The sequence below is a fragment of the Rhizobium giardinii bv. giardinii H152 genome (assembly GCF_000379605.1).
In the GTDB taxonomy this organism is placed as follows: Bacteria; Pseudomonadota; Alphaproteobacteria; order Rhizobiales; family Rhizobiaceae; genus Pararhizobium; species Pararhizobium giardinii.
The window spans coordinates 49,918-107,588 of record NZ_KB902591.1; the positions used below are offsets into that span (position 1 = coordinate 49,918).

The window sequence follows — 57,671 nt, forward strand, 5'->3', positions numbered from 1 at the left end:
ACGTACCGGAGCTGCGATGCTGAATGCCGGCACCGGAGACTGCGCCACGAAGTCGTCGCGAGGCAGAGGGTCCGAAGTCGGGGTCTGTAGGGGGGAAAGCTCCCGAGAGAACGCCAAACGGGGCGCTGGAAGGCGTCACATATACTTATTCACTAGCGACGGCTTCCAGTGCCCCGTCCGATTGAATGCATGTTTGAAAAACCCCCGGCGGCAACCCGCGCGGGAAGTTTCGGGCTGTCTTCCGCTTCGGATCGTCTTCTTTACATCCCGTTCCTCGGCACTAGGTGGCTAGATGCAAGCTTTCGGGAAACGCGTCAGGCGGCTTTTCACTTGGGATTGCTGCCATGCGCCGGATGAAGGAGTGAAACCAGGATGGCGAACGATATCTTGCAGGCGGACGAGACGCTGCGCACGTTGCGGGCCGAGGTGCCGGTCAGCGCGACGCTGCATGTGTGGTTGAAGGCGACGGGCAGCGATGAGCCCGGCACCATGGCGTTCATTCTCGACGGCGAGAAGATCGGCGACGTCTCGGTCAGCAATTGCGAGGAATATGTTTTCCGGCCCTTCGTCGCGGTGAGCGGTGGTAATCTCTCCTGCGTCTACGATACCGCTACCACGGCCGTTTCCGTCGCCTACTTCTTCAACGCGGCGGAGGTTGTCGACAAGGGCATTACCGTCATGCACACCAGCGTCGCAAATGCCCCAGCGCCCGTGCCGCACGGTTATCACTTCCGCCCACCCTTCGGCTGGATGAATGATCCGAACGGTTTTGGCAGGTTCGACGGGCGTCCGCATCTGTTCTACCAGCACTATTCGCACGGGCTTCGCTGGAACACGATGCATTGGGGACATGCGATCTCCACCGATTACATCCACTGGCACCATATGCCGATCTTCCTGTTTCCTTCCGAGGACCTGACGGCGCGCCCGGATCGACGCGGCGGCGCCTTTTCCGGCTCTGCCATTCCACTGGAAAACGCCGCCGGCATCCGTGTTTTCTTCACCGAGCAGGTGAGCGAACGGATTCCGGAAACGCAGATCCAGTTGACGGCAACGTCGCACAACATCATCACCGCCAGCCAGGCCGAAGTGATCCTGGCAAACCGGCCGTCCGGCCTGGGACTGACACTCGATTTCCGCGACCCTTACGTGGTCAAGGGCCCCGACGGCCTCTGGAAAATGGTTCTTGGCAGTCTCAGCCATCAGGGTGGTGTCATCCTGCTTTACGAGACGGATGATCCGGCAGCGGCGACGGGCTGGCGTTTCGTCGGCACGCTTCTGCTCGAGGACCGGTTCGGTACTGCCGTCATCGAATGCCCGTGCCTCATCCCCCTGGACGGGCCGGTCGAGGGAGCTGAGACCCGCTGGGCGCTGATTTATGGTCTGATGAACAGCCTGGAGACGAAAACGGGACGCAAGAATTTAACACTCATTATCGTGGGTCGGTTCGATGGCGTCCGCTTCCATCGCGAATTCGAACAGGAACTCGATTTCGGAACCGACAACTATGCCTTCCAGGCCTTTGTCGACCAGGATACGGCGGTCGGCATCGGCTGGCTGGCAAACTGGGCCGATGTGTCCCACACGATCGATTTCCCGACCGCCATGACCCTGCCGCGCAATCTGCTGCTGCGGGGCAATGAAGTTCTGACGCCGCCCGTTCCGGCGGTCGAGACTTTGCGGGCGGGCATGATCGATGACAGCCGGCTGATGGCCGGGGAGACCGTGGCGCTGGACAACGGTGCGGTCGAGATTGTCCTCGACCTGACCGGGCCGGGCGCGGCGGTTGAACTGGCATTCGGCCACCCGCTGGTCACGCTTGGCGTCGGCGTCAACGAAGAGGGGCTGTTGATCAGCTATGCTGCGCCCGGGCAGGAGCAAGGACCGCGTTACATTGCCACCGGCGCCAAGCCGCAGAACCTGCGCATTTTCCTGGATGTCGGCTCGATCGAAGTCTTCGCCGATGGCGGCCGCTGGGCAGGAACGAAACGGATCGAGGGTTTCGAGCCGCTGCAGTCCGTGCGCGTCGTCTCAGGCGTTCGTGCCATCCGATCGGCGCGCGTCTACGCCTTAAAACTGAACCGCGCAACCTGACTGCGATGCGGGAGAAGCTTCGAATTCATCTAAAAACGTCTCTTTAACGTTTACCGGTTAGTAATCTCTCCGAGTGTGAGAGACCTGAGCGATGCGTATTGCGTTTATCGTCGCCCTACTGCTTCTTGCGGGGTGCGCGACCGCGCCGAGAGAAACAAGAAATGCCTGCGCGATTTTCGAGCAGCGTGATGGCTGGTTCAACAACTGGCAGCGCGCCGCCGAGCATGCGGAGCGGCAATATGGCGTTCCCGTGCCGATCCTGATGGCGACGATCTATACCGAATCCGGCTTCCGCCCGAATGCCCGCCCGCCGCGCACCAAGCTGTTCGGTTTCATTCCCTGGAAGCGCCAGTCGACGGCCTATGGCTTCTCGCAGGCGCTGAACGGCACGTGGTCGCAGTACAAGCGCGAGACCGGCCATTGGATGGCGCGCCGGACGAAATTCTCCGACGCAATCCACTTCGTTGCCTGGTACCACAACCAGAGCAGCAGGAAGAACGGCATCGCCCGCAACGACGCCTACAATCTTTACCTCGCCTACTATCTGGGAGACGGCGGCTACGCCAAGGGCGCCTGGCGCGGCAATGCGCAGTTGCAGCGCGCCGCGCAACGCTCGGCAAACATTGCCCGCGCCTATGCCAAGCAGTTGCGCTCCTGCGACTGACCGGGATGCCTCACTTTGAAAACGCAGGATCCCAATAGGGCGGGGTGCCGAACACGGCACGCAGATGATCGGCGAGCGCCCGCAGCTTGACGGAGGGGCGCCTGCCTTCGGGGTGGGCGATATGGATATATTCGAGCTCGGGCTGAACGCCGATGTCGATGGTTTCAAGTGTTCCGGCTTCCACCGCTTCCCCGACCGCGAACATCGGCACGAGCGCAATCCCCAGCCCGGCGACGGCCGCGTCCCGGATCATGTCGCCGTTGTTGACACCGAATCCCATCTGCCCGCGGAGAAGGACTGTGCCGGCGGCAGTCGGAAAGCGCCAGTCGGCGACGCCGCGGTTTGTGTAGAAGATGCCGCGGTGCCGTTCGAGCTCCTCGATCGAACCCGGCCTTCCATTTTCCCTGATATAAGCCGGGGAGGCTACCAGCACCCGGCGGCTCGGCGCCAGCCGCCAGGCCATCAGCCGCGAATCGGCGATCGGTCCGTTGCGCACAACGGCATCGTAACCGTCGGCGGCCGCATCGACCCGCCGGTCATCGAGGTCAAGCGTCAGATGAAGCTTGGGATGCGCCGAGAGGAACGGGTAGAGCGCCGGCCCGAGATGCATGCGCCCGAAGGTCACCGGCGCCGAGATCCGCAAGGGGCCCGAAATCGTCCCGCGCCGCTCGGCCATGTCGGCTGTTGCCTCATCGATCTCCTGCAGGATGCGATTGGCGCGCTCGAGGAAGGCGTGGCCGTCTTCTGTGAGCGTCAGCTTACGCGTCGTGCGATGCAGGAGCGTTGCACCCAGGCCACGCTCCAGCTCGGCCAGCCGTTCGCTGACCACCGATTTCGATAGCCTCAGACGCCGCGCGGCCTCGCTGATCGAACCGCTTTCAGCGACCGCGACAAAACTTGCAATGCCGTCGAGCTTCATCATCGTTCGGTTTTTCCGGATACGAGTTCCATGATTTGCAGACTAATCCGAACGAAGAAAGAAGGCCATATTCGCTTCAAGCAAGGGGTTTGAAGAGACTGCCAGACGGCACCTCGGCCCAAAGCAAAAGGGGATGAAGATCATGGAACGCCTGTCTGAGAAAGTTGCAATCGTCACCGGTGCCAGTGCCGGCATTGGTCGCGCCACCGCCAAGCTGTTCGCAGCCGAAGGTGCCAGGCTTGTCGTCGGCGCTCGCCGTCAGAACGAGCTCGATGAACTCGTCGCAGAAATCAAGGCCGAAGGCGGCGAGGCCGTCGCCCTTGCCGGCGACGTCCGTTCGGAGGATTACGCCAAGGGTCTGGTGGAACTGGCCGTCAGGACCTATGGTCGCCTGGATATCGCCTTCAACAATGCCGGAACGCTCGGCGAAGCCGGTCCTTCAACCGGTGTCTCCGAGCAGGGCTGGAGCGATGCCATTGCCATCAATCTGACCGGCTCGTTCCTCGGGGCCAAGCACCAGATTGCCGAAATGGTCAAGCATGGCGGCGGCTCGGTGATCTTCACCTCGACCTTCGTCGGTTACAGCTTTGCCTTCCCGGGTGTTGCCGCCTATGCAGCCTCGAAGGCCGGCCTGATTGGCCTGACACAGGCTCTTGCTGCCGAATTCGGCCCACAGGGCGTGCGTGTTAACGCCATCCTGCCAGGTGCCGTCGATACGGCGATGTACCGCGAGATGAACAGCCCGCCGGAATCGCAGTCCTTCATCACCAACCTGCATGCCCTGAAGCGCGTCGCAGCCCCAGAAGAGCTTGCCCGCTCGGTTCTGTTCCTCGCCTCAGACGATTCCGCCTTTGTGACCGGCACCGCCTCGCTCGTCGATGGCGGCGCCTCCATTACCCGCACCTGAGCTCTTTGCCAGAACGCAAACAGAAGGAACTTCATCATGTCACGCTTGCACAACAAGACAGCGCTGATCACCGGCGGCACCAGCGGCATCGGCCTTGAAACAGCCCGCCAGTTCATTGCCGAGGGTGCCCGCGTTGCGGTCACCGGCACCAATCCGGCAACCATCGAAGCCGCACGCGCCGAGCTCGGCGACAAGGCTCTTGTCATTCAGGCCAACGCCGGCGACGTCGCCGGACAGAAAGCGGTCGCAGAAGCGATCGAGAACGCCTTCGGCCATCTGGATATCCTGTTCGTCAACGCCGGTGCCGCCGATTTCCGCCCGATTGAACAGTTCGACGAAGAGGCATTCGATCGCTCGGTTGCCGTCAATGTCAAAGGCCCATTCTTCCTGATCCAGGCGCTTATGCCGATCCTTGCCAATCCGACCTCCATCGTGCTCAACACTTCGATCAATGCCCATATCGGCATGCCGAACACCAGCGTCTACGCCTTGACCAAGGCTGCGCTCCTGTCGTTCGCCAAGACGTTGTCCGGAGAGCTGATCGGCCGTGGTATCCGCGTAAATGCCGTCAGTCCCGGCCCGGTCGCAACGCCCCTTTACGGCAAGCTCGGCATGTCCGTCGCAGACACCGATGCCATGGCGGCGGCGAAGATCCCGGCCGGCCGATTTGGCAATCCGAGCGAAATCGCCAAGGCCGTGGTTTTCCTCGCCTCGGACGAATCGACTTACACCGTGGGCAGCGAACTCGTCATCGATGGTGGCATGAGCAACCTGTGAACCGACGTTCTGCGTGGCCCGGCATTTTCAAGCCGGGCCACGCAGTGGCGACTGCAACAGCACACAATTCAACATTTCCTTGAAATCGACGGTCAAAACGGGCAAAGCACCTGCCAACGACAGTTTCAGGGAAATTCATGAGCGCCGTGTCCCGCACCCCCCGTCTGCTCGACCATCTTGTGTTGCCGGTTACAGATCTTGCAACCGCCCGTGAGCGCTACGCGCAACTCGGCTTCACGGTCGCCGCCGATGCGCTTCACCCCTTCGGGACGGAAAACGCCTGCGTCTTCTTTGCAGACAAAACCTATCTCGAGCCGCTGGGCATCGCCAAGCGCGAGGAGTGCGAGGCCGCAGCGCTCGCGGGCAACGTCTTCGTCGCCCGCGATCAGGCCTACCGCTTTCGCCGGGGCCATGACGGGTTCTCGGCAATCGTGCTCAGCTCCGATGATGCCGCGGCCGATCATGCTCGCTTCCGCAAAGCCGGTATTTCGGCCGGCGAGTTGCTCGAATTTTCCCGCCCGATGAAGCTGCCGGACGGATCGCAGGCAACCGGCAGTTTCCGCCTTGCCTTTGCCGCCGACCTGCGCTCGCCGGATTTCTTCTTTTTTGCCTGTCAGCGCGTGGCGCCGCTTCCGTCCGACAGGTCGGCGCTCGAAACCCATGCCAACGGCGTCATCGGCCTCAGTGAAGTCGTCCTGTCCGAGCCGAACCCCACCGATTTCCAATACATCCTGCAGGAAGCGGTCGATGAGCGCGAGGTTTCCGCGCATTCCTTCGGCATGGACATCGAAACGCGCAACGGCGTCAAGATTTCCGTCCTCAATCAGGCCGGCATGTCCGGTTTCTTCGGCCGCAAGACCCCGGGCCATTCTCGCGGCCTGCGCGGTCGCGCCGTCGTCTTCACGGTCGCCGACTTGTCGGCGACCGAGCAACTTCTCACTGCCAACGCGGTGTCCTTCACCAGAAAAGACAATCGCCTGATTGTTCCGGAAGCGCCGGGGCAGGGCGTCATTTTCGCATTCGGAGAATAATCATGCAGGCAAATGCAAATGTGGTGGCCGGCAGCGGTGCCGGCCAAGTGGTGTTTTCCAATACCCGGAAACTGTCGCTGATCGCCGGACCCTGCCAGATGGAAAGCCGCGATCATGCCTTCATGATCGCCGGCAAGATGGTCGAGCTGTGCAAGTCGCTCGGCATCGGCCTCGTCTACAAATCCTCCTTCGACAAGGCCAACCGCACGTCGATCTCCGGCAAGCGCGGCATCGGGCTTGAGAATGCGATGGAAATCTTCGCTGACCTGAAGAAGGAATACGGCTTTCCCGTCCTCACCGACATTCATACCGAGGAACAGTGCGGCCTCGTCGCGCCGACGATCGACATCCTGCAGATCCCGGCCTTCCTCTGCCGCCAGACGGACCTCTTGGTGGCCGCTGCCAAGACCGGCCGTGTCATCAACGTCAAGAAGGGCCAGTTCCTCGCCCCCTGGGACATGAAGAACGTGCTTGCCAAGTTCACCGAGAGCGGCAATCCGAACGTCCTGCTGTGCGAGCGCGGCGCCTCCTTCGGCTACAACACGCTCGTCTCCGACATGCGTTCGCTGCCGATCATGGCTGGCCTAGGTGCGCCGGTGGTGTTCGATGCAACACACTCGGTGCAGCAGCCGGGCGGGCAGGGCTCGTCCTCGGGCGGCCAGCGCGAATTCGTCGAGACGCTTGCGCGTGCGGCGGTTGCCGTCGGCGTCGCCGGCGTGTTCATCGAGACGCACGAGGACCCGGACAACGCGCCGTCCGACGGACCGAATATGGTGCACCTGAAGGACATGCCGCGGCTTCTCGAGACGCTGCTTGCCTTCGACGCGATCGCCAAGCGCTGAATGCGGAGCTTTGTGAAATTTTCTTGAAGGCCGGGGCGAGGGCAGCAATTGCCGGCGCCCGCCATTGTATTTTCCGGGCCATGAATTATGACAGGCCATCCGTCCACCACCATGTTTGAAGCAGGGAAGAGATCATCATGACTGCAATCATCGACATCATCGGCCGCGAAATTCTCGACAGCCGGGGCAACCCGACCGTCGAAGTCGACGTCCATCTCGAAGACGGCAGCTTCGGCCGTGCCGCCGTTCCCTCGGGCGCTTCCACCGGCGCTCATGAAGCCGTCGAACTGCGCGATGGTGGAACGCGTTATCTCGGCAAGGGTGTCGAGAAGGCCGTCGAAGCCGTCAACGGCGAGATCTTCGAAGCCATCGGTGGTTTCGATGCCGAGGATCAGATCCTCATCGACAACACCATGATCGAGCTGGACGCCACGCCGAACAAGGCGCGTCTCGGCGCCAATGCAATCCTCGGCGTCTCGCTTGCCGTTTCCAAGGCCGCCGCCTCCGCCGCCGGCCTGCCGCTCTACCGCTATGTCGGTGGTCCGAACGCGCGGCTGCTGCCGGTGCCGATGATGAACATCATCAACGGCGGCGCCCACGCCGACAATCCGATCGACTTCCAGGAGTTCATGATCGTGCCGGTTGGCGCCGATACCGTGCGCGATGCCGTGCGCATGGGCTCGGAAGTGTTTCACACGCTGAAGAAGCAGCTTGCAGCCGACGGCCACAACACCAATGTCGGTGACGAAGGCGGTTTCGCGCCTGGTCTCGCATCGGCGCCCGCCGCTCTCGACTTCATCATGAAGTCGGTTGAAAAAGCCGGCTACCGTCCGGGGGAAGACGTCTTCATCGCGCTCGACTGCGCCTCGACGGAATTCTTCAAGGACGGCAAATATGTTCTCGAAGGCGAGGGCCGCACGCTCGAGCCGGGCGCCATGGCGGAATACCTTGCAGAGCTTGCCGGCAAATACCCGATCTTCTCGATCGAAGACGGCATGGCGGAAGATGACTGGGATGGCTGGAAGGCGCTGACCGACAAGATCGGCAGCAAGGTTCAACTCGTCGGCGACGACCTGTTCGTGACCAATTCAGCGCGTCTGCGCGACGGCATCAAGATGGGCGTTGCCAATTCGATCCTCGTCAAGGTCAACCAGATCGGATCGCTCTCGGAAACGCTCGATGCCGTCGAGACGGCGCACAAGGCACGCTATTCGGCCGTCATGTCGCATCGCTCGGGTGAAACCGAGGATTCGACCATCGCCGATCTCGCCGTTGCCACCAATTGCGGGCAGATCAAGACCGGTTCGCTGGCACGCTCCGACCGCACCGCGAAATACAACCAGCTGATCCGCATCGAAGAGCAGCTTGGCCCGCAGGCAAAATATGCCGGCCGGTCGATCCTGCGCGGCTGATACTCGCTCCTTTGACTGATGAAACCCGCGTCTGGAAACGGACGCGGGTTTTTTGTTGCCGCCGGTTATGGTCAACGGTCGGTTAATCAATGGCCGGTAGGATGCCGAGGTATTGCGTATCAGGGCATGATCGATGTGGACCAAACACCATAAGAAACGGAAGCTCGGGCGGTTTGTCATGCCGCTCATCGCCGTCGCCTTTCTCTCCTATTTCGGCTATCATTCCATCCATGGCGAGTTCGGATTGAAGGCAACGGAAAAATTCGACCGCCAGCGCGCCGAGCGCCAGACGCGTCTTGATGAACTGACCAAGCGGCGCAAGACGCTGGAAAAGGAAGTGGCGCTGCTGAGCGATGGTTCGCTCGAACGCGACATGCTGGACGAAAAGGCTCGCTTCGGGCTGAACATGTCGCGCGCCGACGAAATCGTGATATTTCATTGAATTTCGAATTAACCGAAATCAAGTTAATCGAATTTTGTTAAATAAAATCAATACTTTATAAAGAATATAAGCCATGCAAATATGGCATTGCTGTGGCGTCATTCTTTGCCTATGGTACCTGCAAAGGCAACCATCAGGGAGGAATGAATGGCCCCGCGAAAAACCGCGTCCGTTTCCAGCCGCAAAGCAGCCGCCAAACCCGCCACAGCCAAGCCCGCCAAGAAGGATTTCGTCAACGGTACCGTCGCCGAGTTCGATCGGGATGCCGATCTGAAGGCCTACCGCGAAATGCTTCTCATCCGCCGGTTCGAGGAAAAGGCCGGCCAGCTCTATGGCATGGGCTTCATCGGTGGTTTCTGTCACCTCTACATCGGCCAGGAAGCTGTCGTCGTCGGCATGCAGATGGCGCTCAAGGAAGGCGACCAGGTCATCACGGCCTATCGTGACCATGGCCATATGCTGGCCTGCGGGATGAGCGCACGCGGAGTCATGGCTGAACTCACCGGTCGTCGCAGCGGTCTTTCCCGCGGCAAGGGCGGCTCGATGCACATGTTCTCCAAGGAAAAGCATTTCTACGGCGGCCACGGCATCGTCGGTGCGCAGGTATCGCTCGGAACGGGCCTCGCCTTCGCCAACCGCTATCGCGGCAACGACAACGTCTCACTCGCCTATTTCGGCGACGGCGCTGCCAACCAGGGCCAGGTCTACGAGAGCTTCAACATGGCCGCTCTCTGGAAACTGCCGGTGATCTACATCGTCGAGAACAACCGCTACGCCATGGGTACCTCGGTATCGCGCGCTTCGGCCGGCCATGATTTCTCGCAGCGCGGCGTCGCACTCGGTATCCCGGGTTTCCAGGTCGACGGCATGGATGTTCGCGCGGTCAAGGCCGCCGGCGACGAGGCTGTCGAGCATTGCCGTGCCGGCAAGGGCCCGATCATCCTTGAAATGCAGACCTACCGCTATCGCGGCCACTCGATGTCCGACCCGGCGAAGTATCGCTCCAAGGACGAAGTGCAGAAGATGCGGTCCGAGCATGACCCGATCGAACAGGTGAAGGCGCGCATCCTCGAAAAGGGATGGGCAAGCGAGGACGACCTGAAGGCAATCGACAAGGATGTCCGCGACATCGTCGCCGACAGTGCCGATTTCGCCCAGGCCGATCCGGAGCCGGATGTATCCGAGCTCTACACCGACATCCTGCTTTAATCCGGGGGAGGACACTCCATGCCAATCGAAATTCTCATGCCCGCCCTTTCCCCGACGATGGAAGAAGGCACGCTCAGCAAATGGCTGAAAAACGAAGGTGACAAGGTTACCTCTGGCGACGTGATCGCCGAGATCGAGACCGACAAGGCGACCATGGAAGTGGAAGCCGTCGATGAAGGCACGATCGGCAAGATCCTGATTGCTGCCGGTACCGAAGGCGTCAAGGTCAACACGGCGATCGCTGTCCTGCTGCAGGACGGCGAAAGCGCCGGCGATATTGCCGCGCCCAAGGCTGCTGCTCCTGCCGCCGAGCCTGCCAAGGTCGAAGCGCCTGCTGCTGCCGCCGCACCCGTCGCCGCCCAGCCAAAGGTCGAAATTGCCGCTGATCCGGACATTCCGGCCGGCACCGAGATGGTCTCGACGACCGTGCGTGAAGCGCTTCGCGATGCGATGGCCGAAGAAATGCGCCGCAGTGACGATGTCTTCGTCATGGGTGAGGAAGTCGCCGAATACCAGGGCGCCTACAAGATCACGCAGGGCCTGCTGCAGGAATTCGGTCCCCGCCGCGTCGTCGATACGCCGATTACCGAGCACGGCTTTGCCGGCGTCGGCGTCGGTGCTGCGATGACCGGCCTCAGGCCGATCGTCGAGTTCATGACCTTCAACTTCGCCATGCAGGCGATCGACCACATCATCAACTCGGCCGCCAAGACGCTCTACATGTCCGGCGGCCAGATGGGTGCGCCGATGGTGTTCCGTGGCCCGAGCGGCGCTGCCGCCCGTGTCGGCGCACAGCACTCCCAGTGCTATGCCGCCTGGTACAGCCATGTTCCGGGCCTGAAAGTCATCATGCCGTATACGGCAGCCGACGCGAAGGGGCTCTTGAAGGCCGCAATCCGCGATCCGAACCCGGTGATCTTCCTTGAGAACGAAATCCTCTACGGCCATTCCTTCGACGTGCCGAAGATGGACGATTTCGTCCTGCCGATCGGCAAGGCACGTATTCATCGCACAGGCAAGGACGCGACCATCGTCTCCTTCGGTATCGGTATGACCTACGCGGTCAAGGCTGCGGCCGAACTCGAAAAGGAAGGCATCGACGTCGAGATCATCGACCTGCGCACGCTGCGTCCGATGGACCTGCCGACAGTGATCGAATCGGTGAAGAAGACCGGCCGTCTGGTGACTGTCGAGGAAGGCTTCCCGCAGTCCTCCGTCGGCACGGAAATCGCCACTCGCGTCATGCAGCAGGCGTTCGATTATCTCGATGCGCCGATCCTGACGATCGCCGGCAAGGATGTGCCGATGCCCTATGCCGCCAACCTTGAAAAGCTGGCCCTGCCGAATGTCGGCGAAGTCGTCGAGGCGGTGAAGACCGTCTGCTACAAGTAACCGGGAGGGAAGGTCATGCCGATCAATATCACCATGCCAGCCCTTTCGCCGACCATGGAAGAGGGCAACCTCGCCAAGTGGCTGGTCAAGGAAGGCGACAAGGTCTCCTCCGGCGACGTGATCGCCGAGATCGAAACCGACAAGGCGACGATGGAAGTCGAAGCCGTCGACGAGGGCACCGTTGCCAAGCTCGTCGTTCCCGCCGGCACTGAAGGCGTGAAGGTCAATGCCGTGATCGCCGTCCTTGCCGCCGAAGGCGAGGACGTGTCGGCCGCTGCTTCGGGCAATGGCGCTGCACCGGTCGCAAAAGCGGAAACTCCGAAGGCGGAAGCGGCCCCCGCTGCCAAGGTGGACGCGGCACCGGCCGCTGCTCCGGCTGCCGCCAAGGTGTCCGCACCAGCTTCATCCGACAACCGCACCTTCGCGTCGCCGCTCGCACGGCGGCTCGCCAAGGAAGCCGGCGTCGATGTCTCCGCCATCTCCGGCACCGGCCCGCACGGCCGCGTCGTCAAGAAGGATGTGGAAACGGCCGTCGCCGGCGGTGGTCTGAAGCCGGCCGCTGCGGCTGCTCCATCCGCTACTGCTCCGGCACCGGCGGCAGCACCGCTCGCCAAGGGCCCGTCGGACGAAGCCGTGCTCAAGAACTTCGCCGAAGGCTCCTACGAGCTCGTGCCGCATGACGGCATGCGCAAGACGATTGCCAAGCGCCTGCAGGAATCCAAGCAGACCATTCCGCATTTCTACGTTTCGGTGGATTGCGAGTTGGATGCACTTCTGGCCCTGCGTGCCCAGCTCAACGCCTCGGCACCCGAAAAGGACGGCAAGCCGGTCTACAAGCTGTCGGTCAACGACATGGTTATCAAGGCCATGGCGCTTGCCCTGCGCGACGTGCCGGAGGCCAACGTCTCCTGGACGGAAGCCAACATGGTCAAGCACAAGCACGCCGATGTCGGCGTTGCCGTGTCGATCCCGGGCGGGTTGATCACGCCGATCATCCGCAGCGCCGAGACCAAGAGCCTGTCGGCCATCTCCAACGAGATGAAGGATCTCGGCGCCCGCGCCAAGAGCCGCAAGCTGAAGCCTGAAGAGTATCAGGGCGGCACCACCGCCGTGTCCAACATGGGCATGATGGGCGTCAAGAACTTCTCCGCCGTCGTCAATCCGCCGCACGCGACGATCCTGGCGGTCGGCGCAGGCGAGGAACGCGTCGTCGTCAAGAAAGGCCAGATGGTCGTCGCCAACGTCATGACCGTGACGCTCTCGACCGACCACCGCGCCGTCGATGGGGCGCTCGGGGCAGAACTGCTCGGGGCCTTCAAGCGCTACATCGAAAACCCGATGGGCATGCTGGTGTAGGAAACCTCCCCCTAACCCCTCCCCGCAAGGGGGAGGGGGACACGGAGCGTGACGATGAAAACAGTCCTCTGCTACGGCGATAGTCTGACCTGGGGCTACGATGCCGAGACGCTCGGGCGTCACCGGCTGGAAGATCGCTGGCCAAGCGTCCTGCAAAAGGCGCTCGGTGACGGCGTTCACGTGATTGCCGAGGGGCTGAACGGCCGCACGACCGCTTTTGATGATCACCTTGCGGATTGCGACAGGAACGGCGCCCGCATCCTGCCGACGATCCTGCACAGCCACGATCCGGTTGATCTCGTCGTCATCCTGCTTGGCACCAACGACATGAAACCGGTGATCTGCGGCACGGCGGCCGGCGCGACGCAGGGCATGGAGCGGCTGATCGACCTGGTGCGGCACCACGCCTGGTCGTTCGACAGCGAAAACCAGCCGGAAATCCTGATCGTTGCGCCACCGGTCATCCGCGAGACGGCGAATGCCGCCTTCGCGGCCATGTTCGCCGGCAGCATCGAGCAGTCGGCAATGCTGGCGTCGCTCTATGCCGACCTCGCCGACGAAAAGGGATGCGGCTTCTTCGATGCCGGTTCGGTGGCCGCAACCACGCCGCTCGACGGCATTCATCTCGATGCCGAGAATACGCGCGCCATCGGACGCGGCCTCGAGCCGATGGTCCGGATGATGCTCGGGCTCTGAGTGTCGGCGGTGCTGGTTCTGCGGGCGGCAGAACGCAAGGATGCGGCCGAGCTGGCGGTGCTGGTCGATATCGCGTCGCATGGATTTGCGACCTGGCTCTGGTACGGAGCGGTGATGCGGGGGGATAAGGACACCGCCATGGAGCAGGGGCGGTCGAGAATGCGCAATGACCATGAGCCCGGCACCTGGAAGGACGCCACGGTGGCGGAATGGGATGGCGAGATTGCCGGCGTGTCGATCGGCTACGACCTTGAGGAAAGCGTTCGCGATATGGTCGCGCCGCATCCGGTGATCAAGCCGCTCCTGGATCTGCAGGTGACGGTGATCGGCAGCCGGTTCATCGACAGTCTCGGTGTCTACCGGCACCACCGCCGCAAGGGTATAGGGCGAGCGCTGCTTGCCCGCGAAATCGAAAAGGCCGAGGGCAGGCAGGTCAGCCTGATCACCGAAAGCCACAATAAGACGGCGCAGGCGCTTTATTTCGCCAGCGGATTCGTGGAGAAGGCGAGGCTTCCGGCCGTGCCGCTCTTTGAGGACAGCAAAAGGCATGACTGGGTCTTGCTTGCCCGGGACATGACCTAAGGAGAGGCAGGAAACAAGAATGGCAAATTCCTACGACGTCATCGTTATCGGCTCCGGTCCCGGCGGCTACATCGCGGCGATCCGCGCCGCACAACTGGGCCTTAAGACCGCCGTAGTTGAGCGCGAGCACCTGGCCGGCATCTGCTCCAACTGGGGCTGCATCCCGACGAAGGCACTGTTGCGGTCCGCTGAAGTGCTGCATCTGGCCGAACACGCCAAGAATTACGGCCTGACGCTCGAAGGCAAGGTGACGCCGGACCTGAAGGCGATCGTCGCCCGCTCGCGCGGCATTGCCGAGCGCATGAACGGCGGCGTCGGCTTCCTGATGAAGAAGAACAAGGTCGACGTCATCTGGGGTGAAGCCAAGCTCACCAAGCCGAACGAGATCGTCGTGGCGAAGACCACCAAGACCATCGTCCAGCCGCAGGCGCCGCTGCCGAAAAACACCCTGGGCGAGGGGACCTATACCGCCAAGCACATCATTATCGCGACCGGCGCGCGTCCGCGCGCGCTGCCCGGCATCGAGCCGGACGGCAAGCTGATCTGGACCTATTTCGAGGCGATGAACCCGGACCGCATGCCGAAGTCGCTGCTGGTCATGGGCTCGGGCGCCATCGGCATCGAGTTTGCCTCCTTCTACCGCACACTCGGCGTCGACGTCACGGTCGTCGAGCTGCTGCCGCAGGTCATGCCGGTCGAGGATGCGGAAATCTCCGCCTTCGCCAAGAAGCAGTTCGACAAGCAGGGCATGAAGATCATCCTCGACGCCAAGGTGACCAAGGTTGAAAAGGCGGCCGATTCGGTAACCGCCCATGTCGAGAAGAAGGACGGTTCGATCGAGAAGATCACCGCCGACCGGCTGATCTCGGCCATCGGCGTTCAGGGCAACATCGAGAACCTCGGCCTGGAAGCGCTCGGCGTGAAGACCGATCGCGGCTGCATCGTCATCGACGGCTATGGCAAGACCAATGTGCCGGGCGTCTATGCGATCGGCGACGTCGCCGGTCCGCCGATGCTTGCCCACAAGGCCGAGCACGAGGCGGTCATCTGCGTCGAAAAGATCGCCGGCCTGCCGCACGTGCATCCGATGGACAAGCTGAAGATCCCGGGCTGCACCTATTGCAACCCGCAGGTCGCCTCGGTCGGCCTGACGGAAGCCAAGGCCAAGGCAGAAGGCCGTGACATCCGCGTCGGCCGCTTCCCCTTCGTTGCCAATGGCAAGGCGATCGCGCTTGGCGAAGACCAGGGCATGGTCAAGACCATCTTCGACAAGAAGACCGGTGAACTGATCGGTGCGCATCTGGTCGGCGCCGAAGTTACCGAACTGATCCAGGGTTTCGTCGTCGCAATGAACCTCGAAACGACCGAGGAAGAACTGATGCACACGATCTTCCCGCACCCGACGATCTCGGAGACGCTGAAGGAAAGCGTGCTCGACGCCTATGGGCGTGCACTGAACGCTTGATTGTGTTACGGCTCGCCTCGATTTGAAACGGCGAGCCGCATTTCCGGCCCGAACGGGCGCCGTCGAAACACGCGCCTGAAGGAAAGTGAAAGCCAAGATGGTCACCATTCTCGACCGAACCAATATCGAGAGCGACGCCAAGCGCATCCGTCATCCGGAAAAGGCCCACAAGCCGGATACGGAGATGCTGCGCAAGCCGGAATGGATCCGCGTCAAGGCGCCGGTGTCGAAGGGTTACCAGGAGACCCGCTCGATCGTGAAGGAGCACAAGCTCGTCACCGTCTGCGAGGAAGCGGGCTGCCCGAACATCGGCGAGTGCTGGGACAAGAAACACGCCACCTTCATGATCATGGGCGAGATCTGTACCCGCGCCTGCGCCTTCTGCAACGTCTCGACCGGCAAGCCGAACGCGCTCGACATGGCCGAGCCGGAAAACGTCGCCAAGGCGGTCAAGCAGATGGGTCTTTCTCACGTCGTCATCACGTCGGTGGACCGCGACGACCTGGACGACGGAGGCGCCGAGCATTTCGAAAAGGTTATCTGGGCGATCCGCGCGGCATCGCCGGCAACGACCATCGAAATCCTGACGCCGGACTTTTTGAAGAAACCCGGCGCGCTGGAGCGGGTCGTTGCCGCCAAGCCGGACGTCTTCAACCACAACATGGAAACCGTGCCGGGCAACTATCTGACGGTGCGCCCCGGTGCACGCTATTTCCATTCGATCCGGCTTCTGCAGCGGGTCAAGGAACTCGATCCGACCATGTTCACCAAGTCCGGCATCATGGTGGGCCTCGGCGAAGAGCGCAACGAAGTGCTGCAGCTGATGGACGACCTCAGGACCGCCGACGTCGACTTCCTGACGATCGGCCAGTACCTGCAGCCGACCCGAAAGCACCACAAGGTCGAGAAATTCGTGACGCCGGAAGAATTCAAGTCCTACGAGACCGTCGCTTATACAAAGGGCTTCCTGATGGTCGCGTCCAGCCCGCTGACGCGCTCGTCCCATCATGCCGGTGACGACTTCGCACGGCTGCGCGCGGCGCGGGAAAAGAAGCTGCTGGCTGCGGCCGAGTAAGGAGCAGACGCCTTGGCGGCGCGGGCGACGTGCCGACGCGGGCGACTTGGCGACGTCGACGGTGTTGATGCCTGAATGGAAGCTTTGCTGCGCCCCGCGCGGGGCCGGATATAGGTAAGTTGCGATGGCAGACGGTGTGATGGGCAGGGTGAAGACGGCGCTTCTTATGCCGTACAGTCTCTTTCAAGTGGTGACCGGCAGGAAGGATTTCCGCGATCCGGTGCTTGGCAGTGAGCGACTTAACCGCAAGGGCCTGCATGTGTGGCGGGTGAAGACGACTGCGCGCATCATCGAGTGGCGCCGCCGAAAGCTAACGCACCTGATCTCTGACGCCGAGCGGGCCTTCTTTGCGGAAAACGGCTATATGGAGCGCCGCAATCTCCTGCCGGAGGCGGATTTCAGGGCGCTGGTCGCCGAGGTGGAGGCGCTGAAGGCGCCGGCGCGGGAGATGCGGGAGGGCCGCGCCGTGACGCGCCGTATTCCGCTGACCCCGGACGTGCTGGCCCATTCCCCGATGCTGCGCTCGTTTCTCAGGAGTGAGAAATGGACCGGTCCGATCCGCTATGCGGGCGGCTTCAACGTGGAGCCCGTGCTCAGCATCCAGACGATTTTCGGCGAGCCGACGGCCAAGCCCGGCGAGAAGGATCCGCAGACCGATCTGCACATGGATACGTTCCATTCCACGGCCAAGGCCTGGTTCTTCCTCTATGACGTACCGGAAGACGAGGGGCCGTTCACCTATGTTGCCGGTTCGCACAAGCTGACCAAGCGACGGCTCGCTTGGCAGAAGCGCATGAGCGTTCTGGCGTCGCGACGACACGGTGGCGGGGCTTTCCGTATTCCGGCAACGTCGCTGAAGCGGCTTCACCTTCCCCAACCGACGAAATTTTCGGTCCCGGCCAATACGCTGGTCGTTGGAGACACGTTCGGCTTCCATGCGCGGGGCGTTTCGGTGCGCAAGTCGGTACGGGTCGAGCTCTATGCATCGCAGCGGCCGAACCCGTTCCTGCCCTTCATCAATCTCGACAGCGCCTGGCTGCCTTTTGTCAGTGGCCGCAAGGAAGTCATCAGTTGGTATGTCCAGGACTGGCTGGTGCGGCTCGGCCTCGGCCGGCTGATCTGGCAGCCTGTCGGCGAGGTCTCCGCACGCGACACCGTTGCCGATCGCTAGGCCGGCGCGGGAAAGAAGCTGCCGATTGCGATCGGGTCGTCTTCCTGTGGTTGCAAAACCGAAATCGAGTTGTATGGTGCGCGGCTCCAAGATCTGGAGCCCGTCATGCCGCGCTATGTTTCCGGAATTGAAGAAGCCCTCCCGATCCTTGGCCGCGCCGATCGGATCCTCGTGATCGGCTGCTCCGGCGGCGGCAAGAGCACGCTGTCCAGAGGGCTCTCGAGCAGACTTGACCTGCCTTACGTCTCGATGGACCGGGACTTCTTCTGGCTGCCCGGTTGGGCGAAACGGCCGAAAGCGGAGGAGCGCGCGCTGATTGCCGCCAAGGTCGCAGAGGAGCGATGGATCATGGACGGGACCGGCGCGTCGAGCTTCGACCTGCGCCTGCCGCGAGCGGATCTCGTCGTCTGGGTCCGCGTTCCGCGGCGGATATGTCTGTGGGGGTTGACCTGCCGGGTGGCGTCGAGTTTCGGCCGTGTCCGCGCCGACATGGCGCCCGGTTGTCCTGAACAATTGCCGGATCGCGAATTCCTTTCCTACATCTGGAATTTCGAGCGCCGCGTTTCTCCGCTGATCGTGGATAGGTTAGGCCGGTATTCGCCGGGCATGCCGGTCCTGCAACTGAGGAGCCGCCGCGACATGGGTGCGCTCGTCGCGCGCCTGCAGGGAGCTGTCACTGTCGGATAAGGTTTCGTATGTTCTCGTGCTTGGGTCCCGGAGCCCGGCATCTTGTTTTTACGGAAATCATTGAATATCTGAAATCCATGCCACAATTCGAGACTCACCGGCCCGTCAAGCATACGCCCGACCAGATGTTCGATCTGATTGCCGACGTAGAAAAATACCCGCAATTCCTGCCGCTCTGCGAAGCCTTGGCGGTTCGCTCGCGCAAGGAGCGCGACGGCAAGGTGCTGCTGGTGGCGGACATGACGGTCGGCTACAAGGCGATCCGCGAGACCTTCACCACACAAGTCCTGCTGAACAAGGCCGAGCGGTTCATCGACGTCAAATATCTCGACGGACCATTCAAATATCTCGACAATCGCTGGCGTTTCGAACCGGCGGGCGAGGGCGGTTGCTCCGTCCATTTCTTTATCGATTATGAGTTCAAGAGCCGGATTCTGGGGGCCTTGATGGGCTCCATGTTCGATCGCGCCTTCCGGATGTTTTCAGAGGCCTTCGAAAAGCGCGCCGACGAGATCTATGCCGTCGTGTAAAAGCATTCGCCCATGACGCGTCAGCCTTCTGCCGCCTCCGCCAGCATGTCGAGCGCCGTCCGCACGGTCGCCAGCCGGATTGCATCGCGGCCGATCTCGCCATAGCGCATCTCACGATGGCGCACCGCACCGCCCCGGCTCGCGGCTGCCAGATGCACGAGCCCGACGGGCTTTTCGTCCGTCCCTCCGCTCGGCCCCGCAATGCCGGTGACTGCGATGGCGATATCGGCCTGCGAGTGGGAAAGGGCACCGCGTGCCATCTCGACCGCGGTCTGGCGCGACACCGCCCCATGCGTGGCAAGCGTTGCGGGATCCACACCCAGCATCTGTATCTTGGCGTCGTTGGAATAGGTAACGAAACCGCGGTCGACCACCGAGGACGAACCGGAGACTTCGGTCAGCGCGCCGACGATCAGTCCACCGGTGCAGGATTCCGCCGTCGCAACCATCAGGCGGCGTTCGGAAAATGCAGCGATCAATGCGCGCGCCCTGTGTTCGATTTCCGCTGGCCAGCCGCTCATTTTCCCTCTCCCGAATAAACCACCGTTGCCGTCGCAATGGCGGCGATGCCCTCGCGCCTGCCGACGAAGCCGATCTTTTCGTTGGTCGTCGCCTTCACCGAGCACCGATCGAGGGAGATGTCGAGCATCGCCGCGAGATTTTCGCGCATCGCCTGGCGGTGCGGCCCAACCTTGGGCGCCTCGGCGATCAGCGAAATATCGGCGTTCATGATCGTGCCGCCGTGATCGCGAACGATCTTGGCCGCGTGTTCGAGGAAGATGCGCGAGGCAGCACCTTTCCACTGTGGGTCCGACGGCGGAAAGTGATCGCCGATATCCCCCGCGCCGCAGGTCGCCAGAAGCGCGTCCGTCAGGGCATGCAGCGCCACATCGGCATCGGAATGACCGAGCAGTTTCTGGTCGTGCGGGATGAAAACGCCGCAGAGCGTCACGCCGTCGCCATCGACAAGCTGGTGTACGTCGTAGCCATTGCCGGTGCGCACGTCGGGAAGGGGATTCCGGCTCAGTTTTTCGTCCGCCATGCGGATATCCCGTTTGAGTGTCAGTTTGATATTGTCGACAGAACCCTCGACCAAGGTCACGGGCATGCCGGCCCATTCGGCGATCGAGGCATCGTCGGTGAAGTCGGCGCGGCCGGAAGCGGCAGCTTGTGCATGGGCTGAGAGAATCGGCTCGAAGCGGAAACACTGGGGTGTCTGTGCGGCGAACAGGCCGGTCCTCGACACGGTTTCGACGACCTTGCCATCGGGCGAGCCCCGCTTCAGCGTGTCGGCGACTGCCACGGCGGGAAGGACGGCCTCTGCGCCGTCGGCCAATGCCGAAAAGCAGCGGTCGAGCAGCGCATGATCGACAAACGGGCGCACTGCATCCTGGATCATCACATGCGTGATGCGGGATGCTTCGAGTGCCTTCAACCCGGCAAGCACCGACAGTTGGCGCGTCGGGCCACCATGGACGAGGGTGACGGTCGTTCTATTGTCAGCCAGGTGGCCAAGAGCTTGCTGGAACAGCGCTTCATCATCGGGGTGAATGACGACGACGATTGTCTTTTGCCGCGGCCAGGTCGCAAAAACATCAAGAGTATGGCAGATAACCGGCCGTCCACCGATCAGACGATACTGTTTGGGGCCGTCCTGTTGCGAGCCGGCGCGCTCGCCACGCCCCGCAGCGACGATGACGATACCACAGGAAAGCTGTTCATTTGCCGGCATTTTCTATATGGCTTCCCGCGAATGCACCACCGTCCAGGCCCAACGCTGCTCGTTTGAGCGGCTTAAGATAAACGGCGGCACACCCGTCCAAAAATCTTCAGACGCGGTGGTGATTTACCGCGAAGGACGGGCCTTTACCAGTTCTCCAGGGAATTTTGTGGCGCGGCACTGAAATCGCTTGGCAAGCCTATCAACTATGTCTAAAAATAGTGCAGAATAAAGATGTGCCCGAAAGATAATCATTTGCAGATACCGGATTTGTCATCGCCGTTTCGGGTTGGGGGGCTTTCCTTTCGGAACCGCGTCGTGCTTGCGCCCATGTCGGGTGTGACGGACTTGCCCTTCCGGCAACTGGCCTGGCGTTTCGGCGCAGGTCTCGTCGTCACCGAGATGGTAGCAAGCCGCGAACTCGTGGGCAACGCGTCGGAAAGCTGGGCGCGCCTTAAAAGTTCCGGCATCGATCCGCATATGGTCCAGCTCGCCGGACGCGAAGCCCATTGGATGGCGGAAGCGGCAAAGATCGCTGCCGGCAATGGCGCTGATGTCATCGACATCAATATGGGCTGCCCGGCCAAGAAGGTGACCGGCGGCTATTCCGGCTCTGCCCTGATGCGCGATCCGGACCATGCGCTGTCACTGATCGAAGCGACCGTAAACGCCGTCGACGTGCCCGTGACACTGAAGATGCGCCTTGGTTGGGACGAGAACTCCATCAATGCGCCCGAGATCGCCAAAAGAGCGGAAGAGGCCGGTGTGAAGATGTTCACCATCCACGGCCGCACGCGCATGCAGTTCTATAATGGCAGTGCCGATTGGGATGCGATCCGCACCGTTCGCGATGTGATTTCGGTTCCGCTCGTTGCCAATGGCGATGTCGCCACAACGGCGGATGCCGAGGAAATCCTGAGGCGCTCCGGCGCCGATGCGGTGATGATCGGCCGTTCCAGCCAGGGGCGGCCGTGGCATGCCGGCGTGCTGGCGGGCGCGGCCAGGCATCCGGATGTTGCGGAAATTCAGGATATCGTCGCCGAACATTACGGCATGATGCTCGAATTCTACGGCGCCGATATCGGTCTGCGACATGCCCGAAAACATATCGCTTGGTATCTCGACCGCTTCGCGCGGCAGCTATCGTCACCGGCGAAGGCGGCGATCATGACTTCTACCGACCCGAAAGCCGTCCTTTCCCAAACCGTCGCAGCGATCGCTGCCGGATCGGGGCGCGAAGAAGAAAAGGATGCGGCATGACCGAGAAATTGCGCGAGGAAGAGCAGAAGATCGCGGATTCCATGCCGATGGCCGTTCTCAACGCCATCCAGAACCCTGTCATCCTTGTCGATGAGAATGGCCTCGTGGCGTTTGCGAACTGGGAAGCGGAGTCGTTTTTCGGTGCCAGCGCCAACTATCTCGCCCGCCACGACATCAGTGCCTTCATTCCCTTCGGCAGCCCGCTGCTGACGCTGATCGAGCAGGTGCGCGAACGTCGCGCCGCCGTCAACGAATATCGCGTCGACCTGAGTTCGCCGCGGCTCGGTGCCGACAAGCTGGTCGATCTCTATGTCGCGCCCGTGCTGTCGGAACCAGGCTCGGTGGTGATCGTCTTCCAGGAGCGCTCGATGGCTGACAAGATCGATCGGCAGCTCACCCATCGCGCCGCCGCCCGCTCGGTCACGGGGCTTGCCTCGATGCTGGCCCACGAAATCAAGAACCCGCTTTCGGGTATCAGGGGCGCGGCCCAGCTTCTCGAAACATCGGTCAATGACGACGACCGGGCGCTGACGCGACTGATCTGCGACGAGACCGATCGCATCGTCTCGCTGGTCGACCGCATGGAGGTCTTTTCCGACGAACGGCCGGTCGACCGCCATCCCGTCAACATCCATTCGGTCCTGGATCATGTGAAGGCCGTCGCCAAGGCCGGCTTCGCCCGCAAAATCCGCATTACCGAGAATTACGATCCGTCGCTGCCGCCGGTCTATGCCAATCGCGACCAGTTGATCCAGGTGTTCCTCAACCTGATCAAGAATGCCGCCGAAGCCGTCGCCGACAAGCCGGATGGCGAGATCATGCTGACGACCGCCTATCGGCCGGGCATTCGTCTCTCCGTCGCCGGAACGCGGGAGAAGATCTCGCTGCCGCTCGAATTTTGCGTTCATGACAACGGGCCAGGGGTGCCGGCCGACCTCGTGCCGCATCTGTTCGACCCGTTCATCACCACGAAAACCAACGGCTCCGGCCTCGGGCTGGCGCTGGTTGCCAAGATCATTGGCGGTCATGGCGGCATCGTCGAATGCGATAGCCAGTCGAACCGCACGACATTTCGCGTTCTGATGCCCGCGTCGAAGGGACCAACGGCGGAAGACAGCGAACCACTGACAGTAAAAGGACAATCTTGATGACGGCCGCCACGATTCTCGTTGCTGACGACGACGCTGCCATCCGCACGGTACTCAACCAGGCGCTCAGCCGCGCCGGCTACGACGTACGCATCACCTCCAATGCCGCGACGCTCTGGCGCTGGATCGCGGCCGGCGATGGTGACCTCGTCGTTACCGATGTCGTCATGCCGGACGAAAACGCCTTCGACCTCCTGCCGCGCATCAAGAAGGCGCGACCCGACCTGCCGGTGCTGGTGATGAGCGCGCAGAACACCTTCATGACGGCGATCAAGGCGTCCGAGAAGGGCGCCTATGACTACCTGCCCAAGCCCTTCGACCTGACGGAACTGATTGCGATCATCGGCCGGGCGCTCGCCGAGCCGAAGCGCAAGCCGGCCAAGATGGACGACGACACGCAGGACGGCATGCCACTGGTCGGCCGCTCCGCCGCGATGCAGGAAATCTACCGTGTCCTGGCGCGTCTGATGCAGACCGATTTGACGCTGATGATCACCGGCGAATCCGGCACCGGCAAGGAATTGGTCGCGCGCGCGCTGCACGATTACGGCAAGCGCCGCAATGGTCCTTTCGTCGCCATCAATATGGCCGCGATCCCGCGCGACCTCATCGAATCGGAACTCTTCGGCCATGAGAAGGGGGCTTTCACCGGCGCGCAAAACCGTTCAACGGGTCGATTCGAGCAAGCCGAGGGCGGCACGCTGTTTCTCGACGAGATCGGCGATATGCCGATGGACGCGCAGACGCGGCTGCTGCGCGTGCTGCAGCAGGGCGAATATACCACTGTCGGCGGTCGCACGCCGATCCGCTCCGATGTTCGCATCGTCGCGGCGACCAACAAGGACCTGAAACAGTCGATCAATCAGGGCCTCTTCCGCGAGGACCTCTATTATCGTCTCAATGTCGTGCCGTTGCGCCTCCCGCCGCTGCGCGATCGCGCAGAGGATATCCCGGATCTCGTTCGCCATTTCGTCCAGCAGGCGGAAAAGGAAGGTCTCGACGTCAAGCGATTTGATCAGGAAGCGCTTGAACTGATGAAGGCGCATCCTTGGCCGGGCAACGTTCGCGAACTCGAGAACGTCGTTCGCCGGCTGACCGCGCTCTATCCCCAGGATGTGATCACCAGGGAGATCATCGAAAGCGAATTGCGTTCCGATATTCCCGACAGTCCGATCGAGAAGGCTTCGAGCCGGCCGGGGTCGATGTCGATTTCCCAGGCGGTGGAAGAAAACATGCGACAGTATTTCGCGGGATTCGGCGACGGTCTGCCGCCGGCGGGGCTGTATGACCGGGTGCTGGCCGAGATGGAATATCCCCTGATTCTCGCCGCCTTGACGGCAACGCGCGGCAATCAGATCAAGGCTGCCGACTTGCTTGGTTTGAACCGAAACACCTTGCGCAAGAAGATTCGCGAGCTTGGCGTTTCCGTTTACCGTAGCTCTCGTAGCGCTTGACTTCGCAGCGGTAACCGTTGCATTTTCGCCACAATATGTTGCTTAGAAAGCACACGGGTGGCGACGATTCCTGAAGTTGCGTCATCCGCCGAATCCGTTACGGCGGATGAAAGCAGGGGGAAACGGAGCGGAGAGCTTTATTTCCTAGATAGCAAAAGCGAGAGGCGCTTGCCGTTGTTCAACGAACGGCGCGACGCCGGGGGATGCATGTTGGATGGCCGAAGGGCTTATTGTGCCAGTGGCGAAAGATAAGACTGCGATGATCGGCCCCGACCGGCGCGCATCCTTCGCGTTTCCCGGTCTGATTCTCGCAACAGGTGCGCTCGCCTGCGCGATCGTGTCGCTGCTTATTCTGCTCGGTCTGACGCCGATCAAGCCGGAAACCAATATCATCATTGGATCGGCCGCGATCAATGCGTTGTTCGTTATCGGCCTCATGTTCCTGATCGGTCGCGAGATCGTACGCCTTCTGAAAGCCCGCAAGCGCGGCCGGGCAGCGGCTCGACTGCATGTTCGCATCGTCGCGCTGTTTTCGATCGTCGCGATCACCCCGGCCATTCTGGTTGCGATCTTTGCCACGATTACGCTTGATGTCGGTCTCGATCGCTGGTTTTCGCTACGCACGCAGTCGATCGTCAACTCCTCGCTCGACGTCGCGCAGGCCTATGTGCTTGAGAACGCCAGCTATCTCCAGGGGCAGACGGTCTCCATGGCCAATGACCTGGAGCGTAACCGTCAGCTCTACAGCCTCGACCGCACCGGCTTTATCGACCTGATGACGCGCCAGGCCCGCGGGCGCGGCATGTTGGGCGCTTTCCTGGTGCGGGCGGACGGTTCACCCATACTGCAGGCGAATATCCCCACCGAGCGGCCGTTGCCGGCGATTCCCAGGGACGCGCTGCTCAGCACCGCGTCCGGACAGCCGACCCTCATCCCCCCCGGTGTAACCAACCTGGTCGGTGCGGTCATCCCGATCGACAACATCGATGGGGCGTACCTCTACACCGTGCGCAGCGTCGACCCCAAGGTCATGCGCTCGATGCGGCTGATGGAAGAGAACACCGCCGAATACAAGAATCTCGAAGCCGGACGCACGTCGCTGCAGGTCGCTTTCGGCGTGCTTTATCTCGGCTTTGCGCTGATTGTCCTGCTTGCTGCCATCTGGACCGCAATTGCGGTTGCCGACCGGATCGTTCGGCCGATCCGGCTGCTGATCGGTGCTGCCGACAGCGTGGCGAGCGGCAACCTGAATGTGGTGGTGCCGGTGCATACCGTCGACGGCGACGTTGGCAGCCTGTCGCGCACGTTCAACAAGATGATTGCCGAGATCCGGACGCAGCGAGATCAGATCCTTGAGGCGAAGGACGAGATGGACGACCGCCGCAGGTTTATCGAGGCCGTTCTTTCCGGGGTCACCGCCGCGGTGATCGGGGTAGAGGATGACCGGCGCATCACCATTGCGAATCCGTCGTCCGAACATTTCCTCTCGCGCCCAATCCTTGAGCTCGTCGGTGAAAGACTGGGCGACGTGGCCCCTGAGATCGAACAGGTGCTGAGCGAGGCGGCGAGCCGCCATCGCAACGATTACCGCAAGCAGATCAATATCATGCGCGGCGGCACGGAGCGCACGCTGAATGTTCAGGTGACGCGTGAGGAATCGCACGATGCGAAGGAATCCTACGTTATCACCATCGACGACATCACCGATCTGGTCATCGCCCAGCGCTCGACCGCCTGGGCCGACGTCGCACGCCGCATCGCCCATGAGATCAAGAACCCGCTGACGCCGATCCAGCTTTCGGCCGAGCGCCTGAAGCGCCGCTACGGCAAGCAGATCAATCAGGACGACCGGACGGTGTTCGATCAATGTACCGACACGATTGTTCGCCAGGTCGAGGATATCGGCCGGATGGTCGATGAATTCTCCGGCTTTGCGCGGATGCCGAAGCCGACAAAGGAACGGGCGGACCTGCGCAACATCCTCAAGGATGCCGTCTTCCTGCGCGAGATGGGCAACACCCATGTCACCTTCATCCGCGATTTCGGCGACGAACCGCTCGACGGCACCTTCGACGGGCGCATGCTCGGCCAGGCTTTCGGCAACATCATCAAGAACGCGGTCGAGGCGATCGAAGCCTTGCCGGCCGATGCCGTTCGCGGTGATCGCCGCGTGCTGATCCGTTCGAGACGCAATGAAACGAGCGGCCAGTTCGTTGTCGACATCATCGACAACGGCAAGGGGCTGCCGACCGAAAACCGTCACCGCATCCTCGAGCCCTACATGACGATGCGGGAAAAGGGCACCGGCCTCGGCCTTGCGATCGTCAAGAAGATCATCGAGGACCACGGCGGACAATTGGAACTGCATGACGCCCCCGCTGATTTCGATCACGGGCAGGGCGCCATGATCCGCATTATTTTGCCGCCGGCCGGACAGAGCGGCGGCACTGACGACAGACAAGACAAGGATACTTCCCATGGCGGCTGACATTCTGGTTGTGGACGACGAGGAGGACATTCGCGAGATTGTCTCCGGCATTCTCTCCGACGAGGGTCATGAGACCCGGACTGCGTTCGACAGCGACAGCGCGTTGCAGGCGATCAGCGACCGTGTGCCGCGCCTCGTCTTTCTCGATATCTGGATGCAGGGCAGCCGTCTTGACGGTCTGGCGCTTCTCGACGAGATCAAGGGCCGTTATCCGGACCTGCCGGTGGTCATGATTTCCGGCCACGGCAACATCGAAACCGCCGTGTCGGCGATCCGCCGCGGCGCCTATGATTTCATCGAAAAGCCGTTCAAGGCTGACCGGCTGATCCTGATCGCCGAGCGGGCGCTGGAGAACTCCAAACTCAAGCGGGAAGTCTCCGAGCTGAAGAAGCGCTCCGGTGATCCCGTGGAACTGATCGGTACCTCCGTTGCCGTCTCGCAGCTTCGCCAGACGATCGAAAAGGTCGCGCCCACCAACAGCCGCATCATGATTCACGGACCGTCCGGCTCGGGCAAAGAGCTCGTGGCGCGGATGATTCACCGCAAGTCTTCACGAATGGCGGGGCCATTCGTGGCGCTGAACGCGGCGGCGATCACGCCGGACCGCATGGAAATTGCTCTCTTCGGCACGGAGGGAACGCCCGGCCAGGCGCGCAAGACCGGCGCACTGGAAGAGGCCCATGGCGGCATTCTTTATCTCGATGAAGTCGGCGAAATGCCACGCGAAACGCAAAACAAGATCCTGCGCGTGCTGGTCGATCAGCAGTTCGAACGTGTCGGCGGCTCCAAGCGCGTCAAGGTCGATGTGCGCATTATCTCATCGACCGCCTACAACCTCGAAAGCCAGATTGCCGAGGGCACTTTCCGCGAGGATCTTTATCATCGCCTGGCGGTCATTCCCGTTAGAGTGCCGGCGCTTGCCGAGCGGCGCGAGGATATTCCGTTCCTCGTCGACATGTTCATGCGGCAGGTCAGCGAGCAGGCTGGTATCCGTACTCGCAAGATCGGTGACGATGCTCTGGCGGTACTGCAGTCGCATGACTGGCCGGGCAACATCCGCCAATTGCGCAACAATATCGAGCGCCTGATGATTCTCGCCCGCAGTGATGGCCCGGACACGGCGATCTCAGCGGACATGCTGCCGAGCGAGGTCGGCGACAGCTTGCCGAAAATCTCGGCGCAGGGCGATCAGCACATCATGACGCTGCCGCTGCGCGAGGCACGGGAAATGTTCGAGCGCGACTATTTGATCGCCCAGATCAACCGTTTTGGCGGCAATATTTCGCGTACGGCCGAGTTCGTCGGTATGGAGCGTTCGGCACTGCATCGAAAGCTGAAATCGCTTGGCGTCTGAAATCGCGCATTTCCATCTCTTGAGAAGTCACCCATGTCGAGAATTGCCTATGTGAACGGCGCCTACCAGCGCCACACCGATGCCGCCGTTCATATTGAGGACCGTGGCTTTCAGTTCGCCGATGGCGTCTATGAGGTCTGCGAAATCCGTCACGGCTTCATCGTCGACCTGACCCGGCATCTTAACCGGCTCGACCGATCGCTCAGGGAGATCAGGATTGCCTGGCCGATGACGCGGACGGCGCTCGTTGTCGTCATTCGCGAAGTTCTGCGGCGCAACCGCATACGCAATGGCCTGTTTTACATCCAGGTGACGCGCGGAGCAGCGCGCCGCGACCATGTGTTTCCGGCAGAGGGCACGCCATCGACGCTTGTCGTCACGGCAAAGAGAACCGACGCTTCCCTCATTGCCAGGAAAAACGCCGTAGGAATCCGAGCGATTACCGTGCCGGAAAACCGCTGGGATCGTGTCGACGTGAAGACCGTCGGGCTCCTGGCTAACGTTCTCGCCCGCCAGGCCGCGAAGGAGGAGGGCGCCCAGGAGGCGATCTTCGTCGAGCCGGACGGCACGGTGAAGGAAGGTGCTGCGACCAATGTCTGGATCGTCGACAGGGATGGGACGCTGCGGACGCGTCACGCCGATCACGGCATCCTTCGCGGCATCACCCGCACGACATTGATGGACGTGGCGGCCTCGGTCGGTATCGACATAGAGGAGCGCGCTTTTTCGGTGGAAGACATGCTTGCCGCGCGCGAGGTATTCATCACGGCGGCGACCAGCATCTGTTTTCCGGTGGTGGCGATTAACGGTAAAGTCATCGCCAACGGGCACCCCGGCAGCGTGTCACAGAAAATTCGCGAAGCCTTTTTCGACATTGCGGAAAAGACTGCGATTTGATACCAAAATCCTGGGGGACGCTCGGAAGGGGACTTCTGACGGCGTTCGAGATAAACAGAACGAATAATCAACCGGTTACATTGAACCGGCAAATAAGAAAGAAGCGGCGCCATGGCGGAACGTTCTCAGAACTTGCAGGATCTTTTTCTCAACACCGTCCGCAAGCAGAAGATATCTCTGACGATATTTCTTATCAATGGTGTGAAACTGACGGGCGTTGTGACGTCTTTCGACAATTTTTGTGTCCTCTTGCGGCGTGACGGGCACTCGCAGCTCGTATACAAGCACGCCATCTCGACAATCATGCCGGGCCAGCCGATGCAGATGTTCGAGAGCGAAGAATCCGCATCCTGACGGAAAGCAAGGCACATTACCAAACGTGATACAAAATCGGCGTCGATCATCCCGGAGCTCGAAAAGCTTCGCGATGACATGCGCGCCGTCGTCATCGTACCGGTCCTGAAAAAGACGGGCAGGCAAAATGCCGACGTGATTGCCGCGACCTCGACCCGCAGCGACGAAAGCCGGCTCGAGGAAACCATCGGTCTGGCACTCGCCATCGATCTCGAGGTCGTGCATGGCACGATCGTGCCCATCGCTCAGCCGAAACCCGGGACGCTGCTCGGAACCGGCAAGATCGAGGAGATCGGCCATTTGCTCGTCGAGTACGATGCTGGCCTGGTAATCGTCGATCACCCGCTGACGCCGGTGCAGCAGCGCAACCTCGAAAAAGAATGGAACTGCAAGGTCATCGACCGGACCGGCCTCATCCTCGAAATCTTTGGCCGCCGCGCCTCCACCCGGGAAGGCACGCTGCAGGTCGAGCTTGCGCACCTGAATTACCAGAAGGGCCGGCTGGTCCGCAGCTGGACCCACCTCGAGCGCCAGCGCGGCGGTGCCGGTTTCATGGGCGGTCCCGGTGAAACGCAGATCGAAGCCGACCGCCGGCTGCTGCAGGAAAAGATCGTCAAGCTTGAGAAGGAACTGGAGCAGGTCCGGCGGACTCGCCAGTTGCATCGTGCCAAACGCAAGAAGGTCCCGCATCCGATCGTTGCTCTTGTCGGCTATACCAATGCCGGCAAATCGACCTTGTTCAACCGCATCACCGGTGCCGGCGTTCTTGCCGAAGACATGCTGTTTGCGACGCTTGACCCGACGTTGCGCCGCATGAAGCTGCCGCATGGGCGGATGGTGATCCTGTCCGACACCGTCGGTTTCATCTCAGACCTGCCGACGCATCTGGTCGCCGCCTTCCGGGCAACGCTGGAAGAGGTTTTGGAAGCCGACTTGATCCTGCACGTTCGCGATCTCGCCGATCCTGACAATCAGGTTCAGGCGCAAGACGTGCTGCGCATCCTGACCGATCTCGGCATCGACGAGAAGGCTAGGGCAGAGCGCCTCATCGAGGTCTGGAACAAGATCGACCTGCTTGACCCAGAGGCGCGCGCCGGGCTCGTGCAGAAGGCCGAAAACACGGACAATACGACGGCAGTTTCAGCCATCACCGGCGAGGGCCTCGACGATCTGCTTGAGGAAATCGGCAGCCGGCTTTCCGGTGTCATGACCGAATGCACAGTCGTGCTGCCTGTCGAGAGGCTGCAATTGTTGCCGTGGGTCTACCAGCATGCGATCGTGGATGCTCGGGAAGACATGGAAGACGGGTCGGTCAGCCTCGATCTGCGGTTGACGGCAGCCGAAGCGGAAGAGCTCGAGCGCCGGATGGGGAACGGTCCGAAGGCTGCCGCCCAGGATTGGTAGTCAATGCTTTGCGTGCCACTGCCGCCTACTGGATAATTCCTTAAATCGGAATCGATTTAAGGAGGAAATTATGCAGCAGTTTCAAAGTTCTACAGCGTCCTTTGCGCGTCACGTTTGACGCGCGGCGCTGTAATGGTGCGAAAAGCCCGCCGGTTTCCTTCCCGAGATAAGCGGAGTATTGTGGCGCCTGACGCTCCCGAGCGGGAGAGGGCTGCCATTCCGGGCAGCAAGTTGAAGCCTGTGACGCCTCGAATTGAGGAGGGCAACGACAATGGCCTCGATCGACTTCTGGTTCTCCATCGGAAGTACCTATACGTTTCTTGCGGTGATGCGCCTGTCGCAAATCGCTGCGAAATCCGGTGTCGAGTTTGACTGGCACCCCTTCAATGTGCGGGCCATCATGATCGAGATGGACAATATCCCCTTTGCGAAGAAGCCTGTCAAAGCCGCCTATATGTGGCGCGATATCGAACGGCGTGCCGCCAAGTTCGGGCTGACAGCCCGGTTCCCGATTCCCTATCCGCTGACCGAGCTGGAGCAAGCCAACCGGGTCGCCGTGCTTGCGGCTGCGGAGGGCTGGTGCGCGGCCTATACGGTTGCGGCCTATGAACGATGGTTCGTCAACGGCGAGGCGGCAGGAAGCGAACCGAATCTTTCGGCAAGTATCGCGGCAGCTGGCCAGGATGCGGAGCGCGTGCTGAAGATGGCGAACTCCGAGGCGGGGATCGACGCTCTATACGCGGCGACCGATGAGGCAAGAGGACTGGGGATCTTTGGATCGCCGTCCTTTGTCGTCGATGGCGAACTGTTCTGGGGGCATGACCGCCTGGACGACGCGATCGAGTGGCAAACCAATCTCGACCGGGCGACGCCGGGCTGATTTCGGTCCGGAAAGCAGGTTGGCATGGGCTATTTGAGCTGCCGCTCGATCGCCTTTGCCGCCTGCCAAAGTTCTTCCATTCGCTCCAGCGTTGCCGCTTCCAGGCTTTCGCCTGCGGTTTCCAGTTCCGCCTCGATATGGCTGAAGCGGCGCCGGAACTTGGTGTTCGTTCCGCGCAGCGCCATCTCCGGATCGGCATTGACGTGGCGGCCGATATTGACGACGGCGAAGATCAGGTCGCCGAGCTCTTCCGCCACCTTGGCCTTGTCTTTGGCGGCCAGCGCCTCGCGCAATTCGGCAATCTCTTCCTCGATCTTGTCGAGGATCGGCTCGGGTGACGACCAGTCGAAGCCAACCTTGGCGGCACGTTCCTGAAGCTTCAGCGCTTCGACGAGGGCCGGAAAGCTGCGCTGGACCGAATCGAGATGGCCCTTGTGCGTATCTTCGGGCAAACCGTGCCTGGCGCGCCGTGCGCGCCGTTCGGCTTTTTCTGCCTGCTTGATCTCGCTCCATTGCAGCTTGACCGCCTCCGGCGTATCGGCATCCGAGCGGGCAAAGACATGCGGGTGGCGCCGGATCATCTTTCGCGTGATCGCCTCGACCACATCTGCGAACGCGAAGTGACCGGCTTCCTCGGCCATGCGGGCATGGAACACCACCTGCAGCAAAAGGTCGCCGAGTTCGTCGCACAGATCATCCATGTCGCCGCGCTCGATGGCGTCGGCGACCTCGTAGGCTTCTTCAAGCGTGTAAGGCTTGATCGTCTCGAAGGTCTGGACGACGTCCCAGGGGCAGCCCGTTTCGGGCTGGCGTAGGGCGGCCATGATCTCGATGAGGCGGGTGATGTCCTTGGAGGGCTGCATGGGGCTCAATTCAGCGGAATGGCGTTGCGGTCCTTGCCGGACTGGTAGGCATCGGACAGGGATTGATATTTTTCACGGATGCGCTTGTCCTGGGAACGCAGCGCCGGTTGCACAGTCTCATCGGATGTCGCGACGAGATCGGCAATCGCTGCGGATCGCCAGAAGGCGTTGTTCTTCGCGTAACCGCCGGGATCGAGCCGGAAAACCTCCTTGAGGATTTTCAGGTCGTGCGGGATGGAAAAGGCGTCGCGCGAATCTTCGTGGCTGAAGAAATAATAGAAATTGTCGAAGCCAGCCCAGGTGATGGCCGAAAGGCACATAGAGCAGGGCTCGTGGGTGGACAGGAAAATCAGCTCTTTCGTGTCCGGCTTCTCGGTGCGTTCGTAGAACCGCTTCAGCGTATGGACTTCGCCGTGCCAGAGCGGATTTTCGGTTTCGTTGTTGGTTTCAGCGATCACCAGCGAGAGGTCTGATTTGCGCAGGATCGCGGCGCCGAAGATCTTGTTGCCGGCGCCAACACTCTTTTCCGTCAGCGGCAGGATATCGGCATCGATGACGCTCAGAAGGCGTGCTGCGAGTTCGGAATTCGTCATCGTTTGCAGCTCCCTGATGGATTCGTTGCGCATTTAACGGCTGTGGAGAGCAATAGGCAATGCCAAACGGATGCCTCATCCCGTGTGGCCGCCACGCCACGGCCGGAGAGATTTGCTCAATTCATGCTGAAGTCGAGCAAAACAATACGCAGCTTCAAGAGCCTGCGAATTTCTGTTTCTTCAATTTTCCTTCTATAAAAGGGATATTCCCCAGAACCTGTAACAGGATCATTCCTAGCCTCATGACCGAACAGCTGACCGTATTTCCGGCCTTCTTTCGCGTTGCGCAAAAAAGCGTGGCGGTGTTCGGCAATGGCGATGAGGCTTTCGCCAAGGTCCGGCTGCTGATGAACACGCAGGCCCGGATCGTCGCGTTCGCCGACGAACCGCAGGCGGATTTCGCGGCCTTTCTGGCTGCCAATGCCATTGCGACGGTGCGTGAACCGCTTCATGCTGGCCAAATCGAGGGCGCCACGCTGGTCTTTGCCGCGACCGGCGATGCTGCCCGGGACCGCGTTGTCGTCGCGGCGGCTCGGGAGCGGAAAATTCCGGCCAACGCCGTCGATCAGCCGGAATATTGCGATTTCCTGACGCCGGCGCTGGTCAACCGCGCGCCCGTCGCGGTTGCGATCGGAACCGAAGGTGCAGGCCCGGTACTGGCGCAGATGATCCGCGCCCAGATCGATCAGATCCTGTCGCCCTCGCTCGGCGCACTTGCTTCGCTGGCGCAAGCCTATCGCGATGCCGCCGACCGAATTTTGCCCCGCGGCGTGTCGCGGCGCGTCTTCTGGCGCCGATTTTTCTCCGGTGCCGTGGCCGATCAGGTGGCGCTCGGCAATGTCGCCGAAGCCCGCCGCGAAGCGTCGCGGCTGCTCACGTCCGTGGATCGTGTACCAGGTCATGTCTGGCTGGTTGGTGCCGGTCCGGGTGCCGAGGATCTGCTCACCTTGCGGGCGCAGCGCGTGATGATGGAAGCCGACGTCATTGTCTATGATGCACTGGTGCCGCAGGCGATCGTCGACATGGGCCGCCGCGATGCCGAGCGCCTGTCGGTCGGCAAGCGCAAGGGCTGCCATTCGAAGTCGCAGGAAGAGATCAATCAGTTACTGGTTCGCCTCGGCCAGGAGGGCAAGCGTGTCGTGCGGCTGAAATCGGGCGACCCGCTGGTTTACGGCCGTGCCGGGGAAGAAATGGCTGCGCTGCGCGACGCCGGTATTACCTATGAGATCGTGCCCGGCATCACCTCGGCTTTCGCCGCAGCCGCCGATTTCGAGCTGCCGCTGACGCTGCGCGGTGTGGCTTCGTCGCTGATCTTCACGACCGGCCACGACCTGACAGGCGATGTCCTGCCGGATTGGGCGCGCCTTGCCATTTCCGGCGCGACGATTGCCGTCTATATGGGGCGTACGGTCGCCGCATCGGTCGCTGCGCGGCTGATGCAGGCTGGACTTCCCGCCGAAACGACGGTGGCCGTCGTCGAAAACGCCAGCCGTGCGGAGCGTAAGCTGCTGCACGGCACGCTGAAGGACCTGCCGGATCTGCAATACCGGGATGAACTGGACGGGCCGGTCATGGTGATTATCGGTGACGCCGTCGCCGGAGCGAATTTCGAGCGTTCGGAGCCGCTTGTCCGGGCGAAGGCCGATGGCCAGACTGATCTAGCGCGCAGCGCGGATCAGTCGCGCAAACATAAAGACGAAGTGAGGAACTGACATGGCCGACAAAGTGCTGACTGCAAACCGCCTGTCGGACGGAATTTCCGTCTGGCTCGATGCCGCCGGCAATTGGGTGGAATCGCTGCAGGATGCTTTCGTCGCCCGGCATGCCGAAGCCGTGTCTGCCCTTGAGGAGACCGGAAAAGCAGCCTTTGCCGACAACAAGGTGGTTGACGTGAATGTCATTGACATTGAAGAAGTAGCGGGCGTTCTGCGGCCGCTGCGTTTGCGCGAGCGTGTTCGCGCCGAAGGGCCGACGATCGATTATGCGCCGGGATACAAGGGCCTGACCGGCCCCGTGCAGGCGGCTTGAGGAAAAGAAGACCGATGTACCGTTACGACGAATTCGACCATGCCTTTGTCTCCGGCCGCGTTGAGCAGTTCCGCGATCAAGTGACGCGCCGTCTTTCCGGCGAGCTTGCCGAGGATGCGTTCAAGCCGCTGCGGCTGATGAACGGCGTCTATCTGCAGCTTCATGCCTACATGCTGCGCGTCGCCATTCCCTATGGCACGCTGAACAGCCGGCAGATGCGCATACTCGCCCATATCGCCCGCAAGTATGACCGCGGCTACGGGCATTTCACCACGCGCCAGAACATCCAGTACAACTGGCCGAAGCTTTCGGACACGCCGGATATCCTCGCCGAACTCGCATCGGTCGAAATGCACGCGCTGCAGACGTCGGGCAACTGCATCCGCAACGTCACGGCCGACCATTTCGCCGGTGCAGCCGCCGATGAGGTCGCCGATCCGCGCCCCTACGCCGAAATCCTGCGCCAGTGGTCTTCCGTCCATCCGGAATTCTCGTTCCTGCCGCGCAAGTTCAAGATCGCCGTCACCGGCGCCGAGCGTGACCGCGCGGCGATCCAGGTGCATGACATCGGCCTGCATCTGAAGAAGAACGACAAGGGCGAGATCGGCTTTGCCGTCTATGTCGGCGGCGGGCAGGGGCGCACGCCGATGATCGCCAAGAAGATCCGCGACTTCCTGCCGGAAGAGGACCTGCTGTCCTACACGACTGCGATCATGCGCGTGTACAACCTCCATGGCCGGCGCGACAACAAGTACAAGGCTCGCATCAAGATCCTCGTTCACGAAACCGGTGCCGAGGAGCTGGCCCGGCAAGTCGATGCGGAGTTTGCACAGCTGAAAAATACGGAACTGAAACTTCCGGACGCAGACATCCAGGCGATCACCACCTATTTCGCCTTGCCGCCGCTGACCGAGCGGCCGGAAGGCTGGGCAAGTCTGGCCGGCTGGAAGAAGGCCGATCCGGATTTCGCCCGCTGGGTGCAGCAGAACGTCCAGCCCCACAAGCATCCCGACTACGGCATGGTGACGATCTCGCTGAAGCCGATCGGCGGTATTCCGGGCGACGCCAGCGACAGCCAGATGGATGCGATTGCCGATCTCGCGGAGGAATATGCCTTTGACGAAATCCGCATCAGCCATGAGCAGAACGTGATCTTCCCGCATGTGGCGCTTGCAGATCTCGAGCCGCTTTATCGCGGACTGGTTGCCCAGGGCCTTGCGACCGCCAATGCCGGATTGATCACGGATATCATTGCCTGTCCCGGCTTGGACTACTGCGCGCTTGCCAATGCGCGCTCGATTCCGCTAGCGCAGGAAATCTCCAACCGTTTCGGCAATCCGGACAAGCAGGCGGAGATCGGCGAGCTGAAGATCAAGATCTCCGGCTGCATCAACGCCTGCGGTCACCACCATGTCGGCCATATCGGCCTGCTGGGCGTCGAGAAGAAGGGCGCAGAGCTCTATCAGATCACGCTCGGTGGCTCCGGCGACGAGAACACCTCGATCGGCGAAATCATCGGCCGGGGCTTCGAGCCGGAAAAGGTGACGGATGCAGTCGAGACGATCGTCAACACGTATCTTGGCCTGCGCAAGGATTCATCCGAGATTTTCCTCGATGCCTATCGGCGGGTCGGGCCACAGCCCTTCAAGGATGCGTTGTATGGCGGCAGCGCCCAGGAAGCAGCCTGATGCCTGGGGAAATGGGGCGCAAGGACAAAGACATGACGAAAATCTGGAAAGAAACCGGCTTCGTGACAGATGACCCCTGGGTCGTCGAAACCGATGAGACCAAGGCTGGCTCGAACGAAAAGGCCATCCTCGGCCTCGATCTCTTCATCGAGAAAGCATCGTCCGGTGATAGCGGGCTCGGCGTACTGATCAATCCGGCCGACGATGTGACGCGGCTACAGCCATTCCTCGAACAGGTGTCGCTGATCGCCGTCGCCTTTCCGGCCTTCAACGACGGCCGGGCCTTCAGCCATGCCTCGCTGCTCAGGGCACGCCTCGGTTATGGCAAGGAAATCCGCGCTGTCGGCGATGTGCTGATCGACCAGGTGCCGCTGATGCTGCGCTGTGGCATCGATAGCTTTGCCGTCACCAACGCAACGGCTCTCAAGCGCCTTTCCGAAGGGCGGCTGCCGGGCATCGACAATCACTACCAGCCGACAGCGCGTCCGTCGGCGGATGCGAAATCCTACAGCTGGCGCCGGGTCTCCTGAGCGCCGCGACAGTCTGAAGCACGCATCAATCCGCAAAAGGCGCTATAATTGGAACGGATTTGCTTCCAAAGCCGTGCCGATTGGAATATCCGCTGATACCTGAAACATCATTACAGGACCTGACGCCGAGATGAATGCTCCTGCCAAGATCGAAGAATTTGCCCCAACCGTGCCCGCAGGCGTGTTCGCCGAAGCGGTGACCGCTGTGAAGCATTATACGGACCGGCTGTTCAGCTTCCGGATGACGCGTCCGGCTGAATTCCGCTTCCGTTCGGGTGAATTTGCGATGATCGGCCTGATGGTCGACGGCAAGCCGATCTATCGAGCCTATTCGATCGCAAGTCCGGCATGGGACGACGAACTCGAATTCTTCTCGATCAAGGTTCAAGATGGTCCGCTGACTTCGCATCTGCAGGGCATCAAGCCCGGCGATCAGGTTCTCATGCGCAAGAAGCCGACCGGCACGCTCGTTCTCGATGCCCTGACGCCCGGCAAGCGGCTTTACATGTTCTCGACCGGCACAGGTATCGCTCCGTTCGCAAGCCTCATCCGCGAGCCGGAAACCTTCGAAAAATTCGAGGAAGTCATCCTCACCCACACGACGCGTGACGTTGCCGAGTTGCAATACGGTTTCGACCTGATCGAGGAAATCCGCAACCACGAATTCCTGGCGGAACTGGTCGGCGACAAGCTTCGCCACTACGCGACGGTCACCCGCGAGGACTATCCGTTCAAGGGACGCATCACCAACCTCATCCGCGACGGCAAGTTCTTCTCAGACCTTAACCTGCGGGCATTCGATCCGGCCGTCGATCGCGCCATGATCTGCGGCTCGACCGAGATGCTGAAAGAGACCAAGGCGCTTCTGGAGGCCGCCGGTCTCGAGGAAGGCGCCAACAACAAGCCGGGCGAATTCGTCATCGAGCGGGCTTTCGTCGGCTAGGCATACTTCATTCTGGAACAGAGGCGGCTTGCGGGCCGCCTCTTTTTGTTTCGGCGTCCGGAAGGGCAGGGCAGCTACTGCAGAATTCCTCAAATCGCTTTGCGCGTCATGTTTGACGCGCGGCGCTGTAACGTTCGCCGAGATAGTCCATCAGATCGTCCATGGCAGTCGCTGCAGCCGTGGGATCGGCCTGGTTGATGGCCCGGATCACCTTGACGTGCAAATCCACCGACCGGTCCATGTGCTGCGTCGAAGCGGTACTGAACCACAGCCTTCGCGCATGTGTCTGCAGGGGCGCAAGAGCCGATGTCAGATAGGCGTTGGGGCAGGTGGCTTCCATGATTTCATCAAAAGCCTTGTCGGCGGCCAGAAAGCCCTCCATGTCGGCATTGATCGAGCAGGCCGTCATCGCCTGAGCGCATTCGATCATTGCCGCGCGCGCTTGCGCACTTGCATGTTCGGCGACGAGGGCTGCGGCGAGCGGCTCCAACGTGCGGCGCACCTGCATGACATGGAGGTGGTCTTCGGGCTTGATCACCGTGATCTGCAGGCCGACGCGGGCGCGAACCTCGATCAGCCCCTGCCAGGATAGCTTCTGGATCGCTTCCCGCACGGGTGTGCGGCCATGGCCGGCCAGATCGATCAGCTGCTTTTCCGTCACCAGCGAACCGGGCCTGAGCTTCAGGGTAACGATGAGGCTTTCCAGCGTCAGATAGGCAAGATGCGCCTGGGATGATGTTTCCGACATGTTTTTCCCTGAGCCCTGATATATCAGACATTGGCACACTGAAAAATGAATGGCAAGATTGCTGATATATCAGAGCTTAAGTCTCGCCCTCAGCCTGTCCGTCGCTGTCTGGCGCGGCCCCCCAGTCGGATAAAAAAGGGGGCCGGATCGCGATGATCCGGCCCCCTTCCGAACAGCGGATATTTCCTACAGGATGAAATAACTCTTCTGCAGCGTCAGGGCGTCGTCCAGGTGGACGGCAAAATCCGCGGCCTTGTCACCGTTCACGTCTCCGTAGACGTAGGTGTCCGACGACCCTTTCACGTATCGGAGTTCGGCTGCCGCCCCGGTGAATGCCGCATTGCCGAGGAAGGCGAACGCCTGGTTGCTTGTGGCTTTGCTATTGGCGTCAATCACGGAAAGGTCGATTCTGTCGCCCTGTGACGCGGAAAAATCGAAGATTGTATCTCGGCCCGACGCAGACACCGTCGATTCCGTCCGCAGCTTGAACAAGAACATGTCGGCATCGGCCCCGCCGATGAGATCGTCGGCACCTGCGCCGCCGTAGAGCCTGTCGGCGCCGGTCCCGCCGGAAAGCCTGTCAGCACCCGAGGCTCCGATGAGCACGTCGCTGCCGCCTTCGCCGTTCAGCGTATCATTGCCGCTATAGCCCTGCAGGGAATTGCCGACCTGATTGCCGATGATCCGGTCGCTGCCCGATCCGCCCTTGGCATTTTCGATCAGGGAACGGATGTCGCCATCGTGGAGCAGCGCGTTGAAGATATTGCCGCGCGCAAAGTGGATGGTCTCATCCGCGTCGGTACCCAGGTTGGCCACTTGGTCTTCGCTGAAGAGTGACGCCTTGCCAGGGCGCAGATCGATCTTCAGGTTGTCGCTATAGGCGGTGAGGTCGAACGTATCGTTGCCATCGCCATCCCAGATGGTGGCGAGGATGCGATTGGTACCCGGCGAGATCGCCACTTCGCCGTCGACTGTCGTCTGGCCACTGGTCGGCCTCCATGTGTAGACTGTATTGCCGCTATTGGTCGTGTAGTCGGCGCCGTACATTTCCTGAAGGGCGGCTATGTCGGCCATCATGAAGGTTTGCGGCGCGCCATATTCCTCATAGGTATAGCTGTCGCCGGTATCGCCGACATAGCCCCTATAGGTCATCGCCGAATATTCGAGTGAGTCATAGGCGGATGGCAAGGCGCCGAAACCGTCGGTCTCATGACCGTGTTTCAGCCCCAAAGCATGACCGATCTCGTGGATCACCGTGTGCCAGGCGTAGCTGCCGGCGACGGGATTCCTGTAGTCATATTCGGTGCCGAACCAGACATCGCCAGCCGGGGCATAATCCTCCCACGGCATATTGGCATAGGCCGTGCCGATGTCGGAATGATCAGATTGCGCAAGACGGATGTTGGCGCTGCTGCTGTCGCCGCTGGCAAAGCTCACATTGGTGAAGCCCTCGACGGAAAAGCCGTCATTGGCGGCGGAACCATAGGATTGCTCCAGCGTGAAAAGCGCTGCGTTTATCTGCGCATTCGAGACGGCAGCGAAACCGACATTTTTTTCCGGGCCATAGCTATAGCTGCTGGCGCTGGTCGGAAAAGCGTAGGTTATGGTGGAATCGCCCCAGGCCGTATCGGTCAGAACGCCATCGATCAACGAATTGCCGGTCGCGGAAATGATTGTCGTCGTCTTGTTCGTGCCAGTCAAACGTATCTCCCGCTGACGCCTTGTGCTTCGTCGTCTGCCCGCCCAGCCTTATGCCAATGATGCAAGGCGAATCTAGGGACAATGGATATCAAAAATTCTAGCGTATTGTTAAAAGACGAAGTGACCCGTGGTAAAATTCAGGATGTCTCTGAAACAATTTCTTTTCATGTCCGCGGGCATTGCTCTTGCCATCCTGGGGCCGGCGTCCGACCCTCATGCCCAGGCGCAGATATCGACACAAGGACAGGACATGCTTCCCCCGCCGGACATAGAAGCGGCCGTCCGCGCCGAATTCAACAGTGCCGTCAAGAAGGGCACGCGCGAAGCCTATGAGCGCTTCATTCGCCGTCATCCGGATCACCCATTGGCCGAGAAGGCGCGAGAAGCGCTTGCAAAGGGCGACGGTAAGTAACCTGCGATTGTTGCCCGACGCTGCCTTTGTTCGAGGCGGGATTTGCCCGCAAACACAAAAACTTGAGCACGCCGAATAAAGCCCGACCGAAAATCGTATGGTCTACAATAGCTGTTGACGAAGCTTGAGGGGCTTGCCAGTCTTGCTTCGGGGATTCCGGCAGCTGCAGGAATTGTGAGGGATATTCCGTGAGCGCGGGTGCTGTTGTTGTCTGGTCGTTGATAGGATTCGCGGGGCTTCTGGCCGTTCCCGCGGTCAGTCACACCAATGCCGGCACGACCCTCTCGCTGATGGCGTCGTCCATGGCTTTCACCGGCATGGGGATTGCGCAGTTCATGGCGACGCGCCCACCGCTGGTGGAGCGCCTTTTCGGTGGCCTCGACCGCATCTACCGGACCCATCGCCGGGTCGGCATTGCGGTTCTCATCCTGATCCTCGTCCACTATTTCATCACGCCGGATTTCAAAGGCCTGGCGCTGACGAGCGGCTTGAACAAGCTGGCGGCATCGATGGGCGAATATGCGTTTTACGGTTTTGTCGTCTTGCTGCTCTTGAGCATCTTCAAGTTCGTTCCGAAGACCAAGATCGAAATCCCCTATCACTATTGGCGACTGACCCATCGCTTCATCGGGTTGCTGTTCGTCATGGTGGCCTTCCACCAGACCTTCATCAAGAGGCCCTATGACGGCACGGCGATGCTGGCGACCTATCTCAACATCATCGCGATGATCGGCACCGCGAGTTACATTTATACCCAGCTCTTCCCATGGCTGCGCACGCGGGCATACGAAGTCATCGATGTGACCCGCCATGATGGGGCGACGATCATTTCGGCGCGTCCGACAGGGCGACCGCTCAAGGCAAGGCCCGGCCAGTTCGGCTTTTTCCGGGTCAGCAAGCCGGGACTGCGCGAGCCGCATCCGTTTACGATCGCCGGCATGGAGGAGGGCGGCATCGTCCGTTTCGCGATCAAGCCGCTGGGAAATTACACCAAGGCGCTGCGGGAAAGCATTGCGGTTGGCGACCGGCTGAAGCTCGAAGGCGGTTACGGCCGGTTCAATCACCGCCGCGGCGGCAAGAAGCAAATCTGGCTCGCCGGCGGCATCGGTGTCACGCCGTTCCTCGCCATGGCTGGGCGCCTCAAGGGCGACGAGGGCCAGGACATTCATATGGTATATTGCGTGCGCGACCGGGCCGAGGCGATAGGTCTGGAAACGTTCGAGGCGCAGGCAGAAAAACTTCCGAATTTCAGCTTTACTTTGCATGCTTCCAAAACCGACGGCCGTTTCGATGCGGCTAAACTCGCCGCGGCGAGCGCCGTCGATCCGGCGGGAGCAGACCTCTGGTTCTGCGGTCCGCCGCCTCTGCGAAAGGCCATCGAAAAAGGACTGAAGGAACTCGGGAAAAAGCCCGGACGGGTCGAGTTCGAACTGTTCGAGTTCCGCTGATACCGCATCGCATATTTTATCGTTTGAGAAAGCAAGGGGAACAAGCCATGCGCATGTTCGATCAACTGTCTGGGAAAGTGATCCGCAGTCTGCCGCGACATCTGCTGGCGATGGCGGCTGCCGTCCTGGCGATTGCCCACTGTCCCGGGACAGCCTCCGCGCGCGACGCTTTTGCCGATGGTGCCTATGCGACCTACAAGGCAAATGTGGACAATGGCAAATATCTGTTCAACGCGGCAGGCTGTGGCGCCTGCCATGGTTCAGGCAGCAATACGGAGCTGCTTTCCGGCGGCATGGAGATGGACACGGCGATCGGCAAGTTCTACGCGCCGAACATTTCGCCCCACACCAACGGCATCGGCGGCTGGAGCAATGCGCAGTTCCTCAACGCGGTGATGCTGGGCATCGACCGGGACGGCAACCATCTCTATCCGGTCATGCCCTATACGTCCTATGGCGGCATGAAGCCGGAGGACGTTCTCGACATCAAGGCCTATATCGATACGCTGGTCCAATCCGACGCCGTGTCTAAGGAACACGAGATCGCCTTTCCCTATAGCCGCCAGACGACGATCACGCTGTGGAAGCGCAGCCATTTCAACGTTCCCGAATATCAGTCGCGCAAAGATACGCAGATGGAGCGCGGCCGCTATCTCGTCGAGAACGTCGGCGGCTGTGGCGATTGCCACACGCCCCGCACCACCACCTACGGCCTCGATGTCGAAAATGCCTATGCCGGCGAAAAAGGCCTGACCGGTGCAATTGCACCCGATATCACCAAGGCGCGCATGGCAAGCCTTGCCTCTCCCGAGGTCTTCACCGTCGGCCTGATCGACGAAGGCAAGAAGCTGTCCGGCTCGCCCCTGACGGATCCCGTCATGCGCGAGATCGCGCACGGGCTGTCGGTGCTGACGGAGAAGGACAGAACGGCCATCTACGCCTTCCTGTCCGACCGCGAGGTCAAGCCGCCGGAGCCGGTTGCACAATCGACGACAGCGGTCTGCAAGGAAAGCACGCCGGAATCGGCGCTGTCCGGCGACAATGCAGCCCTTGCGGTGCAGGCCGATGCCTTCATCGGCAAATATTGCCGCAATTGCCATGGGCCAGGCGAAAGTTCGCAAGGCAGCTATTCGGCCGGCGACCTGAAATCGATCGCCGCCGACGCCGCCTTCGTGGTTCCCGGCGACGCCTCGAAATCCCGGCTGTTCACGTCCGTCACCAGTGGCCGCATGCCGCTTGGCAAGCGCCCGACCGCCGAGGAGGTGAAAAGCCTCGAAGACTGGATCAATTCGCTCAACCGGTCGAACCTGCCGCAAACGGCGGCGACGAAACCGGACCGTACCCGGCCTATGCTCTCCTACCGCGATTTCATCGAAGCCGGATTGAAGGACATTTCCACGGTCGGGGAACTCGACCGGAAATTCATGCGCTACTTCTCCTATCGCAACCAGTACAACGGCATGATGGGCTGCGAGGAGGACAAGACCTTCATGAAGCGCATGGACGTTTTGGCCGGCGGCTTCAAGAAGCTCCTGAACTCCCTGTCCTATGGCCCGAAGCTGGTGCTGCCGCAGGAAGTCGAGGGGACCAACGGCTTGATGGTGCGCGTCGACCTCCGCGACCTGCAATGGTCGGCCGAGGACTATAACTTCCTGATCTCGCAATACTTCTATGGTGTCGACCCGGCGAGCGACGCCTCGCTGCTGGCCTTGACCAAGGAGACGGATACCGTTCTGCCGATCATGCGCATTGACTGGTTCATGGCCAATGCCGCCAAGCCGAAGATCTACAATCAACTGATGAAACTGCCGACCCAGATCCGGGAACTCGAGAAGCGTTTCCAGATCAACGTGGATGAGAACATCCGCCGCCGTCAGGTGCTCAGGGCAGGCTTTGCCGATGGTTCGTCCGGGGTGTCGGATCACAACCGGATGCTTGAGCGCCACGACATGCCGTTCGGCGGCTACTACTGGAAATCCTATGATTTCGGCGGCGATGTCGGCAAGCAGGTGTTGAAGCGCTTCCCGCATGGCCCGAAGGAGATCGAACCGCTCGACGCGGGCCTGACCTCCTTCCAGCATGACGGCGGCGAAATGATCTTTTCGCTGCCCAACGGCTTGCAGGGATACTATCTGTCGAACGCGGAAGGAAAGCAGCTCGATGTCGGCCCGACCAGCATCGTCTCGTTCCGCGAGCGGCCGATCGGCAAGGGGGTCGAAATCACCAACGCCCGGTCCTGCTTCGATTGCCATGCCAACGGCATCCTGTCGAAACGCGACCAGTTGCGCGAGCACATCCAGACCTCGACGCTGTTCAGCAAGGATCAGCAGGCGCTCCTGCTCGACATGTACGTGCCGCAGGAAGAGCTCGACGCCGCCTATAACAAGGACAGGCAGCGTTTCGTCGAGGCTCTCGTGAAGCTTGGCGTGACCGAGCCGACGCCGGACGGCAGCGCGCAAAGCATGCTGGCGCCGGGGAACGCGGAACTCGTCACCTATTTCGGCGACAAATATGAGGACGAACTCGACTTCGAGGCTCTGGCGGCAGAATTCGACATGAAGCCGGACGAGTTCTCCGCGACGATCAAGCGGGTCGAGGATGCCGATGTTCTGCGGCTGGGCCTCGATTGGGTGACGACACTTGAGGCGGGCGGCACGATCCCGCGCGCCGAGGTGGAACAGCAATTCCCGCTGCTTCTGTCGCCGCTGATGCAGTTGAAAGCGCTCGATACGACGACGGTCAAGGTTGCGGCGACGGCCCAGACCCAGGAGGTCGCCGGTCAGACGGCCCAGCAGACACCCGTCAAAGCGGAGACGATCGCGCAGGCGACACCGGCCTATCGCCAGGAAAAGCCTGCCGAAGGCAAACTGGAGCTCGCACTCCAGGTCGCTACGACGACGGCCAAGGTCGGCGATCAACTCTCGTTCGAGCTGAGCTCCAACAAGGCCTGCGAACTGCAGGTGCTCTATGTCGAGGAGACCGGCAATGTCGAGGTCATACCGGATGCGATGATCGGCAACACGACCTTGCAGGCCGGCGAGAAGCGCCTCATTCCACAGCCGGGCACCGGCAATCTCACCTTCGACACGCCAGCACCGGCCGAGACGATGATCGCCTATTGCCGTGAAGGCGGCCTTGGCGACCAGAAGCTCACAGTGGAACGGGCACGCCAACTGGTAGCAGAATCGCATCTGCCGCCGACGCGCGGGCTCGCCATCAACCTCGCAAAGAAGGCAGAAGACGACAAGGGCGCAAGCGGCCTGCAGGTCGTGACGTTCGAAATCAAGCAATGACAGATCGCCCGGTCGCTGTCGGCGGCCGGGCAATGTTCGAACAACAGGGGAATGGCATGGAGAAGACGGCGCCATGAAGATCGTGGTTGTGACATCGCTATTGGCATTGTTCGCCGCTGGCCCGGCCTTTGCGGCTTGCGATGCGCTGACGCAGGTTGCCGAGGCGACCAATGCCGGAAACGAGGACCTAGCCAAGCAGCTTGCCGGCGGCCAGGCGCCGGACTGCACGGCGGATGACAAGGCGATGATCAATCGCGTGGCGGCGCTCGCGTCGTTCAACCGGATCGTCGGTGCCGTCGGGCAGGGCGCCAATCTCGCTGATTTCGAGGCGGAACTCGAAACGATCCGCACGAGTAACGCCGCACCCTGGCAGGTCTTGGATGCGCTCGGCGACATCAACCGCGATCGCAGGAACTATGAGGCCGCAGCGCGCTACTACCAACTGGCGCTGGAGGATGCCTCGAACGAGGTGCTGACGCCCGGCTGGATGGCCCCGGACCCAAAATACATTGCCCGGCTCGATCGTATGGCGACCGAAATGCGGCTAGCGGCGCCGCGGCCGGTGAAACTTGCCATGCGCGGCGGCTGCAAGATCAGCTATCGCGGCGTATCGCTGAAGAAGAAATCGACGCCGGTGCGATACGTTTTCGGCACCGCCGAGTTCACGCCGCAGGGGCTGGAATCGGCCAGGGACCTTTCCGAGTGCCTCAAGTCGGTGAAACCGAAGGCGATCACTCTGATCGGTCACACGGATCCGATTGGTGGTGCCGAGGCCAACCGCGCGCTGTCGCTGGCGCGCGCCGAGGCGTTGGGGCAATACCTCGCCGCCGAAGGTTATGCCGGAGAATGGAAGACCGTGGGCAAGGGCGAGGACGAGCCGTTCAAGGCGGACGATGCCAGCGCCTATGACGAGGAAACGCTCAACCAGATGCACCGGCGCGTCGAAGTCGATGTGGAGAACTGAGTGATGCTGCGTGCCCTGCTGCTGTCCCTGCTGGTCTCCGCCGCGCCGCTTGGTTTCGCTTATGCGAAAACCTACGCCCTGGTGGTCGGTGTCGATGCCTATCCCTACGAGGTGAGCCTTGATGGCGCGGTGAAGGATGCGACTGACGTCGAAGGCGCGCTGCGGCGGGCGGGCATAGACCAAATGGCGACCTTTTTTGATGCGGCCGCCCGCAAGGACGATATCCGAGCTGCATGGACCGGCTTTGTCGATGCGGCGGGCGAGGGCGATACGATCATCTTCACTTATGCCGGCCACGGGGCGCAGATGCCGGAGCTCGTCGCCGGCGATGAGGCCGATGGCCTCGACGAATTCCTGCAATTGCCGGGCTTCGACCGCAATCGTGCGGTGGAGACCGATCACGAGATCATCGTCGACAACGAACTGAACGCCTGGTTTTCGGAAGCCGAGGCCAAGGGCGTCCATGTGCTGTTTGTTTCCGACAGCTGCCATTCCGGCGGCATGAGCCGCGCCTTTTCCGGCAAGACGCGCCTTGCCCAGGCGGTCACCGTCAAATTATCGCCGCCTTCGCAGGAGGCGGTCTCGGGCGCTCAGGTCAAGGAGGCGCAGTTCCGCCAGGTGACGGTGCTTGCCGCTTCGCTGGAAAGCCAGCCGTCGCCCGAAGTGATCATCGGCGGCGAGGCCCGCGGAGCCCTGAGCTGGAGCTTTGCCCGCGCGGTCGAGGGATCGGCGGATCGCAATGAGGATGGCCGCATCTCCCGGATCGAACTGGAGGACTATGTCTTTGCCAATGTGAAGCACCAATCCGAGGCCTTGCAGATCCCGAACTTCACGCCACAGGTGCCGCGCTCCGAGGACGAGGTGGTCATGCCGCTGACCCGCAGCGTAGCAGGAGCGGCCGATCCAAGTGCTCAGAAAACGAAGACGCATAGGCCTGTGAGAGAAACGGGCTGGGACGGTAAGTTGGCGCTGACGGTCAGCGGCTCGCAGATGGTCCTGGAAAGTACCGGCGGCAGCGGCGTGCCCTACCGCTGGGATGCGGCGAGCGGCGTCTTCTATACCCCGAATGGGGACGTGGCCGGCGAGAACGTCAACGAAGGCAATATCCAGGTCGTTGTCAACAAGTTCATTCTGCTCGATTTTCTGAAAGCAATGGCGAGCCAGAACCCCGGCACGGTATCGTTGACACCGCAAAGGGATATCTATGCGGCCGGCGACCGCCTGGCATTCGACGCACCCGGCTCCGGATACAAGAACATGATCGTCTTTAACCTTGCCAATACCGGCGAGGTACAATTGCTTGACGTGCAGGCGGAGGGGACTGAAAGCCGCGAGTTCAAGCTGACCGACCTGCAGGTGGTCGAACCTTTCGGCGCCGATCACCTCATCGCCATTTCAACCAATGAGCCGATCGATGCCATCGGCGCTGCGCTGGCGAGCAAGAATGTCGATGCCTCGACACTGCTGCAACTGCTGATGACGCGGATTGACGGCACCGATACGAGCGTCGCGATCCAGCCGCTCTACACCCGGGAAAAACTCTGATGGCCGCGCTACGAACTGTCGCAGGATTGCTCGGTGCATCGCTGCTTTTGGCGCAATCGCCTGCGGCAAATGCGGAGGACCGGGCACTGCTGGTCGGCATCGGTAGCTATGAAAACCTGCCGGAGGACATGTATCTCCATGGACCGAAGAACGACGTGAAGGCGATCGAGGGTCTGTTGACCGGGACACTGTCCTTCAAACCGCAAGCCATTCGCGTCTTGACCGACGGCAAGGCCAGTCGCGAGGCGATCCTGTCCTCGGTCGGCGAGTGGTTGATTGCCGGAACGGTACCCGGCGACCGGATTTATTTCTACTTCTCCGGGCATGGCCTGCAGGTGAAGGACGTGAGCAAGGACGAAGAGGACGGGATGGACGAGGCGCTGTCCACCTACGATATCAAGGCCGGCGAAGCGGACTGGACGAATGTCATCCTCGATGACGATCTCGAGGCGCTCTTGGAAAAGATGAAGGGCAGGGCGGTGACGCTGGTGATCGACGCCTGCCATTCCGGCACGATCTCCCGCGCTCTCTCGGCCGAAAAGCTATCGGGCATGAGCGGTGCACGCTACCTGCCGCGCCCCTTCGCCCAGGCATCGGAGGACAAGGTGACGCGCGGCCTGCGGATCGATCTGGGTGTCGTCGACAAGCCTGCGGAACTGACGGCCGCTGGGGTCACCGCCTGGAGTGCTGCTGCGCCCTATCAGGTGGCCTGGGACGACGTGCGGTTGCCGATCGAGGACCGTCACGGTGTTTTCACCTCGGCTTATGTAGCCGGCTACAAGCCTTCGGAAGCGGATGGAAACGCCAACGGTCTGGTGAGCAATGCCGAACTCTTCCAGTATGTGACAACAAAGTCCAAGGAATATTGTTCGGCCCAGGAAAACTGCGAGAATCTCGACCCGCAGTTGGAGAGCGTGCCCGGTGTGCTCGGAACGAGTGTTGCCAAGCCGGAACCGTACAGGACAGAACAGACTGCAACGGCGACGGACCAGCAACAGGGCAAACCGGAGCCCATGTACCAGGAGACGAAGGTCGACGCCGCAGCAGCGACGGCTTACGTCGATGCAAACCCGGTGGCGGCCATCGGCGACATCATCGGCAAGGCGGATACGGGCGAAGTGACGGTCTCGCTTGATACCGGTGCCGCGCTGAAAAGAGGCCAACCCTTCAAGATTTCCGTCACCAGCAAGTATGACGGCCATCTGATATTGCTGGACGTGAGCGGCAAGGGCGTTGCGACGCAGATTTTCCCGAACGAGATGGCGCAGAAGATAACGCCGCTCTCGGCCGGCTCGACGCTGACCATCCCGGACGACTATTACGGCTTCGATTTCGAGGCGGATGGCAGCGGCGAGAACATGCTGGTTGCCATCGTCGTCAGCGACGATCTGGATCTGCAGGATGTCGCGCCCGCAGCGCAGGGGCTCAATACCGAACTCGATGCGCGAAAACGCCTGAGCGAGATCGTCGCCAAGCTTGGAAAAACCTGGACGGGCGACACCGAAAATCGCGGCCTGCGCTGGTCGCTCGGAACGCTGAAATACACGATTGAATAGGATTGCGAGCCTTAAAGCGACAAAGCCCGCGACGGTCGTCGCGGGCTTTGTGCTGTGCGCATCGTTGGATCGCGATAGATCTAATGCAGGATCTGGCTGAGGAAGAGTTTGGTGCGCTCGTGCTGGGGATTGTCGAAGAACTCGGCCGGCGAGTTCTGCTCGACGATTTGGCCCTGGTCCATGAAGATCACGCGGTTGGCGACCTGGCGGGCGAAACCCATTTCGTGGGTGACGCACAGCATGGTCATGCCTTCCTCGGCGAGACCGACCATGGTGTCGAGCACCTCCTTGATCATTTCCGGATCGAGTGCCGAGGTCGGCTCGTCGAACAGCATGACGCGCGGGTTCATGCACAGCGAGCGGGCAATCGCCACACGCTGCTGCTGGCCACCGGAGAGCTGGCCCGGATATTTGTTGGCCTGTTCCGGGATCTTGACGCGCTTGAGGAAGTGCATGGCGACTTCTTCCGCCTGCTTCTTCGGCATCTTGCGCACCCAGATGGGCGCCAGGGTGCAGTTTTCCAGGATCGTCAGATGCGGGAAGAGGTTGAAGTGCTGGAACACCATGCCGACTTCGCGGCGCACTTCGTCGATTTTCTTCAGATCATTCGTCAGCTCGATGCCGTCGACGACGATCTTGCCCTTCTGATGCTCTTCCAGCCGGTTGATGCAGCGGATCATCGTCGATTTGCCGGAGCCAGACGGGCCGGCGATGACGATGCGCTCGCCGCGCATGACCTTAAGATTGATGTCGCGCAGAACGTGGAAATCCCCGTACCACTTGTTCATGCCGACGATTTCAATGGCGACGTCCGTGGACGAGACGGTCAGTTTCGATGCCAAAGCTTCATTTGCCATGACGTTTTCCCCTTATGTTATCGTTTGTGGCCCTTGTCGAGCAGGCGTTCCATGAAGCCGGAATAGCGCGACATGCCGAAGCAGAAAAGCCAGAAAGTAAAACCGGCGAAGATCAGGCCGGTCAGCGGCGTCACAGGCGAAGCCCAGTTGGCGTCCGAGAAGTTCTGGCGAACGATGCCGAGCAGGTCGAACATGCCGATGATCGAGACCAGCGACGTATCCTTGAACAGCCCGATAAAGGTGTTGACGATGCCCGGGATCACCAGTTTCAGCGCCTGCGGCAGGATGATCAGCCGCATCTTCTGCCAGTAGCCGAGCCCCAGCGAATCCGCACCTTCGGATTGTCCTTTCGGAATGGCCTGCAAACCGCCGCGCACCACTTCCGCCATGTAGGCGGATGCGAAGAACGACACCCCGATTACTGCGCGCAGGAATTTGTCGACTGTCATGCCCTGGGGCAAGAACAGCGGCAGCATCACGCTTGCCATGAAGAGAACGGTGATCAGCGGGATGCCGCGGACGATTTCGATGAAGATCGTGCAGATCATCCTAATGACCGGCATTTTCGATCGCCGCCCCAGCGCCAGAACGATGCCGAAAGGCAAGGAAACGGCGATCCCCACGAAGGAAAGAATGAGCGTGACCATCAGGCCACCCCAGAGCGGGGTTTCAACATAGGTGAGGCCGAAGACGCCGCCCAGCAGAAGGAAGAAGGCGACGACCGGAAGCACCCCGAACAGGAGAATGGCATTCCATCCCTTGAAGGGGATCTTCGGTATCAGCATCGGCACGAGAAGGGCAACGAACAGGATACCCACCAGCGTTGGGCGCCAGCGCTCTTCGATCGGATATCGGCCGAAGAGGAACTGGTCGAACTTTGCGCCGACGAAGGCCCAGCAGGCGCCGCTCCACCCTTCCGGCTGCGAGCCGCCCTGGGCAACGGTCGCACAAACTCCACGACCACCACCGGTCCAGGCTGCGTCGATGAACAGCCATTTGATCATCGGAGGCAGGAACCATGCAAGCAGCAGGATGGCAAGGATCGTCAGCACCGAATCCTTGGGCGTGGCGAAGAGGTTCTTCCGGAACCAGGCAATATAGCCTTTTTCCAGTATCGGCGGTGTCGATGGGGGCAGCATGCTGGTGCGAACGAAATTGGCTTGAGGCGCATTCATGATCTTATCTCTCCACCAATGCCATCTTGGCGTTGAACCAGTTCATGAACAGCGATGTCGACAGGCTGAGCGTCAGGTAGACGACAATCCAGATGCTGACGACTTCAACGGCCTGACCGGTCTGGTTGAGAATCGTGCCACCGACGGCAACCAGATCGGCGTAGCCGACCGCGATAGCCAACGAGGAGTTTTTCGTCAGATTGAGATATTGGCTGGTCAGCGGTGGGATGATGATCCGCATCGCCTGCGGCACGACGACCAGGCGGGTGGTCAGGCCCGGCCGAATGCCGAGCGCGTGAGCAGCCTCGGTCTGTCCATGACCGACACCGCGAATGCCGGCCCGGACGATTTCAGCGATGAAAGCCGCGGTGTAGAACGACAAGGCCAGGAACAGCGACAGGAATTCCGGACCGACCACCGAGCCGCCCGTCAGGTTGAATTTTCCGGCGATCGGAACGTCGAACGAAATCGGCATGCCGGTGGCCAGGAAAGTTATGACTGGCAGGCCGATCAGCATGCCGAGCACGATCCAAAGGACCGGTGGACGCTTGCCCGTGGCCAACTGCTTTTTGTTCGCGTATCGCACAAAGGCAATGCTGGCGATAATCGCAATAATCAGCGCGTAGAAGGTGAACTGCGCACCGCTGTCGAAAACCGGCCGGGGAAAGGCAAGACCGCGATTGTTGATATACATGTTGAGCGGTAGCGCCATCGACTCGCGCGGCTGCGGCAAGACGGCGAGAACGCCCGAATACCAGAAGAAGATGACGAGCAGCGGCGGAATGTTGCGGAAAACCTCGACATAGATCATCGACAGCTTGGCGATCAGCCAATTCTTCGACAACCGGCCGATGCCGATCAGGAAGCCGATGATCGTTGCCGTGATGATGCCGGTAACCGCGACGAGAATCGTGTTGAAGAAGCCGACGACCAGCGCACGGCCATAGGTCGAGTCACTGGTGAAGGCGACCAACGACTGGCCGACATCGAAGCCGGCGCGGCCGTTCAGGAAGCCGTAACCGGAAGCGATATTTGCACGCTTGAGATTCTCGATCGTATTATCGGTAACCCAGTAGACGAAAACGACGAGCAAAAGCAGCGTTAGGCCTTGGTAGATATAACCGCGGACCTTGGGATCGTTCAGGACCGAACCGGTCGACTTGTCCCTGCCAGGCGGAATCGTGGCGTCAATTGTCATTCAGAGCCTCTTTATCCCCTATTCGCCCTGTTTCGAGCGATTCTTATTATTGGAAGAGAAAGCGGCCGGAGCCGCTTTCTCGAGTCATTGCATGTGCTTAGCGTACCGGCGGTGCGTACTGGATGCCGCCCTTGCTCCACAGCGCGTTCAAGCCGCGTTCGATCTTGAGCGGGCTGCCGGCGCCGATGTTGCGGTCGAAGATTTCGCCGTAGTTACCGACACCCTTGATGACCTTCACGGCCCAATCGTTTTCGAGGCCGAGATCGGTACCGATCTTGGTATCGGCTTCAACGCCGAGGAAGCGCTGGATGTCCGGGTTCGGGGACTTCTTCATTTCTTCGACGTTTGCCTGGGTGATGCCGAAATCTTCGGCATTGATCAGCGCGTAGTGCACCCAGCTGACGATGTCGAACCACTGGTCGTCACCCTGGCGAACGGCCGGGCCGAGCGGCTCCTTGGAAATGATTTCCGGAAGGATCATGTGATCGTCCGGGGCAGCCAGGGTCAGACGCAGCGAGTAAAGGCCAGACTGGTCGGTCGTGTAGACGTCGCAACGGCCGGCGTCATAGGCAGCGTTCACTTCCTCGAGCTTTTCGAAGACGACCGGATTGTACTGCAGGTTGTTGGCCTTGAAGTAGTCGGCCAGGTTCAGCTCGGTCGTGGTGCCGGTCTGGACGCAGACGGCAGCGCCGGAAAGCTCAAGCGCCGACTTCACGTTCAGCGCCTTGCGGACCATGAAGCCCTGGCCGTCATAATAGTTGACCGGGCGGAAGTTGAAGCCGAGCGCCGTATCGCGGTTGATGGTCCAGGTCGTGTTACGGGCAAGCACATCGACTTCGCCCGACTGAAGCGCCGGGAAACGGTCCTTGGCGGAGGTCGGCGTGTATTTCACCTTCGTGGCGTCGCCGAAAATGGCTGCGGCAATGGCTTTGCAGTAATCGACGTCGAAGCCGCTCCAGTTGCCGGATGCGTCAGGCGACGCAAAGCCGGTCAGGCCGGTGTTGACGCCGCACTGCAGGAAGCCCTTTGCCTTGACGTCGCCAAGCGTCGTCGCCGACGCGGCCTGAGCGCCAAGCCCCATGACGGCAGCGCCGAGAAGCGCTGTCAGAATTCTTTTTGCCATTTTTAGAACCTTTTTCTGTTGTCTTTGTTCTTGTCCACACCCGCTGCTCGCGGTCGAGCGCAAGGCGCGGCCCCCGCCACCCTCCTGGCGCGAGTGCTCTATCTCATTCCCAAAACCGCGCAGGGTCAAGGACACGTTGCCGTTTTTCTCGGTCGCAGGTGGAGAATCGTTGCTGGAGCCGCATGTTTGGGCAATTTTTAGCTGTTGAAAGCATTTTTTTGTATAAAAAACCGCCAGAATCCAAATTTTTGTCACCAGAATCGATTTTTTCATCAATTGGATAGCCCTTCGCAGCGAAGTCTCTTGACCCATCCGGAGAGCGGGTCGACAAGTGCGGCAAAACGATAGACCTCGGACGGATTCTCCCATGAATGACAAGAAGAGCTTTCTCGCCGGCGCGGGTGCAAATACACGGCTGGCTCACATCGGCAATGATCCCTCGGACTACCATGGTTTCGTGAACCCGCCTGTCGTGCATGCGTCTACCGTCCTGTTCCCCAATGCAAAGACCATGGAGACCCGGGCGCAGAAATACACCTATGGCACGCGCGGGACGCCGACCACAGACGCATTGTGCGAGGCCATAGACGAACTGGAAGGCTCGGCCGGCACCATCCTCGTTCCTTCGGGGCTTGCCGCCGTCACTGTTCCGTTTCTGGCGTTCCTCGCGGCCGGCGACCATGCGCTGATCGTCGATTCGGTCTATTTCCCGACCCGGCATTTCTGCGACACGATGCTGAAGCGGCTCGGAGTGAGTGTTGACTACTACGATCCGATGATCGGTGCCGGCATCGAAAGCCTGATCAAACCCAACACGAAGCTCGTGCACACCGAAGCGCCGGGCTCGAACACGTTCGAAATGCAGGACATCAGCGCGATTTCGGCGGTCGCCCACCGCCACGGCTGCGTCGTGACCATGGACAATACCTGGGCGACGCCGCTTTATTTCAAGCCGCTCGACCATGGCGTCGATATCTCGATCCACGCGTCGACCAAATACCCCTCCGGTCATTCCGATATCCTGCTCGGCACCGTATCGGCCAATGCCGCGCATTGGGAGCAACTCAAGGAAGCCAATATCACGCTCGGCATCTGCGCTTCTCCCGATGACAGCTACCAGATCCTGCGCGGCCTGCGCACCATGGGCGTTCGCCTCGACAGACATCAGGAAAGCACGTTGAATATCGCCCGCTGGCTGGAAGAGCGCGAGGACGTGGCGCGCGTGTTGCATCCGGCGCTGCCGAGTTTTCCGGGCCACGAACTCTGGAAGCGGGATTTTACCGGATCCAGCGGCATCTTTTCCTTCGTCCTGAAGACCGAGAGCCCGGACCGCTTCAAGGCCAAGGCGCATGCCTTCCTTGATGCATTGTCGCTGTTCGGGCTTGGTTATTCCTGGGGCGGCTTCGAAAGCCTCGCCCTCCATGTCGGCTTGTCTGATCGCAAGGTCTGCAAAGCGCCGAGCGAAGGTTCGGTTCTTCGCCTGCAGATCGGCCTGGAGGACGTGGCGGATATCCGCAAGGATATCGAGGCCGGCCTCGCGGCGGCAAAATCCGTGTAATCCTCAGTCGCGCGGTTCGTATCCATAGAGCCAGTCGAAATCGGCGGCCAGGCTTTCGGGCCGCCGTAGCGACAATACCAGATCACGCCCGAACCGGACGGGGCCGCGGGCGTGATAGACGAACCGGTTGAAAGCGCCGCGGGAGCGGACAGGCGCGACGCGAGCTTTCCTGTGATCGGCAAAGGCTGCGAGAGACTGCCCGCGGGCGACGAAGGCCGCAAGTTCGAAGGCATCTTCAATCGCCATTGCGGCGCCCTGGGCGGCAAACGGCATCATCGCGTGGGCTGCGTCGCCGATCAGGACCGTTCCGCCGTGATGCCATGCGCCCTCGCTGACCTCGTAGAGCGGCCAGATCGTCGGCTCCGGCGCGTTCCGCAGCATGTCGACAATTTCCGGATGCCAGCCGGAAAAGGCGGCTAGCAGCTGTTTTCGCGTTTTGTCTGGCGGGAGGACGCGATCGGGCGTTTCCTTCGGATCGTGTCCGCCGGTGATTGCCACGACATTGAAGCTGTGCAGCCGCGGTAGCGGGTAGACGACGAGGTGCGCACCTGCGCCGAGAAATGCCGACACGGTCGCCGCATCGAAAATCGCTGGGGCATTTGCCTGACTGAGCGTCAATCGCCACGCGACATTGCCGGAAAACCGTGCTTTGCCAGATCCTTGGATATGATTCCTGACCTTGGACCAGACGCCGTCGGCGCCGATGACGAGGCTGGGTTCCTTGCCCAGGACATGCGCCATGGCATCGGGCGATCCGTCATCGATCCGCAGCCCAAGATGCAGGCGACACAGCGGCGCGGCGTCGACGGCGGCAAGCAGGACCTTCTGAAGGTCTGCCCTGTGCAGGACGCCGTAGGGTGCTTTCCAGCGGTGCCGCGCGAAGGATCCGGCCGGCACCGACGCAATCGTTCGAAACGTGTTTCCGTTGACAAGGCGGATTTCCGCCGGTTCGCACCACACCTGCTCAAGCTGCGGCGTCAGCCCGAGTGCGCCGAGGATGCGGGTGGCGTTGGGGGAGAGTTGCAGTCCGGCGCCCGTCTCGCTCAGGACCAAAGTCTGCTCGAGGATGTCGCTCGCGATGCCCTTGCGGGCAAGACACAACGCGGCCGTGAGGCCGGCGATGCCGGCTCCCACGATCGCAACCGCCCCACCCTGCGTCATGGAAAAAACTTTCGCCGGAACGTGTCAGGCGGCCTTTGCATTGAAGGTGCAGCCATCGGGCACCGTCTGGTCCGCAT

The 57,671-nt window shown here is 61.1% G+C and carries 52 protein-coding genes (1 of these 52 running past the window's edge); 39 read left to right on the forward strand and 13 right to left on the reverse strand.

The annotated features are described in order from the left end of the window. The first annotated feature begins 372 nt into the window (after nt 1-372). Nucleotides 373-2,094, forward strand: a complete 1,722-nt coding sequence (locus A3AY_RS0107880) for a GH32 C-terminal domain-containing protein (RefSeq protein ID WP_018325137.1) — start codon at nt 373-375, stop codon at nt 2,092-2,094. A 91-nt stretch (nt 2,095-2,185) separates the two neighbouring features. Beyond that, nucleotides 2,186-2,758 carry a transglycosylase SLT domain-containing protein gene (locus A3AY_RS0107885; RefSeq protein ID WP_018325138.1) on the forward strand — a complete coding sequence of 191 codons (573 nt, stop codon included), beginning with the start codon at nt 2,186-2,188 and terminating at the stop codon, nt 2,756-2,758. Between the two features lie 10 nt (nt 2,759-2,768). On the opposite strand, the gene A3AY_RS0107890 is transcribed toward A3AY_RS0107885, so the two are convergent. Then, nucleotides 2,769-3,680, reverse strand: coding sequence for a LysR family transcriptional regulator (locus A3AY_RS0107890; RefSeq protein WP_018325139.1), 912 nt, complete (start codon nt 3,678-3,680; stop codon nt 2,769-2,771). A gap of 139 nt (nt 3,681-3,819) precedes the next feature. Between A3AY_RS0107890 and A3AY_RS0107895 the strand changes: the two genes are divergently transcribed. From A3AY_RS0107895 to A3AY_RS0107970, 16 genes are all read left to right on the forward strand, one after another. Continuing rightward, on the forward strand, nt 3,820-4,584 hold the full coding sequence (locus A3AY_RS0107895) for an SDR family oxidoreductase (protein ID WP_026203223.1): 765 nt from the start codon (nt 3,820-3,822) through the stop codon (nt 4,582-4,584). A 36-nt stretch (nt 4,585-4,620) separates the two neighbouring features. Continuing rightward, a complete protein-coding gene (locus A3AY_RS0107900; protein ID WP_018325141.1) occupies nt 4,621-5,361 on the forward strand; it encodes an SDR family oxidoreductase in 741 nt (246 codons plus the stop codon). Nucleotides 5,362-5,498: 137 nt separating this feature from the next. Continuing rightward, complete coding sequence (locus tag A3AY_RS0107905; RefSeq protein WP_018325142.1) at nt 5,499-6,392, forward strand: VOC family protein; 894 nt, start codon at nt 5,499-5,501, stop codon at nt 6,390-6,392. 2 nt (nt 6,393-6,394) lie between these two features. Beyond that, nucleotides 6,395-7,234, forward strand: coding sequence for a 3-deoxy-8-phosphooctulonate synthase (kdsA, locus tag A3AY_RS0107910; protein ID WP_018325143.1), 840 nt, complete (start codon nt 6,395-6,397; stop codon nt 7,232-7,234). A 137-nt stretch (nt 7,235-7,371) separates the two neighbouring features. Then, on the forward strand, nt 7,372-8,646 hold the full coding sequence (gene eno, locus A3AY_RS0107915) for a phosphopyruvate hydratase (RefSeq protein ID WP_018325144.1): 1,275 nt from the start codon (nt 7,372-7,374) through the stop codon (nt 8,644-8,646). 133 nt (nt 8,647-8,779) lie between these two features. Further along, nucleotides 8,780-9,088: an FtsB family cell division protein gene (locus tag A3AY_RS0107920; RefSeq protein WP_026203224.1), complete on the forward strand. Its 309-nt coding sequence runs from the start codon at nt 8,780-8,782 to the stop codon at nt 9,086-9,088. Nucleotides 9,089-9,235: 147 nt separating this feature from the next. Beyond that, nucleotides 9,236-10,297 (forward strand): pyruvate dehydrogenase (acetyl-transferring) E1 component subunit alpha, encoded by a 1,062-nt coding sequence (gene pdhA, locus A3AY_RS0107925; RefSeq protein WP_018325146.1) that lies wholly within the window; start codon nt 9,236-9,238, stop codon nt 10,295-10,297. 18 nt (nt 10,298-10,315) lie between these two features. Then, nucleotides 10,316-11,689 (forward strand): pyruvate dehydrogenase complex E1 component subunit beta, encoded by a 1,374-nt coding sequence (locus A3AY_RS0107930; protein WP_018325147.1) that lies wholly within the window; start codon nt 10,316-10,318, stop codon nt 11,687-11,689. A 15-nt stretch (nt 11,690-11,704) separates the two neighbouring features. Further along, nucleotides 11,705-13,045: a pyruvate dehydrogenase complex dihydrolipoamide acetyltransferase gene (locus A3AY_RS0107935; RefSeq protein WP_018325148.1), complete on the forward strand. Its 1,341-nt coding sequence runs from the start codon at nt 11,705-11,707 to the stop codon at nt 13,043-13,045. A 54-nt stretch (nt 13,046-13,099) separates the two neighbouring features. Beyond that, the gene (locus A3AY_RS0107940; RefSeq protein ID WP_018325149.1) at nt 13,100-13,741 is read left to right on the forward strand and encodes an SGNH/GDSL hydrolase family protein; all 642 of its coding nucleotides are present in this window, start codon (nt 13,100-13,102) and stop codon (nt 13,739-13,741) included. Next, a complete protein-coding gene (locus tag A3AY_RS0107945) occupies nt 13,742-14,323 on the forward strand; it encodes a GNAT family N-acetyltransferase (protein WP_018325150.1) in 582 nt (193 codons plus the stop codon). Nucleotides 14,324-14,342: 19 nt separating this feature from the next. After that, nucleotides 14,343-15,788, forward strand: a complete 1,446-nt coding sequence (gene lpdA / locus A3AY_RS0107950; RefSeq protein ID WP_018325151.1) for a dihydrolipoyl dehydrogenase — start codon at nt 14,343-14,345, stop codon at nt 15,786-15,788. 97 nt (nt 15,789-15,885) lie between these two features. Further along, nucleotides 15,886-16,863: a lipoyl synthase gene (gene lipA / locus A3AY_RS0107955; protein WP_018325152.1), complete on the forward strand. Its 978-nt coding sequence runs from the start codon at nt 15,886-15,888 to the stop codon at nt 16,861-16,863. 124 nt (nt 16,864-16,987) lie between these two features. Next, nucleotides 16,988-18,034, forward strand: a complete 1,047-nt coding sequence (locus A3AY_RS0107960) for a phytanoyl-CoA dioxygenase family protein (RefSeq protein WP_018325153.1) — start codon at nt 16,988-16,990, stop codon at nt 18,032-18,034. Nucleotides 18,035-18,139: 105 nt separating this feature from the next. Continuing rightward, entirely contained in the window at nt 18,140-18,721 is a 582-nt protein-coding gene (locus A3AY_RS0107965) for a P-loop NTPase family protein (protein WP_026203226.1), read from the forward strand. Between the two features lie 77 nt (nt 18,722-18,798). Then, nucleotides 18,799-19,251, forward strand: a complete 453-nt coding sequence (locus A3AY_RS0107970) for a type II toxin-antitoxin system RatA family toxin (RefSeq protein ID WP_026203227.1) — start codon at nt 18,799-18,801, stop codon at nt 19,249-19,251. 20 nt (nt 19,252-19,271) lie between these two features. Here the strand turns inward: A3AY_RS0107970 and A3AY_RS0107975 are convergent, their stop codons facing one another. Together A3AY_RS0107975 and A3AY_RS0107980 are read right to left on the reverse strand one after the other, a co-directional pair. Then, complete coding sequence (locus tag A3AY_RS0107975; RefSeq protein WP_018325156.1) at nt 19,272-19,772, reverse strand: CinA family protein; 501 nt, start codon at nt 19,770-19,772, stop codon at nt 19,272-19,274. Continuing rightward, nucleotides 19,769-20,983 (reverse strand): bifunctional 2-C-methyl-D-erythritol 4-phosphate cytidylyltransferase/2-C-methyl-D-erythritol 2,4-cyclodiphosphate synthase, encoded by a 1,215-nt coding sequence (locus A3AY_RS0107980; protein ID WP_018325157.1) that lies wholly within the window; start codon nt 20,981-20,983, stop codon nt 19,769-19,771. Before A3AY_RS0107980 ends, A3AY_RS0107975 begins: the two co-directional genes overlap by 4 nt. Nucleotides 20,984-21,205: 222 nt before the next feature. Here A3AY_RS0107980 and dusB point away from each other — a divergent pair, with 222 nt between their 5' ends. The 9 genes from dusB to A3AY_RS0108025 all read left to right on the forward strand — a co-directional run bounded on the left by dusB (nt 21,206) and on the right by A3AY_RS0108025 (nt 32,210). Beyond that, nucleotides 21,206-22,231 (forward strand): tRNA dihydrouridine synthase DusB, encoded by a 1,026-nt coding sequence (dusB, locus tag A3AY_RS0107985; protein ID WP_026203228.1) that lies wholly within the window; start codon nt 21,206-21,208, stop codon nt 22,229-22,231. Then, nucleotides 22,228-23,379 (forward strand): two-component system sensor histidine kinase NtrB, encoded by a 1,152-nt coding sequence (locus A3AY_RS0107990; RefSeq protein WP_018325159.1) that lies wholly within the window; start codon nt 22,228-22,230, stop codon nt 23,377-23,379. The genes dusB and A3AY_RS0107990 overlap by 4 nt, the downstream gene beginning before the upstream one ends. Next, the gene (gene ntrC, locus A3AY_RS0107995; RefSeq protein ID WP_018325160.1) at nt 23,379-24,833 is read left to right on the forward strand and encodes a nitrogen regulation protein NR(I); all 1,455 of its coding nucleotides are present in this window, start codon (nt 23,379-23,381) and stop codon (nt 24,831-24,833) included. The genes A3AY_RS0107990 and ntrC overlap by 1 nt, the downstream gene beginning before the upstream one ends. A gap of 214 nt (nt 24,834-25,047) precedes the next feature. After that, the gene (locus A3AY_RS0108000) at nt 25,048-27,321 is read left to right on the forward strand and encodes a sensor histidine kinase NtrY-like (protein ID WP_026203229.1); all 2,274 of its coding nucleotides are present in this window, start codon (nt 25,048-25,050) and stop codon (nt 27,319-27,321) included. Continuing rightward, a complete protein-coding gene (gene ntrX / locus A3AY_RS0108005) occupies nt 27,311-28,675 on the forward strand; it encodes a nitrogen assimilation response regulator NtrX (protein ID WP_018325162.1) in 1,365 nt (454 codons plus the stop codon). The genes A3AY_RS0108000 and ntrX overlap by 11 nt, the downstream gene beginning before the upstream one ends. Before the next feature lie 33 nt (nt 28,676-28,708). Beyond that, entirely contained in the window at nt 28,709-29,572 is an 864-nt protein-coding gene (locus A3AY_RS0108010; protein WP_018325163.1) for a D-amino-acid transaminase, read from the forward strand. 111 nt (nt 29,573-29,683) lie between these two features. Beyond that, the gene (gene hfq, locus A3AY_RS0108015) at nt 29,684-29,926 is read left to right on the forward strand and encodes an RNA chaperone Hfq (protein ID WP_018325164.1); all 243 of its coding nucleotides are present in this window, start codon (nt 29,684-29,686) and stop codon (nt 29,924-29,926) included. Nucleotides 29,927-30,004: 78 nt separating this feature from the next. Beyond that, nucleotides 30,005-31,330 carry a GTPase HflX gene (gene hflX / locus A3AY_RS0108020; RefSeq protein WP_018325165.1) on the forward strand — a complete coding sequence of 442 codons (1,326 nt, stop codon included), beginning with the start codon at nt 30,005-30,007 and terminating at the stop codon, nt 31,328-31,330. 271 nt (nt 31,331-31,601) lie between these two features. Next, nucleotides 31,602-32,210, forward strand: a complete 609-nt coding sequence (locus A3AY_RS0108025; protein WP_018325166.1) for a 2-hydroxychromene-2-carboxylate isomerase — start codon at nt 31,602-31,604, stop codon at nt 32,208-32,210. 29 nt (nt 32,211-32,239) lie between these two features. Here the strand turns inward: A3AY_RS0108025 and mazG are convergent, their stop codons facing one another. Beyond that, a complete protein-coding gene (gene mazG, locus A3AY_RS0108030) occupies nt 32,240-33,073 on the reverse strand; it encodes a nucleoside triphosphate pyrophosphohydrolase (RefSeq protein WP_018325167.1) in 834 nt (277 codons plus the stop codon). Between the two features lie 5 nt (nt 33,074-33,078). Continuing rightward, entirely contained in the window at nt 33,079-33,666 is a 588-nt protein-coding gene (locus A3AY_RS0108035; RefSeq protein WP_026203230.1) for a deaminase, read from the reverse strand. 242 nt (nt 33,667-33,908) lie between these two features. Between A3AY_RS0108035 and cysG the strand changes: the two genes are divergently transcribed. The 5 genes from cysG (at nt 33,909) to A3AY_RS0108065 (ending at nt 38,855) form a co-directional block, all read left to right on the forward strand. Beyond that, nucleotides 33,909-35,378 carry a siroheme synthase CysG gene (cysG, locus tag A3AY_RS0108045; protein WP_018325170.1) on the forward strand — a complete coding sequence of 490 codons (1,470 nt, stop codon included), beginning with the start codon at nt 33,909-33,911 and terminating at the stop codon, nt 35,376-35,378. A gap of 1 nt (nt 35,379) precedes the next feature. After that, nucleotides 35,380-35,694, forward strand: a complete 315-nt coding sequence (locus A3AY_RS0108050) for a DUF2849 domain-containing protein (RefSeq protein WP_018325171.1) — start codon at nt 35,380-35,382, stop codon at nt 35,692-35,694. Between the two features lie 14 nt (nt 35,695-35,708). After that, entirely contained in the window at nt 35,709-37,382 is a 1,674-nt protein-coding gene (locus A3AY_RS0108055) for a nitrite/sulfite reductase (RefSeq protein WP_018325172.1), read from the forward strand. Nucleotides 37,383-37,414: 32 nt separating this feature from the next. Then, nucleotides 37,415-37,912 carry a DUF934 domain-containing protein gene (locus tag A3AY_RS0108060; protein ID WP_026203231.1) on the forward strand — a complete coding sequence of 166 codons (498 nt, stop codon included), beginning with the start codon at nt 37,415-37,417 and terminating at the stop codon, nt 37,910-37,912. A 130-nt stretch (nt 37,913-38,042) separates the two neighbouring features. Then, nucleotides 38,043-38,855 (forward strand): ferredoxin--NADP reductase, encoded by an 813-nt coding sequence (locus A3AY_RS0108065; protein WP_018325174.1) that lies wholly within the window; start codon nt 38,043-38,045, stop codon nt 38,853-38,855. Nucleotides 38,856-38,961: 106 nt separating this feature from the next. Here the strand turns inward: A3AY_RS0108065 and A3AY_RS0108070 are convergent, their stop codons facing one another. Continuing rightward, nucleotides 38,962-39,603 (reverse strand): GntR family transcriptional regulator, encoded by a 642-nt coding sequence (locus tag A3AY_RS0108070; RefSeq protein ID WP_018325175.1) that lies wholly within the window; start codon nt 39,601-39,603, stop codon nt 38,962-38,964. 186 nt (nt 39,604-39,789) lie between these two features. Beyond that, nucleotides 39,790-41,304 (reverse strand): M10 family metallopeptidase, encoded by a 1,515-nt coding sequence (locus A3AY_RS0108075; protein ID WP_018325176.1) that lies wholly within the window; start codon nt 41,302-41,304, stop codon nt 39,790-39,792. Nucleotides 41,305-41,554: 250 nt separating this feature from the next. Between A3AY_RS0108075 and A3AY_RS39645 the strand changes: the two genes are divergently transcribed. The 6 genes from A3AY_RS39645 (at nt 41,555) to A3AY_RS0108105 (ending at nt 50,522) form a co-directional block, all read left to right on the forward strand. Further along, nucleotides 41,555-41,716 (forward strand): hypothetical protein, encoded by a 162-nt coding sequence (locus tag A3AY_RS39645; RefSeq protein ID WP_085995017.1) that lies wholly within the window; start codon nt 41,555-41,557, stop codon nt 41,714-41,716. A gap of 188 nt (nt 41,717-41,904) precedes the next feature. Beyond that, nucleotides 41,905-43,164 (forward strand): ferredoxin reductase family protein, encoded by a 1,260-nt coding sequence (locus A3AY_RS0108085; RefSeq protein WP_018325178.1) that lies wholly within the window; start codon nt 41,905-41,907, stop codon nt 43,162-43,164. Nucleotides 43,165-43,211: 47 nt separating this feature from the next. Next, on the forward strand, nt 43,212-46,457 hold the full coding sequence (locus A3AY_RS0108090; RefSeq protein WP_018325179.1) for a c-type cytochrome: 3,246 nt from the start codon (nt 43,212-43,214) through the stop codon (nt 46,455-46,457). Between the two features lie 73 nt (nt 46,458-46,530). Beyond that, on the forward strand, nt 46,531-47,421 hold the full coding sequence (locus A3AY_RS37005) for an OmpA family protein (protein ID WP_018325180.1): 891 nt from the start codon (nt 46,531-46,533) through the stop codon (nt 47,419-47,421). A 3-nt stretch (nt 47,422-47,424) separates the two neighbouring features. Continuing rightward, nucleotides 47,425-48,966: a caspase family protein gene (locus A3AY_RS0108100; protein ID WP_018325181.1), complete on the forward strand. Its 1,542-nt coding sequence runs from the start codon at nt 47,425-47,427 to the stop codon at nt 48,964-48,966. Further along, entirely contained in the window at nt 48,966-50,522 is a 1,557-nt protein-coding gene (locus A3AY_RS0108105; protein ID WP_018325182.1) for a caspase family protein, read from the forward strand. Before A3AY_RS0108100 ends, A3AY_RS0108105 begins: the two co-directional genes overlap by 1 nt. 80 nt (nt 50,523-50,602) lie before the next feature. On the opposite strand, the gene A3AY_RS0108110 is transcribed toward A3AY_RS0108105, so the two are convergent. The 4 genes from A3AY_RS0108110 to A3AY_RS0108125 all read right to left on the reverse strand — a co-directional run bounded on the left by A3AY_RS0108110 (nt 50,603) and on the right by A3AY_RS0108125 (nt 54,875). Further along, the gene (locus A3AY_RS0108110; RefSeq protein ID WP_018325183.1) at nt 50,603-51,379 is read right to left on the reverse strand and encodes an amino acid ABC transporter ATP-binding protein; all 777 of its coding nucleotides are present in this window, start codon (nt 51,377-51,379) and stop codon (nt 50,603-50,605) included. A gap of 17 nt (nt 51,380-51,396) precedes the next feature. Next, a complete protein-coding gene (locus tag A3AY_RS0108115; RefSeq protein ID WP_018325184.1) occupies nt 51,397-52,554 on the reverse strand; it encodes an amino acid ABC transporter permease in 1,158 nt (385 codons plus the stop codon). Between the two features lie 4 nt (nt 52,555-52,558). Then, a complete protein-coding gene (locus A3AY_RS0108120; protein ID WP_018325185.1) occupies nt 52,559-53,752 on the reverse strand; it encodes an amino acid ABC transporter permease in 1,194 nt (397 codons plus the stop codon). A 97-nt stretch (nt 53,753-53,849) separates the two neighbouring features. Next, entirely contained in the window at nt 53,850-54,875 is a 1,026-nt protein-coding gene (locus A3AY_RS0108125; protein WP_018325186.1) for an amino acid ABC transporter substrate-binding protein, read from the reverse strand. Nucleotides 54,876-55,242: 367 nt separating this feature from the next. On the opposite strand from A3AY_RS0108125, the gene A3AY_RS0108130 reads away from it, so the two are divergent. After that, on the forward strand, nt 55,243-56,433 hold the full coding sequence (locus tag A3AY_RS0108130) for a cystathionine beta-lyase (protein ID WP_018325187.1): 1,191 nt from the start codon (nt 55,243-55,245) through the stop codon (nt 56,431-56,433). 3 nt (nt 56,434-56,436) lie between these two features. Here the strand turns inward: A3AY_RS0108130 and A3AY_RS0108135 are convergent, their stop codons facing one another. Together A3AY_RS0108135 and A3AY_RS0108140 are read right to left on the reverse strand one after the other, a co-directional pair. Next, nucleotides 56,437-57,594 (reverse strand): FAD-dependent monooxygenase, encoded by a 1,158-nt coding sequence (locus A3AY_RS0108135; protein ID WP_018325188.1) that lies wholly within the window; start codon nt 57,592-57,594, stop codon nt 56,437-56,439. Between the two features lie 24 nt (nt 57,595-57,618). Then, on the reverse strand, nt 57,619-57,671 hold the final stretch of the coding sequence (locus A3AY_RS0108140) for a zinc-finger domain-containing protein (RefSeq protein WP_018325189.1). The gene runs 193 nt beyond the window's last position; the window shows 53 of its 246 coding nt (coding positions 194-246); the start codon falls outside the window, past its right edge; the stop codon is at nt 57,619-57,621.

Coding starts and splice junctions, on each gene's coding strand:
- A3AY_RS0108025 (WP_018325166.1), top strand. CDS start 31,602: ATGGCCTCGATCGACTTCTGGTTCTCCATCGGAAGTACCTATACGTTT.
- dusB (WP_026203228.1), top strand. CDS start 21,206: ATGTGCCCGAAAGATAATCATTTGCAGATACCGGATTTGTCATCGCCG.
- A3AY_RS0107900 (WP_018325141.1), top strand. CDS start 4,621: ATGTCACGCTTGCACAACAAGACAGCGCTGATCACCGGCGGCACCAGC.
- eno (WP_018325144.1), top strand. CDS start 7,372: ATGACTGCAATCATCGACATCATCGGCCGCGAAATTCTCGACAGCCGG.
- A3AY_RS0107885 (WP_018325138.1), top strand. CDS start 2,186: ATGCGTATTGCGTTTATCGTCGCCCTACTGCTTCTTGCGGGGTGCGCG.
- kdsA (WP_018325143.1), top strand. CDS start 6,395: ATGCAGGCAAATGCAAATGTGGTGGCCGGCAGCGGTGCCGGCCAAGTG.
- A3AY_RS0107965 (WP_026203226.1), top strand. CDS start 18,140: ATGCCGCGCTATGTTTCCGGAATTGAAGAAGCCCTCCCGATCCTTGGC.
- mazG (WP_018325167.1), bottom strand. CDS start 33,073: ATGCAGCCCTCCAAGGACATCACCCGCCTCATCGAGATCATGGCCGCC.
- A3AY_RS39645 (WP_085995017.1), top strand. CDS start 41,555: ATGCTTCCCCCGCCGGACATAGAAGCGGCCGTCCGCGCCGAATTCAAC.
- pdhA (WP_018325146.1), top strand. CDS start 9,236: ATGGCCCCGCGAAAAACCGCGTCCGTTTCCAGCCGCAAAGCAGCCGCC.
- lipA (WP_018325152.1), top strand. CDS start 15,886: ATGGTCACCATTCTCGACCGAACCAATATCGAGAGCGACGCCAAGCGC.
- A3AY_RS0108115 (WP_018325184.1), bottom strand. CDS start 52,554: ATGAATGCGCCTCAAGCCAATTTCGTTCGCACCAGCATGCTGCCCCCA.
- A3AY_RS0108060 (WP_026203231.1), top strand. CDS start 37,415: ATGACGAAAATCTGGAAAGAAACCGGCTTCGTGACAGATGACCCCTGG.
- A3AY_RS0107980 (WP_018325157.1), bottom strand. CDS start 20,983: ATGCCGGCAAATGAACAGCTTTCCTGTGGTATCGTCATCGTCGCTGCG.
- A3AY_RS0108055 (WP_018325172.1), top strand. CDS start 35,709: ATGTACCGTTACGACGAATTCGACCATGCCTTTGTCTCCGGCCGCGTT.
- ntrC (WP_018325160.1), top strand. CDS start 23,379: ATGACGGCCGCCACGATTCTCGTTGCTGACGACGACGCTGCCATCCGC.
- A3AY_RS0107975 (WP_018325156.1), bottom strand. CDS start 19,772: ATGAGCGGCTGGCCAGCGGAAATCGAACACAGGGCGCGCGCATTGATC.
- hflX (WP_018325165.1), top strand. CDS start 30,005: ATGCGCGCCGTCGTCATCGTACCGGTCCTGAAAAAGACGGGCAGGCAA.
- A3AY_RS0108135 (WP_018325188.1), bottom strand. CDS start 57,594: ATGACGCAGGGTGGGGCGGTTGCGATCGTGGGAGCCGGCATCGCCGGC.
- A3AY_RS0108090 (WP_018325179.1), top strand. CDS start 43,212: ATGCGCATGTTCGATCAACTGTCTGGGAAAGTGATCCGCAGTCTGCCG.
- A3AY_RS0107930 (WP_018325147.1), top strand. CDS start 10,316: ATGCCAATCGAAATTCTCATGCCCGCCCTTTCCCCGACGATGGAAGAA.
- A3AY_RS0108120 (WP_018325185.1), bottom strand. CDS start 53,752: ATGACAATTGACGCCACGATTCCGCCTGGCAGGGACAAGTCGACCGGT.
- ntrX (WP_018325162.1), top strand. CDS start 27,311: ATGGCGGCTGACATTCTGGTTGTGGACGACGAGGAGGACATTCGCGAG.
- A3AY_RS0107880 (WP_018325137.1), top strand. CDS start 373: ATGGCGAACGATATCTTGCAGGCGGACGAGACGCTGCGCACGTTGCGG.
- lpdA (WP_018325151.1), top strand. CDS start 14,343: ATGGCAAATTCCTACGACGTCATCGTTATCGGCTCCGGTCCCGGCGGC.
- cysG (WP_018325170.1), top strand. CDS start 33,909: ATGACCGAACAGCTGACCGTATTTCCGGCCTTCTTTCGCGTTGCGCAA.
- A3AY_RS37005 (WP_018325180.1), top strand. CDS start 46,531: ATGAAGATCGTGGTTGTGACATCGCTATTGGCATTGTTCGCCGCTGGC.
- A3AY_RS0107905 (WP_018325142.1), top strand. CDS start 5,499: ATGAGCGCCGTGTCCCGCACCCCCCGTCTGCTCGACCATCTTGTGTTG.
- A3AY_RS0107960 (WP_018325153.1), top strand. CDS start 16,988: ATGGCAGACGGTGTGATGGGCAGGGTGAAGACGGCGCTTCTTATGCCG.
- A3AY_RS0108100 (WP_018325181.1), top strand. CDS start 47,425: ATGCTGCGTGCCCTGCTGCTGTCCCTGCTGGTCTCCGCCGCGCCGCTT.
- A3AY_RS0107895 (WP_026203223.1), top strand. CDS start 3,820: ATGGAACGCCTGTCTGAGAAAGTTGCAATCGTCACCGGTGCCAGTGCC.
- A3AY_RS0107935 (WP_018325148.1), top strand. CDS start 11,705: ATGCCGATCAATATCACCATGCCAGCCCTTTCGCCGACCATGGAAGAG.
- hfq (WP_018325164.1), top strand. CDS start 29,684: ATGGCGGAACGTTCTCAGAACTTGCAGGATCTTTTTCTCAACACCGTC.
- A3AY_RS0108035 (WP_026203230.1), bottom strand. CDS start 33,666: ATGACGAATTCCGAACTCGCAGCACGCCTTCTGAGCGTCATCGATGCC.
- A3AY_RS0107940 (WP_018325149.1), top strand. CDS start 13,100: ATGAAAACAGTCCTCTGCTACGGCGATAGTCTGACCTGGGGCTACGAT.
- A3AY_RS0107920 (WP_026203224.1), top strand. CDS start 8,780: ATGTGGACCAAACACCATAAGAAACGGAAGCTCGGGCGGTTTGTCATG.
- A3AY_RS0108130 (WP_018325187.1), top strand. CDS start 55,243: ATGAATGACAAGAAGAGCTTTCTCGCCGGCGCGGGTGCAAATACACGG.
- A3AY_RS0108050 (WP_018325171.1), top strand. CDS start 35,380: ATGGCCGACAAAGTGCTGACTGCAAACCGCCTGTCGGACGGAATTTCC.
- A3AY_RS0107990 (WP_018325159.1), top strand. CDS start 22,228: ATGACCGAGAAATTGCGCGAGGAAGAGCAGAAGATCGCGGATTCCATG.
- A3AY_RS0108065 (WP_018325174.1), top strand. CDS start 38,043: ATGAATGCTCCTGCCAAGATCGAAGAATTTGCCCCAACCGTGCCCGCA.
- A3AY_RS0107970 (WP_026203227.1), top strand. CDS start 18,799: ATGCCACAATTCGAGACTCACCGGCCCGTCAAGCATACGCCCGACCAG.
- A3AY_RS0107890 (WP_018325139.1), bottom strand. CDS start 3,680: ATGATGAAGCTCGACGGCATTGCAAGTTTTGTCGCGGTCGCTGAAAGC.
- A3AY_RS0108000 (WP_026203229.1), top strand. CDS start 25,048: ATGGCCGAAGGGCTTATTGTGCCAGTGGCGAAAGATAAGACTGCGATG.
- A3AY_RS0108125 (WP_018325186.1), bottom strand. CDS start 54,875: ATGGCAAAAAGAATTCTGACAGCGCTTCTCGGCGCTGCCGTCATGGGG.
- A3AY_RS0108105 (WP_018325182.1), top strand. CDS start 48,966: ATGGCCGCGCTACGAACTGTCGCAGGATTGCTCGGTGCATCGCTGCTT.
- A3AY_RS0108010 (WP_018325163.1), top strand. CDS start 28,709: ATGTCGAGAATTGCCTATGTGAACGGCGCCTACCAGCGCCACACCGAT.
- A3AY_RS0108070 (WP_018325175.1), bottom strand. CDS start 39,603: ATGTCGGAAACATCATCCCAGGCGCATCTTGCCTATCTGACGCTGGAA.
- A3AY_RS0108110 (WP_018325183.1), bottom strand. CDS start 51,379: ATGGCAAATGAAGCTTTGGCATCGAAACTGACCGTCTCGTCCACGGAC.